The sequence below is a fragment of the Pseudothauera nasutitermitis genome (genome assembly GCF_004801295.1).
Classification (GTDB): domain Bacteria; phylum Pseudomonadota; class Gammaproteobacteria; order Burkholderiales; family Rhodocyclaceae; genus Pseudothauera; species Pseudothauera nasutitermitis.
On record NZ_SSOC01000004.1, the window covers coordinates 115344 to 171087 of the forward strand.

Below are 55744 nucleotides of genomic sequence, written 5' to 3' on the forward strand. Positions count from 1 at the left end.
ATGGCCCAGGGCGTCGTGGCGGAACCGGTATGCCTGTGCCCCACCCGGCCCGCTGCGGCGCAGTTCGGTCAGTTGCTGGCGGGCGTCCTGGATGAAGGCGGTTCGATGGCCTTCGGCGTTGTGCACGGCAGCCAGCAGGCCGGTGTGCGGGTCGTGGTCCAGTTCGTTGCGGCGCGCCCCCGGGGCGGTGACGGCGGTGATGAATCGGCCCCTTTCATCCCACTCGAAGCGGGTGATGTCGGAATCCTGCGGGGAGGCTTCGGGCCCGTTGGGCAGGGGGCCGTCGATTTCGGCGAGCAGGCTGCGGCCGTTGATCTGGGTGTAGGCGTAGGTGGTGGTGCGCTCGATGGGGGTGGCTGCCTGGGCGCTGGCGGCGGGTCGGCCGGTGGCGTCCAGGGGGCTGAAGCCGGTTTCGTGCATGCGGATGGGCTGGCCGGCGTCGTTGTAGTCGATGCGCACCTGGTGTTCCTGGCCGGGCACGACGCTGGGGCGGGCGATGAGCACGGGGGCGGTGTGTGAGTGCGGGGCGTAGGCGTAGCGCACCCAGTCCTGGAGCACGGGCCGGCCGTCGATGAAGCGGTGGCGCTCGATGCGCAGCGCCCGGCCGTGGTCGTCGAAGGTGGTGTGGGTGATCCGCAGGGGGCGGCCTTCGTCGTCCAGGGCCGTGGCGAGGACGGGGCGGGCGGCCTCGTCGTAGCGGTAGCGCACGTTGGTGGGCGGGCAGGTGGCGCAGCCGGGGCCACGGGCTTCGAGGATGCGCCGTTCGCTGCCGATCAGGCCGGTGAGGTAGGTGGTGGTCTGGCCGAGGCTGTTGGTGAGCACGGTGCGCCCGGGGGCGGAGAAGTCGAGGGCGAGGTCTTCGGGGCCGCGTTCGCCGTCCGGGGGCAGGGGGCCGCGCACCGAGCGGACGGCGCGGGCCTGGTCGTCGTAGGCCCAGGTGGCGATGCGCTGGTGGATGGGCTGGCCGTCCGAGCCGCTGCCGGAGACGGTGATGCCGGTGAGCAGGGTGGGGAAACGCTCGTCCTCGTAGTGGTATTCGCGGGCCAGGGTGCTGGTGGTGGTGCCGCGGTTGGCGAAGGCGTGGGGGCGCTCGCCGGGGTCGTAGTGGGTGGGCAGGGTGAGCTTGGCGAGGTTGCCGGCGTCGTCGTAGGTGTAGGAGAAGCGGCCCAGCGGGGAATCGATGTGGGCGATGGCGCGCAGGTCTTCGGTATGGGTGAACAGCAGGGCGCGGCCCTGGGGGTCGGTGACCGAGACCAGGCGGCCGGCGGGGTCGCGCTGGATGGAGACGAATTCGCCGGTGGGGGCGAGGATCTGGGTGAGCCGGCCACGGGCGTCGAAGAACAGTTGGCGGCCGTCCGGCCAGTGCCAGACGTACTGCTCGCCGCGAGCGCCTTGGGTGATGAGGACCTGCCCGCGTGCCGGGTCCAGGCTGGCGCAGCGGCCGGGGTCGTCGGGGTTGCGGGCGAAGATGACGCGCGAGCCGTCGGCCTGGACGATCTGGAGGTTGCCGGGGGTGGGATACAGGCGGGTGTCGTAGGACAGGCGCCAGCCGGGGCCGAGGTGGATGCCGGGGCGCTCGTCGCGGCTGCGCTGGCTGTTGTAGTGGCGCACGATTTCCAGGCCGAGCACGCCGGGCAGGGCGTGGAGGTCGGCCTCGCGCTGGTGCTTGTTGCCGGAGAGCACGCTGATGGGGTTGCCGGCGCCGACGGACTGGCCGGCCGGAGAGGACTGGGTGGCGGGGCCGTTGGGGGTTGCGCAGGGGTTGCCGATGTCGTTGTTGACGCACTGCGTCGGCGGATCGGGCGTGTCCGGGGCGGGGCAGCTCATGGTGACGCCGCAGCTGCCGCTGTTGCTGCCGCCGCCGAGCAGGTCGTCGAGGATGCCCTGGGCGGCGGCCGGGGGGCTCAGCGCAAGGACGAGAAGCAGGGCGGATGCGTGGCGGATGGCGTTCATGCGGTCTTCTCTTGGATGGTGGGGTGGGACATGGCGCGTTTGCGCCGTACGGCCGCCAGCAGCAGGACGGCGGCGCAGACGAGCAGGACGGGCGTGTCGCCGAGGCGGACGTAGGGCGTGAGCCCCTGCATCGGTCGTATCTCGCCCGTCAGGTCTGACTCCTGGCCGGGCTGCACCTGGCCGGCGATCCGGCCGCGGTGGTCGATATGGGCCGCGCCGCCGGCATTGGTGGTGCGCAGAACGGGACGGCCGGTTTCCAGCGCGCGCGCCCGGGCCATGGCCAGCCCCTGCGGGATGGCGGCGCTGCGTTCGAACCAGGCCAGGTTGCTCGGGTTGAGCAGTACCGATGCGTCCATCGCACGGCGGCGGGCCAGGCGGGGGGAGGCTTCTTCATGGCAGATCAGCGCGGCGAGCCGGCGCCGGTCCGCCACGAAGGGCGGCTGTCCGGGCGGGCCGGGGCTCAGATCCTTGAGCGGAAAGTGCAGGTGCCGCGAGAACCATGCGAATCCCGGGGGGCTGTATTCGCCGAAGGGCATCAGCTCCTCCTTGGCGAAGAAGCGCAGCGGCGTGCCGTCGCCGGGAATGTGCAGCAGGCTGTTGTGTGCCTGCTGGTTGCCGCCCATCAGAGCCACGCCGATGAAGAAATGGCTGCCGTGGGTGCGGGCGGCCTGGGCCAACCGGTCCACGAGGCCCGCTGGCAACTGGTGGAAGAACATGGGCAAGGCGGTTTCCGGAGCCAGAACGAGCTGCGCGGGGGATTGCGTCAGCCGTTCGGCAAGGCGGTCGATCTGCGCTGGGATGTGCTCGGGTGAGAACTTGTCCTGCTGGGCCGTGCCGGTGTGGATCAGGCGGAAGCCGAGCAAATCGCCGTGCGGGGTGATCCAGGGCTGCTTGGCGCCCCAGTGGGCGGTAGCCAGGAAGGCGGCAAACGCCAGGGCGCCGAGTACGGCGGGGCCGTATTGCCGGCGCACCAGGGATTCGGCGACGGGCAGCCAGCCCAGGCAGAGCACGTAGGCAAGAAAGCTCAGACCGTACAGGCCCGTTACCGGGAGCAGGCCCGCCAGCGGCGTGTCGAGCCAGGCGTAGCCCATGGAAAGCGAACTGAAGCCGCCGGGCAGGCTGCCGCGCGCCCACTCTCCGGCCGTCAGCAGCGCCGCCAGGCATGCCGCCGCCGTCAGCCCCGGCGATGTCGCGGGCGTGGCGGTGGCGAGCAGGCGGCAGCGGGCACACAGGTAAACCGGCAGCGCGATGAAGCCGGCCAAGTAGAGCGTGGCGGCCATCGCCGAGAGCAGGGCCAGTAATGGCGGCAGGCCGGTTTCGCGGAACAGGGCGGCAATCATCCAGGCCTGTCCGCAGGCATGCAGGCCGAGGCCGAACGCCAGGGCCAGCAGGGCCGCGGGGGCCGGGCGGCGCGGCCGGGCCAGCAGGCGGCACAGCCCGCCGAATACCGGGAGAAGGAGCCACGGGCTGGACCCCGGCGCCCAGGCCATGGCGCCGAGCACCCCCAGCGCCGCAGCGCCCGGGACAGCCAGGCCAAGCGTGACGGTATCCCTTATGGAAGCGTTAAAAATGCCTTTGGAGTTCATTGTTGATGTTGAATGCATCTGATTTGGGGATTATAGTAGGCCGATAGAGTATGCATATCGTTTACTCTTAATGAATAATTAGAGATGCTATTTAATTTTTCTATCGACTGATCGTGATGGAGATGCAGCTATGAACATGAAGCGCGCAAGCCGGCAGGCCGGCCAGGGGATGACCGAATACATCGTGATCGTGGCCCTGATCGCGGTGGCCGCCATCGCCGTGTACCAGTTCTTCGGACAGACCATCCGCAGCCAGACCGCCGGCATCGCACTGGAGGTCTCGGGGCAGTCCGCGAGCAGCGCGATTAGTGAGGCACAGAGCGCGGCCAGCAACGCGCAGGCTGAGGGCACGGCGACGAAGGGGCTGGACAACTACACCAACGACAACTCGCGCGGCGGCGGTGGGAACTGACCGGACGGCTTCTGCGCTACCCATGTCCAGGGCCGGAGTGCGGCCCGGCGCATTCCGTTGTCCGGTCCGCCGGCCTCCCGCATTCTCCGGGCGGGGCCGGCAGACCGGGCAGGCTGCGGTCTACGGCCTGTTCGTCATCGTCGGTTCGGTGGTCGCGCTGTTCTTCCTGTTCAACACCGGCCAGCTCTCGGGCGAGAAGACCAAGCTCGTCAACACCGGCGACGCGGTGGCGTACAGCGCAGGGGTGATGAACGCGCGCACGCTGAACTATCAGGCCTACGCCAACCGGGCGATGCTTGCCAATACGGTTGCCATCGCCCAACTGGTCAGCCTTTCTTCCTGGGTGGCCCATGTGGAAACGCTGGGCCAGGAGTACGGCGGAGGAAGATGGGTGAACTGGTCGAAATACCCCACCTACTATCCGTCCTACCTGGTTGCGCAGACGGCCGGGGAATACCTCGCCATGCTCAACGAAGACCGCTTTGGGGGCAGTCCGCTCGAGGCGCTGGCGTCCGCCTCCGACGGCATCATCCGCAGCAGGCTGATGACCGCCCAGCAGGTTGCGCATGCGGGGCTGATTCCGGCTCGCCGGCGCGTCATGGAAGAGGTTGCGCAGGCGAATTACCGCGACGACGGCAGCGTGACGGTCGAGCAGCTCATTCTCGGCGTCGACATGCCCGGCTTCGTCACCCGCTACGCCGGTGACGAACGCACGCGTTTCGCCGAGGCGGCCAAGGTTGCTGCGAAGCTGGACGATTTCGTGCCCAAGCGCAGCTGGACGATACCCGCGCTATACCCGCAGGGATGCCCTTACGCGTTCGACTGGCTCAGCCGGCGCGGCGGAACGGAACTGATCGGCTTCGACGAGTGGAAGGCGCTCGACACCCTGTCCGAATGGCGCTGGAAAATGAGCAAGTCGGGCAATTGCTACCTGTCCGAGAACGCCCTTGGATACGGGGCGAGAACTGCTGCGGATCAGCCCGATGCGGACACCGATTTCCGCCGTTACGACTACGCGCGGATCACCAATCCTTTCGCCAGCCTGCTTGCCCTGAGCACGGCATCTTCCGATGCGTGGGACTATTCCGGGCTGCCGAATTTCTACGATCTGTCGGAGAGCCGTCTGGAAGAGGACGATCCGGCCCTGCGCTTCTCCGTGCGCATCCGCCGCCCGGTGGGGCAGACCCGTACTTCCGAAGGACGCGCGGCCGTGCGTGGCAGTGGCGCGGACAACCGCATCGCGCAGTCGCTGAACAACTTCCAGGCCGCCCCGGCCGGTGGTGACGAACTGGTGGCGGTTTCGGCCTCGGAAGCATTCTTCGAGCGCACCGGTGACAACGTCTACGGGCAAAAGCTGGGCAAGCCGCGGGAACTGGCCAGCCTGTTCAATCCGTTCTGGCAGGTGCGGCTGGTTTCGGCCGATGACGAGGCGCGCTTTGCCCAGGGCCAGCAGGGAGCGGTGCTGCCGTGAGCGCCCTGTCCAGGTGCCTGCCCATGTTGCTGCTGTGCGCCTGCACGGCCGGCGCGGCCCAGGCCTGGACGCCCTACCACGCCCATTTCAGCGGCGGCCCCACGGCACCGGCCCATTACGTACATCTGCAACTGGACATGCCGTCGGAATTCCACGAGGCGCAGCGGCAGCAACTGCGCGACCACTACGAAATATGCAGTTCCGGCAAGGAGGCGGCGGCACTGATCGGCGAGCCGGTGGAGCCCTATCTGCCGCTTCCGGCAGGCGGGCTGCCGGAACGGCCGTGGGTGCAGGACATCGAAATCTATTACGGCGCCGGCCGTGGAGTCGTCGTACACACCTTCACGCACCATTACATCGACCTGAAAAAGAGCCGCAGGCGGCCGCAGCACAAGGGTGACTGCGGCCTGCTGAAAAGTACCACCAGAACCGTTCTGATCCGGGATGCGGCCCAGTCCTGCAAGATTCCGCTGCCGGCGGCGGGTTCTAGGCTGGAGGTGCGCTGCGGGGCCGGGACGGGGGAGGCCGAATACCTCTACCGGGCCGGATTACCCGATGAAGCGCTGGGGGTGGTGAAACCCACCGGGGAAACGGGTTCCGCCGCCGGCAGGCGCTGCCGCGTCTTCGGCACGCAGGAAGACCTGCAGTTCTGCGTGGACGAACTGAACGAACTTGGCGGTGCGCCCATGCCGCTGCTCTCGCCTTACAACAGAACGCACGCCGGACTGCTGCTGCGGCAGAACATCGGCAACCTCCGCTACGTCGCGCAGCGCGTGGTGCTCGATATCCAGGTTGGCGAGGGTTTGTTCCGGGTACCCGAAAACGGCGCTGCCGAAAGCGCTCTGCCGCCGCTGCCGGCGGACCATCGCTGAGCCGCAGCCATGGCAACGCTACGCACCACGATCGCCTTTCCCGCCTGCGGGCCACAGCGCGGGCAGGCGCTCACCGAGTTCCTCGTGGTTGCCCTGGCGCTGATACCGCTGTTCCTGCTGATTCCGATCATCGCCAAATATCAGGACGTCGCCCATGCGACGCAGATGGCCGCCCGCTATGCGGCGTTCGACGCGACGGTCAGAAACGATGCCGCCGCCGGAGGATGGAAATCCGAAAGCGAACTGGCCGACGAGATCCGGCGGCGTTTCTTCGGCGCCTCGGACGCGCCCATCAAGACCGGCGACGTGGCCGGGGAGTTCGATGCCCACCGCAACCTGTTCTGGCGTGGGCCCGACGGCAACCCGCTGCTGGACGACTTTTCCAGAGTCACGGTCAGCTTCGGTCCCGGGCACGGCAGTACGCACGGCGATGCTTTCGAGGCGGTGAACGACATGACCAGTTTTCAGCTGCTCGCGGGTGGGCTGGGCCTGGGTTCGCGCGGCATCTACACCGCCAACGTCAGTGTGGCGCTGGCCGATCTGCCCGCGGGGCTGGCGTTCTACCGGCCGTTCGACGAAATCGGCATCGTCATGACCCGCAGCGCCAGCCTGCTGCCCGATCCGTGGACGGCGAAAGACGCCGAGGAGGTCGAGGAGCGCATCTTGCGCAGCGCCACGGTCTTCCCCGCCGGAAACCTGAGGGGGGTGGCCGGCATCGTCAATGGCTTTGTTTCGGTCATCGAATGGCCTGCCGGATTGAGCGGGCCGAAGCTGGGAGAGCTCGAATTCTGGCGCGACGTGGTGCCGGAGGACCGGCTCGAAGCGGACTGAACACGATGAAGACGAGACGCCTTCCGGCAATGCTGCTGTGCCTGTCCTGCCTGCTGCCGGGCCACCTCCAGGCGCGCGAACCGCAGATCGAGCTGCCCCGCTCCGCGCGCGCCTTCTCGGTGGGGGACGGCATCGTACTCAACGGGCTGCCGGTCAGCATGCGCGGTTTCAGCTCGACGCAATCCATCGACGAACTGACTGCCTGGTTCAGACGAAGCCTGGGCGCACCGGTGGTGGAAAACAGGCTGGGCGGCATGATCGTGCTCGGCAGGGCGGTGGACGGCCATTACCTGACGGTGATGCTCCAGGAGGGCCGGCGCGGCGTCCGCGGCGTCACAGCGGTGGGCAGCCTGCGAGACGCCGAACAACTGCACGCCGGCTACCGGGCACGGGCCGAACGCCTGCTGTCCGTCCTGCCGCACGGTTCGCGGCTGATCAGCGACATGGTGTCCGAAGACCGCGGCCGGCATGCCTGGCACCTCGTCATCGACAACACGCACGGCGAACAACTCAACAGCGAGCGCGTCACGGCGCTGATGCAGCAGCACGGCCTGGCGCTGGAACACGAAGCGCGCACGGAAGACGACGCGCGCCTGCTCTACTTCCGGGGCGGCGGTGCGGAAGCGATGGCAGCCGTCGCGAGCGGAGCGGACCGGCGCGGCGTGATCGTCATCAACCTCATTTCTTCCTCCCTGGAACCGTTCCAATGAAGTACGACCGCCTTGCAGGCCGCCAGACCGGCCAGTCCATGGTCGAGTACGTCGTCGTATGCACCGCACTGGCGCTGGCGCTGGGTGTCGGCCTGGGCAGCGACGACAGCGCACTGTGGCAGTTGATCCAGAACTTCCGCCTCGGCTACCAGAAGTTCAGCTTCGCCCTGTCCCTGCCGACCTGAACGCCCCCTCTTCTCTTCATGAATGGATCGCCCATGCAGTTACCGTCCTTCCTTTCCAGAGTACGTTACAACAAGACCTGGCTGGTGCTGGGCGTGGCGCTCTGCGTCGGCCTGCTCGCCGCATTCGCCGCGCAGCGCTACCTGGCCAAGCGCATGGCGGAAATCGAAGCACGTTCCAGGGGACAGACGGTGGGCATCATCGTCGCCAAGCGCGAATTGCGCGCGGGGGAACGGATTTCCGAAGACACCGTGGCCGTGCGCGCGGTGCCGGTCGATTTCGCCCACTCCCTGGCCATCAAGCCGGAAAGCTTCACCCAGGTGTCCGGCCGGGCCATCACCTATTCGCTGAAGCCCGGCGAAATGGTGCTGTGGAGCCTGCTGGAGGGCCAGAAGCCACCGACCTTCTCGACGCGCGTCGCCGAAGGGCGGCGCGCGATCACCGTGCCGGTCGACGAGATCAACTCCATCTCCGGCCTGCTGGAACCGGGGGATCTGGTCGATCTGGTCCTCACCCTGGAGCGCGACGGCAGGAAGCACAGCTTCGTCATGCAGCAGAGGCTGCGGGTGCTGGCCACCGGGCAGCGTGCGGGCGACGACCCCAAGAGCGGGGAGCGCCGGCAGTATTCCACCGTCACCCTGGACACCACCCCCGAACAGGCGCGCACCATCATTCGCGCACGCGAGGCCGGCAAGCTCACCGCGCTGCTGCGCAACCCCCAGGACGCCGTGGAACTGGCCGGCGACCCCATGGCGGCGCGCTTCCTCCGCGACCTGAACGGCGAAGCGTTCCAGGTTCCTGTTTTGTACGGCGGCCGCAGCGGCAGCCTGTCCACCGACGGCCTGCACCTCAACCCCCGCTTCGATCAAGACAGGCAGCCCGCCGGACTGCCGTCCCTGGCCGTCATGCCCGCCAGCGCTCAATGAGCCGCCGTGCTTCCCCGCATCCATCCTCCCGATAAGCCCATGATCCGAGAAATACGCCTTGCCGCGCCGCGCCATGCAAAGCCGCTCGCCATCCTCGCGCTGACCATCCTCGCGCCCCACTCCGATGTCCAGGCGCAGCATGGCGGCCAGGAAGTCCGGCGCTTCGCCGAAAGCTGGTACTCCTCCGCGCCTGCCGGAGCACCAGGGCCGAACGCCCCCATCCCGATCGCCGACGATCAGGCCGCAATCCCGGAAATCGAGATGTTCGTCGGTGAAACACGCGTGTTCCCGGCTCCCATGCTGGCCCGCATCGCGGTGGGCAACGGCCAGATCATGAGCGCCGCCTCGCTCGACGACAAAGAGGTCATCGTCTTCGCCAACGCCGCCGGCACCTCCTCGCTGTTCATCTGGAACCAGGACGGCAGCTACCAGCGGGTCAAGATCAACATCGTCGCCGGTGACACCACGCGCGTGGCGCGGGAAATCGCCGCCTTTCTCTCGGCCATTCCGAATGCCACGGCATCGGTGATCGGCGACAAGGTGATCGTCGAGGGCGAGGAACTGAACGACCACGACCTCGCCAAGATCGACGAACTGGCCAAGCGCTACCCGCAGATCGTCAACTTCACCAATCGGGCCGGCTGGGACCAGATGGTGCTGATGGACGTGAAGGTGGTCGAGTTTCCCACCAACGAACTGCGCGAAATCGGCCTCAAATGGGGGCCGACCGGCGGGTTCGCCATCGGCGGGATGTGGTCGCCGATCTCCCGGCGCAGCGGCAATCGCGGCTACACCATCGACCTGATCACCGGAACGGACAACGCCGCGCCGATCGGATCCGTGGACGACAGCACCAGCGTTCCGCTGTCTAGCGGGCTGAACGTCCTGAGCGTGCTCAACATGGGGCTGAACGCCCAGTTGAACCTGCTCGCCCAGGACGGCAAGGCATCCATCCTGGCCGAACCGCAACTGTCGGCGCGCAACGGCTCGACGGCCACCTTCCTGGCCGGCGGCGAATATCCCTACACGGTTTCGACGATCAACGGCCCCACCGTGATGTTCAAGCCCTATGGCGTCAAGCTGGAGATCACCCCCCAGGTCTCGCGCCACGGCATCATCAGGGCCACCATAGACAGCGAAGTCAGCGCCATCGACACGTCGATGTCGACCACCGCCGGGCCGGGGCTCACCTCGCGCCGCACCAGCACCGAATTCAACGTGCGCGACGGCGAAACGCTGGTGCTCGCCGGCCTGCTCAATCGCAACAACAGCGAAAGCATCGACAAGCTGCCCTTCCTCGGCGACCTGCCGATCATCGGCGCGCTGTTCCGTTCCAAGCGCTTCCAGAACGACGAAACCGAACTCGTGGTGTTCGTCACGCCCCACGTCGTGGACAGCCGCAGCCCAGGCCTGGTCGATCGGGTGGAGCGAACCACCGAAAGACTGGAACGCAACATCGGCAAACCCGCCTACCTGAACTCCCCGCACGAAGCCCTGCCGCGTTCCACTCCGTCCCCGGAGGCGGCTGTGGCGGAAGAAACCCCGCCGCCCGCCGACGCGGCGCGGGTGGAAAACCAGCCACCTCCGGTCAACCAGCGGGTGGTGAGCGACAGCGTGGTCATTCACGAACTCCCCAACCGGGCCAGCGCCATCCTCGCCAGGCCACGGAAGGGCTCCGTGCTGGTGCCGGTTTCGAACGAGGTGGTGGGTGGCTGGCGGCAGATCCGCCTGGAGGGCGGCGCCATCGGCTGGGTCGCCGACCGCGGCTTGTCTCCCACCATCGACACGCCACGCACCGAAGATATGGACGACCTGCCGCCTGCCCGCCGCATGGCCGCCCGCCCGGTCAGCGTGCCCGTGGACGGCACTCCCCCGCCCGGAGCCTGGTACCGCGTCGGTACCCGGCAAAACGCGCTGAGGGTCAGCCCGGACATCAACGCCGAACCGGTTGCCTGGCTCGCCGCCGGCAGCGAAGTGGAAGCGCTGCTGCAGAACGCGGTGGACGGCTGGCTGCCGGTCCGTTCGGGTGAACACCGGGGGTGGATCTGGGGGCAGTCGCTCCAGCCCATCCATGCGGAGGTGCCCTGATGCTGCGTGTGGAAATCATCCAGCCGGACGGCACGGCCAAGACGGTGGAAGTGCCCGGCGACGCCGTGATCGGCAAGGGCGCGCAGAACGAAATCCGGCTCGACAGCTGGCGCGTCGGCAAGGAGCATGCGCACCTGTTCAAGACGCCGGCGGGCGTGCTGGTCGAAGATGTCGGCGCCTTCGGCGGAGTCAGCGTCAACGGCCAGCGCATCAACGGCCAGTCGTCCCCGCTCAGGCCGGACGATTTCATCGGCATCGGCCCGTACAGGCTCAAGGTGACGGACCTGGGAACGGCCGGTGGCGAAGGCCGCGACGCCGGCACCCCGGCCGCCGCTGCGCCTGCGGCCAGCGTGTCGGCAGACCCCAGCGACACCCCGGGACAAACGCAGCCCGGCGCCGCCGAGGCCGTGGCGCCATCGAGCGCGGAACAGGCCCGGCGCCAGCTCGAATTCGAATGGCGCAAGCTGCTGCACGGGCGTCTGCTGGAAGTCATGGACCTGCGCCGGCAGGACGTCCACCACATGTCCGACGACCGCCTGCGCGCCGAAACCGCTCGTCTGATCGCGGAAACCCTTGCCGAACTCGAAGACGAAATCCCCCCCGAGCTCGACCGTGAACTGCTCAGCAAACAGGTGCTCGACGAAGCCATCGGGCTGGGGCCGCTCGAAGAACTGCTCGCCGACGATTCGGTGACCGAGGTCATGGTCAACCGCTACGACGAAATCTACGTCGAGCGCGCCGGCCGGCTGACCCGCTACCCGCTGGCCTTCACCGGCCACCGGGCCGTGGTGGGGGTGATCGAACGTATCGTCACGCCGCTCGGGCGCCGCATCGACGAATCCTCGCCGATGGTGGATGCCCGCCTCAAGGACGGCTCGCGGGTCAACGCCATCATCCCGCCGCTGGCCCTCAAGGGACCTTGCGTCACCATCCGCAAATTCGCCAAGCGCAAGCTGGAGCCCGCCGACCTGATCCGCTTCGGCAGCCTGGATGCGGCCATGGCCGAATTCCTCCGGGTCTGCGTCGAAGCCCGCAAGAACATCATCGTCTCCGGCGGCACCGGCTCGGGCAAGACCACGCTGCTCAACATCCTGTCCAACTTCATCCCCGCCGGAGAGCGCATCATCACCGTCGAGGACGCTGCCGAACTCAAGCTGCACCATGAACACCTGATCAGTCTGGAAGCCCGGCCTTCCAACGTCGAGGGCAAGGGCGCGGTGTCGATCCGCGATCTGGTGCGCAACACCCTGCGGATGCGCCCGGACCGCATCGTCGTCGGCGAATGCCGCGGCGCCGAAGCGCTCGACATGCTGCAGGCCATGAACACCGGCCACGAAGGCTCGCTCACCACACTGCACGCCAACACCGTGCGCGACGCCCTGGCACGCCTGGAAACCATGGTGCTGATGGCCGGCATGGATCTGCCGCTGAGCGCGATCCGCGAACAGATCGCCTCCGCCGTCGATATCGTCATCCAGCAGAACCGCTTCGCCTGCGGCAGCCGCATCGTCACCAGCATCGCGGAAATCTCCGGCATCGAAAGCGGCATCATCCAGATGCAGGAAATCTTCCGCTTCCACAACCAGGGAACAGGGGAAAACGGCAAGGTGCACGGCCACTTCGCCGGTTGCGGCATCGTGCCGAGCTTCTACGACGAACTGCGCTCCACCGGCCGGCCCCTGGACATCGACATCTTCATGACCGATGGGGCCTCCCTCGGCGATCTCGGCGAGGAACTCGCCCTATGACGGAAGCCGACATCCTCCTCGCGGTCACCGCGGTCATTGCGGCCAGCGCCGCGGTGATGGCCTGGTTCGTCATCGACCTCAGCACCGTGACCATGGCGAAGTACCGCGCCAGCTTCACCGAGCGCGCCCACTTCCAGGCGCAGGAGTTCTTCCTCTTCATCGATCCGCGCAAACTGTTCGTCGCCAACGTCGCCGTGATGGCGCTGGGCGCCATCCTGGTCTGGAGTGTCACCGGCAGCGCCGTCATCGCCGTTCCCGCCTTCTTCGTCCTGGCCCTGCTGCCGCGCTGGCTTTACACCTGGTTGAGAACGCGCCGTCTCGACCGCTTCGAGCAGCAACTGCCGGATGCCCTGATGATGACCGCGGGCGCGCTGCGCGCCGGGCTGGGGCTGAATTCCGCGCTGGCCCAGTTGGTCGCCGAGACCTCGCCGCCGATCTCGCAGGAATTCGGCCTCATGCTGCGCGAACAGCGCCTGGGCGTGACGCTGGAACAAAGCCTGAGCAACCTGAACCGGCGCATCGCCACGCCCTCGACCACGCTGGTGGTCTCGGCCATGCGGATCGCCTCGGAAACCGGCGGCGGCCTGGCCGAAACCCTGGAGCGCACGGCCCATACGATCCGCAGCCGCCTGCAGCTCGAAGGCAAGATCAGGGCGCTGACCGCCCAGGGCAAGCTGCAGGCCTGGGTGGTCGGCGCCCTGCCGCTGATCCTCATGATGGTGCTCAACAAGATGGAACCCGAAGCCATGAGCCGGCTGTGGCACACCCGGGAAGGCTGGGCCACGCTGGCCGTGATCGGCCTGCTGGAAATACTCGGCATCTACGTCATCCGCCGCATCGTCTCGATAGACGTCTGACGCGCGGCATTCCCCGGAAAGACCTATCGCGGGCAGCACATGAACGAAGACACACTCATCCTCGCGGGGCTGGGACTGGCCGTCGGGCTCTCCATCGCCCTGGCGGCCTGGACGCTCGGCCGGGCGGTGGCCGAAGTACCCGAGGAAGACCGCGAATACAAGGATCCCCCGCCGCTGGGCTTCCGGCTGGTATGGTGGCCGATCCAGTGGATCAGCTACTACCTCGACCCCCTGCTGCCGGCCAGGCAGCAGACGGCGCTGATGGGCCGGCTGCGCAAGGCCGGCCTCGACTACTCGCTGCGGCCGGCCCAGTTCATCGCCGCCCGCCTGCTCGGCGCCCTGCTCATGGCCGGCCTGTTCTACTGGCTGCTGGAATCCTTCGACCGGAGCGGAGCGGACGGCAAAGGCTTCACGGACACCCTGTACTGGCAAGTCAGCCTGCTTGGCGCCCTGTTCGGCTGGATCTACCCGGCCATCTGGCTGCGCGACGCGATCCAGCACAGACGCCGCGAACTGCTCAAGGCGCTGCCCTTCTTCCTCGACATCATCACCCTGTGCGTCGAAGCCGGCCTGAACTTCCAGGGCGCGCTGCACCAGGCTGTTCTCAAAGGCCCCCGGGGTGTGCTGCGCGACGAATTCCAGCGCGTGCTGCGCGACGTGCGCGCCGGCAAGCCGCGTGCCGAAGCGCTGCGCACGCTGGCCCAGCGGGTCAACGAAGGGCCGATGACCAACTTCGTCGCCTCGGTCATCCAGGCCGAGCGCCTGGGCATGAACCTCGGCCCCGTGCTGCGGGCCCAGGCCGACCAGCAACGGGCCGAACGCTTCCTGCGCGCCGAAAAACTCGCCATGGAAGCGCCGGTGAAACTGCTCTTCCCGCTCATCGCCTTCATCTTCCCGTGCACCTTCATCGTGTTGTTCTTCCCCATCGTCGTCAAATTCCTCGAAGCGGGTATCTGACATGGACGAGCGCACCAAACACACCTCCACCGAATCGCCGCGCAGCATGGCGCTTGCGTACGGCCGTCACGGTCCGCGGCGTTTCCGCCTCGACTTGGCCGACCGTTTCTGGCTGCGCTTCGCCGGTCTGATGCTGCGTCGCCCCCCGCCGGATGAACAAGGGCTGCTGCTGATGGGGTGCGCCAGCATCCACACCCTGTTCATGCGCTACCGGCTCGACATCGCCTGGCTGGACGCCGCAGGCCGGGTACTGGCCTGCGTGGCGGACCTCGGCCCCTGGCGCGCCCGCCTGGGCCCGCGCGGCACGGCGCACGTGCTGGAACTCAGGGTAGGCAGCCTGGAAGCGCTGGGCATCGAAGTGGGCAGCCGCATCGAGCATCCGGCCCTGCAAGGGAGAAGCGCAGCATGAAACGGCTTGGGCGTAGCTGGCGCCAGCGCGGCGCGGCGATGATCGAATTCATCGTGGTGGGCCCGGTGCTCACACTGCTGGGCCTGGCCAGCATGCAGTACGGGCTGCTGTTCTTCCAGAAGAACCATTTGAACCACGCCACCTTCATGGCCGCGCGTGCGGGCAGCGTGGCCCACGCCGACCTGGGGCAGATCCGCATGGCGCTGGTGCGCGCCCTGGTGCCCATGCATGGCGGCGGGGGCAGCACGGCCGAACTGGCCGCCTCCCACGCCCGCGCGCAGACCGAGGTCTCCCAGTACAGCCGCCTCGAACTGCTCAACCCCACGCGCGAATCCTTCGACGACTGGAACTCGGCCGAACTGGAAGAGAAGTACGGCCGGCGGGCAATTCCCAACGCCAACCTGGCGGCCAGCGACCCCACGCAGGTCGGCGCCTCCTCCGGGCAGAGCCTGCACGACGCCAATCTGCTCAAGCTGCGCATCACCTACGGCTACCGGCCCGGCGTACCGCTGGTGGGGCCGATCTACCGGCGCTACCTGGCGTGGCTGGACACGGGCGAGGACGCCTTCAAGAGCGGGCTGATCGAAGCCGGGCGCATTCCGCTGGTGATGCACGTGACGGTGCGCATGCACAGCGACGCGCTGGAACCGGACGACCCGGTATCGATGCCGGGCGCGGGCAACGGCGGCACGCCCACCGACCCGGGATCGCCCCCGGTGGTCGATACCCCGCCGCCGGTGTGCGTGACCATCGGGTGCACTGTCGAGGGCGGCGGGGGCGGTAATGACGGAGGCGGCGAAGACGCAGACGAGACGCCGCCGTCCTGCAACCCCTACACCGACCCGTTCGGCTGCCGGCCCATCGGCTGCCGGTCGGGCGACCCCACCTGCGATCCCGCGTGCCAGAACACCTGCTGCACCTCCGCCAACCCACCGATCAGTTGGCTGCCATGATGAAACGACAGTCTTTCCCCCCGGCCTTCTGCCGTGCCGCCGCCCGGTTCATCCTGTGTGTCCTGCTGCTGCCCCTCCCGGCCCTGGCGCAGATGAGCACGGCCCCGCTGGACTGCGGTGCCGGCGACGGCGGGGCCACCGAATGCGCCAGCGAAGGTCCCGCCAGCCCCGGCAACACCAGCGGCACGGAGCTGGGCGCGGGCAACCCCATCAACGTCGTCTCCGGCAACAAGTACCAGCGCGAAACCGACCTGCCCGCGCTGCCCGGCCCGCTCGGGCTGGAGATCGTGCGCCACTACAACAGCAGCTTCCGCGGCCTCGGGCAGATGGGCTACGGCTGGCGGCTGTCCTACGAAACCGACCTGTACGTCATCGGCAACACCGTGCAGATCCTTACCGCCGACGGCCGGCGCCTGATCTTCGAGCGCGATCCGGCGGACCCCAGCCTGTGCGCCGGCGCCAACCCGGCCGACGGGCGCATCGCCATCCGCCGCAGCGCCGACGGGCGGGAACACTACCGCTGGATCTGGCCCGGCGGGCGCGAACTGGACTTCAACCCGGACGGGCGGCTGGTGTCCATCGCCGAACCCAACGGCCCCCTGCTGATCCTCACCCGCGGCCCGCGCGGCGAACTGCTGCAGGTCAGCGACCCGCAGGGGCGCACCCTGGTGATGCACTACGGCCACCCCCGTGGGGACGGCTTCCGGGGCATCGTCGCCATCGACAGCCCGGTGGGCCGTTTCGACTACACCCACGAATCCAGCGGGCCGGGCATCAGCAATCTGCTGCGGGTGCAGTACCCGGACGGGCGGGGCGGGCGGTACTACCACTACGAACCCGCACACCGGGCCGGCCACCCCCACGCGCTCACCGGCATCAGCCAGGACATGCCAGAGGGCGACGGCCTGCTGCGGCTGGCCACCTGGGCCTACGACGAACAGGGACGGGCCATCCTCTCGGTACGGGGCGAACCGAAGCGGCTCGATGAAGCCGGGCGGCCCGTGCCGGGCACGGGTATCGAACAGGTGGAACTGGCCTTCGTCAAACCGAGTCTGCCCGACGGCCGGCCGGGCGAAACCCTGCTCACCAACAGTCTGGGCCAGCAGACCCGTTACCGGCATGCGCAGATCGGTGGCCAATACCGGTTGCTCGAAGCGCGCGGGCCGGGTTGCGCCGGCTGCGGCGAAACGGACGTGCGCTACGGCTACGACCGGCGCGGCAGCCTGACGGAGAAGACCAAGCTCGACCGGACCGGCCAGCCCCTGTGGAGCCTGCTCTGGGAGTACGACCCGCTTGGCCGGGTGGTGCGCCACACCCGCCAGGACTGGCAAGCCGGCCAGGTCACGGCGACGCGCCTGCTGGAACGGCGCGAGTACGAAGCGCAGCGCCACGCCCCCGGCCTGATTGCCCGCCCCAGCGTGGTGCCCGGCAAAGAGCACCAACTGCGCATCGACTACAACGAGCGCGGCCAGCCGCTGCGCGTGCGGGAAACCGGCTACAGCCCGCTTACCGCCGACGGCGAGGTGGCCGCCACCCCTGAACAGGCCGCCCGCATCGAACGCACCACCATCTACACCTACCGGAGCATCCTGGGCCGCAGCCTGCTGGCCGAAATCGACGGGCCGTTGCCCAACGGCCCCGGCAACAGTCCCGAGGACTCGGACATCACCCGATACGAATGGGATGCCCGGGGCAACTTCATCACCGCCGTCACCCATCCCATGGGGCTGGTCGAGCGATTCGAATATCAGCTCGATGGAGCCAATCCCACTGGCCTGCTTGCCGCGCGCACCGATGTGACGAGGGTACGCGCCGAACTGAGCATGCGGTTCGATGGCCAGCCATCGCGCATTCTGCGTGGGCCGCGCGAGGTGCTCATCGACTACGACGCCGAGGGCCGTCCGATCCACTATCGTGCCAACGATGGCCGCAGTGCACACATCGAATACCGTGGTGACGGCACGGTGCGCTACACCCTGCCCGACGGACAACGCATCGAAGAACGTTTCGACACCGAATCACGCCTGAACGCGGTGTCCTGGCTGGACAACGGTCAAATCGCCTCCCCGGCTGCGCCTCGCACGCCGTCTGCCGCCGCTCCGCTGAAAACCCGCTTCGATCCGCAGGCACAACGGATCGAATTCGATCTGGCTGGCGCACGCTTCGGTGTGGGCTTCGAGCCGGACGGCCATGCGCTGACGTTGCCCACTGGCGCGAACCATCGCGAACGCTTCGACGACTTCGGCCGCGTCGTGCTCCAGGAAGGCCCCGAGCGCGGCCGGCGCATCGCCCTGTATGACGCCGCCGACCGCACCCTCGAAGTGCGCGATGCCGAACGCAGCATGCAGGCCCGTTACGATGCGGCCGGCCGGCTGGTCGAGCGCCGTCACCGTGTCCATGGGCAGGACCACGAACGCGTGGTGCGCCACGTCTGGGAAGGCGCGCACCGGGTACGCATCGAAGACGAGGAGCAGTTCAGCCACTTCGACTACGATGCGCAGGGCCGCCTACGGGCTGAATCGATCGAGTACCCGGCCCGCGATGGCCTGCCGGCGCAAAGCCATCTCACCCGCTACCATTACGACGCCCTCGACCGTCCGAACCGCACCGAGCTGCCCGAAGGGGCCGCACTCGTCTACCGCTACGACGGCATCGGCCGTGTAAGCCGCATCGACTACCAGCCCCCGGCACACGGCTGGTGGCAACGCCTGCTGCGCCGCATCTGGCCCGAGCGCGGGATGCAGTCCCTGTTGGCCGACGTCCAGACCGACAGCCGCAACGGGCTCGTCGCCTACACCCACGCCAACGGGCAAGCTACCAGGCTCGAACGCAACGCCGAAGGCCGTCTGCTCGCACGGCACGATGGCCCGGTGAGCACCCGCCTTGGCTACGACGCCTCCGGGCGCATCGCGACGCTCACGCGCGCCGGCCAGCGCCTCACACTCGAACACGACCCCCTTGGCCGGCTGCGTGCCGTGGGCGGCGCGTTCGAACAGGGCTTCGTGCTCGACGCCAACGGCAACCGCCTGAATCTGCGCCAAGGCGACACCGACACCGCCTACACCTACCGTCCGGCGAGCGACCAGTTGCTCGCCCGCGGCGCGCAGCGCTATACCTACAACGCGGTGGGGGAACCGCTGCGCATCGAGGATACCGGCACTGGCTCGGTGCGCACCCTCGAATACGACGCGCTCGGGCAGATCGCCAGAATCGAGCAGGACGGCCGCACACTCGCCCGCTACCGCTACAACCACGAGCGCCTGCGCATCGCCCGCGAGGTCGACGGCCACATCACCCGCTACCTGTGGCAGGGCGGGCAACTCGCGGCCGAAGCCGACGCGCACGGGCGCATTCGCGTGCGTACCTTCTACCAGGGCTCCCGCGCCTTCGCCCAGGTGCGCTACGACGAACGCGGCCAGGCCAGCCTCTACGCTATCCACACCGACCACCTAGGCGCCGCCCTGGCGGTCTCGGACACGCATGGACGCACTGTCTGGCAGGCCGACTACGATGTCTACGGGCGCGCCAGCGTCCACACCCACAGCCTGCACAGCGCCGCCGGCCCGCCCGCACGATCAGCCTCATGGATCGGCACCGCGCACGCGTCCGCTACCCCGGACTTCGACTTCACCCTGCGCCTGCCCGGCCAGTTCGAGGATCCCGAGACCGGCTGGCACTACAACGTCCACCGCTACTACGACCCGCACAGCGGACGCTATCTCACCCCTGACCCCCTGGGCCTGGACGGCGGGCCCAATCTCTATGCCTACGCGCTCAGCGCTCCTCTTTCCCATATCGACCCCCTCGGTCTTGAGCCCGATCCAGACGATCGCGTATCCCGACCGTGGCTCTTCGGTACGGCGGTCCACTCCCTCTTCTCTGCCTATGTATTGCAGCTAGAAATGTCAAGCGGATCTGCAGGTGGCATATTCGGGACAGGGCCGGGCGGAGGCCTGCTCAAAGCCGACGCCTACATTGAAAACGGGCGGTTCGGTTATATATGGGAATTGAAACCCAGTACGTATCAAACAGGGCATCTATATGCCGCCTCTTTGGCTCAACTCGACACCTACGTGATAAATGCAAACCTCAATTCCTTAATCAAGTGGGAACCTGGCGATTGCTCGGCCATCGCTCCCAACGACGCAAAATTGAAGATTGGAGCAATCCCATTCGATGGATATTTTTACGAGATTTCTATACACGGCGACCCATCCAATACTTCTTCAGGACTCATATTCTATGATTTCGTTAGACTGGGAAGAGCACCTGCCGACGCCACTAGGGAAGTGTACAGCCTGACGGAAGAGGAGAACTGGTCAATAACTGACATGCGCTATTGGGAAGAAATTACAGGCCTTACAGGCACAGCCTTGATTCTCTACCTCATTTTTTCGGAGGGTTCACGACTATTCCCCCCCAGAAATCTTGTGCCGGTTCCTTGAACAGCCTCTACATTGGAATTATGAACATATGAATACGAAAGGTTTTTCACATAACATCCAAATTCTCCCTCCCGCCCTCAGGCTTAAGGCGACCATTGCAAAGGAGCTTTACCCGCTCTCTAGAGGCTACTACGAGCGAGGGAAGCAGCTTTGCGAGGTGGGATTACAGAGTCACTTGGCGCTTCAAAACGATCTTGATCGGGTATTCAACGTTACGCCAATCGAAAAACAGGAGGAGATGGAGGAGAATCTGTTTCTGGTATCGACCGACATTTGCCACGGTGCCTATTGGAGCAAATACCTGAACGACGAACGTATGAAAGATATCCTTATGCGGATGGAAACTGCCAAGTGCACAGGAAATCAATGGGAGTCAGAGAGTACCCAGTTAGGTCGCCGTTTAACAAAAATGCGCGTCGATAATATTGCAGAATTCATTCGCTGCCGAGAGGAGGTGCTGGACGCAATCCAGCTTCGTCGCGATGCCGAACTTAAGGAGTTTACTAGCAAGCTCGATGCGAACGAAATTGATCGTATTGAGACCAAAAAAACAACACAGATCACCATTGATACGTTCCGATCCATGGGCTTTAACCGAGGAAAGTCTCGCCCCGGATTGCTGGTATTTACACTTGATTTTTGCGAAGACTGGAACTGGGTTTTTCTGGTAGATTCGTCCAAACTCCGCTTCTCAATAATCCGTGGTCCGCATAGAGCCATCTCGACAGGATCTCTTGACCTGTGGTTCGGTATTTGCCGAAATGCAAACGCCGGAAGCGCCGCAGCGAAAAAGAATGTGGACATTCTTTTCAATCTAACAAAATTTTTCCCGATTTCACGCCGTCCAATACAAGACGTTTATTCTTCGTTCATGAGTTTGATGGAACTTCGTTTTGTTATCGAGGCAAAAATCAAGATGTTCCGACTGATCGCCACGGACATGGAATGCGCTCTGAAAGCAGGCATCGAGGAGGTAGAGGCCAGAGGGAACGTTGAACGCGACTAAGTGTTTGATCCCAGGATTTGATGGCGCAACCTTGGACTATCCTAGACTGGCCCAGCGCGACCCGGGATTTGGTGCCGATCCGCACAGCATGTACAGCCCTGAATGGACGCTGGGCATCGGTTCCGATCTCTTTGAGAACGGCATGGAACTCGGTTACTTCCAGCTCGGTCTTGGCCCGTTCCGACGCGTCTATCTTTGGCATGATACCCAGCCGGGGACGACAGGCCTCGTCTTCTATACGTACGAGCAGGTCGAGAATCCTATGGGCGAACTACTCGAGGAAATTCTGCGGGCGCTCGCCGAAGGCCCCGGTTTCTGGGTGCTTCCGGGCCCAGGCCGCATCCCCGTACCGCGTCCTATTCCATGACGGCAAAAAGGAACAAACATGTTTGAAGAACTCGGCATCTCGAGTGCTTTCGCAGACATTTACTCTGAGATGAGGGCGCGCACCAAGACGGGCGGGCGCGAGATCGATGCGGCCTTCATCGAAAGAGGGTTCGCTACCGTTGCCTGCCAGATCGAATACTGGAATCGATGCTTCGGGGCAGGAAGTTATGACCTATACATTGACGTTAGAACCGACTCTGAGAAATTCATTAGCCAACGGGACCACGACCAAACCGTTTCCATGAGCTTTCATGAGGCTTACAAACGGGATGGCTTCATCCCCGAATCGTGCTGGCCTGAGCTACGGGATGATCCTTTGGTTTCTGCACACAACAAAGTCAATCTGTGCCAGCTCTATTTCAAGAGCATCTACGCCGCGCTCAAGGCTGATGAGGCAACACGGATAGAGGCTGCAGTGGCCGAGACGCAGCAGCGTATCTGCTCCCTTTACCCTCCACCCGCAACACTTCTGTACGACAAGGAAACCATTCCGTTGCGCAAGCAGATTTACAACGCCGTGGCGGCCGATGCCTACGGCGCACTTGGTTTCGTAAAATTCAAGCGCAAGAGCGGTACCGATGTCTTCCACAAACCACTCAGTGACGAGGTCAGCATCATCGTCGAACTCGATACCTATCTGTTCTCCAAGGTATCGGAACGTTGCTTTGGTGAATACGACGAGAACGGACGCATGAGGCTATCGGATCGACGAAACCCGATTCAGCTCAATGGCGAGTACATGCTGGGTCACTTTGATGGCAAGCGCTATCGCCGGTTGATGAGCTTTGTGCCACAACTCAATTGTCTGTCAGCCACGGCTGGCACCTCGTTCTACGACACCTCCTCCCTCGAAGTCAGCATCCGCGCTCGTGCGTTGTGGTACGAGCTGACCGTCGAACCCTCCGTCGAGGCCATGCGCCGCGTGCTCGCCGAAGGCGGCCAGGCGCACGCAGACTGATATGCACGCCTCGTTCTTTCCGCAACCTTCCACCTTCCCGGGGGCTTGAAAATGAGTGAATTCACCGCCGGCCTGCTCTACAGTGCCGAACACGCCGAAACCGTCGAAACCGCGCTTGGAGGGCTCGATTTCATTGAGATGGTCGATGGGTTGAACGAGAGCTGGGGCGTGGCCACGATGGCGCTGGAATTCTTCTTTGCGCTGGCAGTCAGCGCATCACCGCCGATGATGCCGCCGGAGATGGTCGACGAGGCTCGCGAGCAGGTGCTCGCCATTAGCCAACAAGCACCCTTGCTGATGTTCTTCAACGCCGAGGATCACGCCTGGGGCTATCGCATCCTCGACAAGGGCGAAGTGGTGGCAAGTTTCGAACTGGACTACGAGGCAGCCTCCAGCATGGCCGAAGCCGCGTTGCAGGCCGCCCATCCAGGCCGCCAGTATGACGCGACCGGCAGAAAGTACACCCGCGAGGAATACGAACAGGCCTACGCTCAGGTGTATGCCGACGGCACCTGGCGCGAAAACATGTTCAAGAGTATGCGCGGCGCCAACCCGCGGGCCTTCGCCCTGTTCGGCCTTGCCCCCGAGGCCATCGCCGAACTGGAAACCCTGCTCGAACCTGAAGCGCTCGTCGAAGCCGCCCGCTCGCACGCCCCCGCATTGTTCGACACCGTCAAACGCGTGATCGAACTGCTCGACATCTCGGACCTGCGCTACAGCATGCACTGAGGAATCGACGCGACTGCACTGCCCGTGTGCATAGCACCGGATTACGTCCCACCCCGCGTTGTGAGCCCGCTGCCTCGAACCGGCGCATCCGATCTTTTCATTTTCAATCTGGACAAAGGTCCGGCACGTCATCAAGGAGAAAGACTATGTTGATCTGGCAAGGCTGGGGCGTGCTCACTGTGGTGCTCACCCTGGCGGGAATCGTGCTCGCCGATGCAATCGCAGGCGCCGACAACTCGGCACCGTGGGCACAGGCCCTGGGTTTCTTTCTGGCTGCTGCCCTTGTTGGCCCGTTGGGTTATTACCTCAACAAACGTCCGGGGCGTGTGCTCGTCGACCCGGAAACCGGCGAGAAAGTCGAGTTGCGCATCCGTCATACACTCTTCTGGATTCCGATGCAGTACTGGGCGATCGTGCTGATCGCGGGAGGTCTGCTCCTGCTCTTGTCCTGACCCATATGACCTGCCCCAAGCATCTATTGGCTGCACAGCAGGCTTGCGCTACATGACATCAGTATTTTCAAAAGCAGGTACAACACGGCGTATCCAAGCTGAGCCGGAACAAAGCATACTATGTGCCGATTAATTCGTTGGCATTCATCTGATAGCATGTAGCCGTTCGTCATCATTCGCTCTCGACGCCTGCTGTACCGCTCCTGCGGCACAGCAGCGCAGATCGGCTCCGAGAGGCGAACCCGCAAGCGTTCGTCAACGCTTTCCGAACCCTCTATGCAAGGAACGCCATGATCTCCTTACTCACCAGAAAGAACACGATTCGCCAAAATGTCGTGCGGTGCGGACTGCTGCTTGGCCTGGCACTGGCAGCGGGCGGGGCACTGGCGGGAAGCGAGGTCGTTGAGCTTCAGCCCGATGAATTGGCCGACTTCATTGCCCGGCATGGGCGTGCCGTCGTGCAGTTCACCTCACCCGATCGCGGCTGCGGCTTCTGCATCGGCGCCGACACGAAATTCGACGCGGCTGCCGCTTTGAACAAGGACGACACGCTGGTGTTCGCCCGAGTGCAGTGGTCGCCGTGGCGAGCGTTTCCCATATCCCAACTCGGGTACAACTTGTATGCCATCCCTCAGCAGATCGTGTTTCGAGACGGGCAACCATTCGGACAAATCATTGGTACGCAAAATGGTCCGGAGGCCTTGCTGAAGCAATTCGCACAGATCGCCGAAACCGGATCCAAGGTCCACTTTGCGTCACCTTGAGCAGTAGCCCCCGGCCTCGCGCCCGCTCGCTCGGGCAGAGGAAAAATCGTTATGGATATATACGTTGAGGCACTAAGACTCTTCGGGAGTATTTTTGTTTTTCAACCTTGGAGATGTGCGCTGGTGGCCGGTATTTTTTCAATATTCATTGCCTCTCCATTTCATAGGGCATATGCAAGAATATCTGCGCTTTTCGCTGCCTTGGCTTGGTGGCTTGTTACATACACCGAGGCAACAACACCAATTTCAGCCAACATTCGAATTGATCTTGTCATGACACTGCCTGTGTTGTTGGTTTCAGGCGTGGTCGCAATCTTTGCGCTAATTGTAGGGAGAAAAGCCAGGCTCGGATCCGGCGACCCGCTTGGCGATCGGCTCCACCAATAGATGATTGTGGAAACTATTGCGTGCAGGTCCAGAGATCAGCCATTGCTGGTCGCCCCTGAAGAATCCACTGTTTCCTTTTCCGGCGTGGCCTGGGCCTCTCTGAAATCTTGCGGGGTTTTCCTGTTTCCAGTGCAATGGCCCGCATTGCTGCCCATCCATCGGCACGCCTACCTTCCCGGGGTGTCCTCGACCAGCGCCCGGCGTATGCACACCGCGGTGGCGCGCGGGCGTATCGTCACCCCGCGCGCCTCGACGTTGGCACGCGTGAATGCCGCGCCGAACAGCAGGATCAGCGAGGAATAGTTCACCCACAACAGCAGTAGCACCAGCGAACCCGCCGCGCCGTAGGCCGAAGCCGCGCCGGTGGTGGACAGGTACAGGGCGATCAGCGCCCGCCCGAAGACGAACAGCAGGGCGGTGATGAAGGCGCCCAGCCAGACGTCGCGCCAGGCCAGCTGGACGTCGGGCAGCACGCGGAAGATGGTGGCGAACAGCAGGGTGGCCACGCTCAGCGATACGGCGTGATCGAGTCCGAGCAGCAGTGACGCGGGCACCGGCAGCCAGTCCTGCGCGAAGGTGACCAGTGCGCGCACGGCGACGTTGAGCAGCAGCGAGACCAGCAGCACGAAACCGATGGACAGCACCACGGTGAGCGACAGCAGGCGGCCTTTCAGATAGATTAGGATGCTGCTGCGGGTGGGCTTGGGCGCCACACCCCAGATGTTGTTGAGCGAGTTCTGCATCTGCGCGAACACCGTGGTGGCGCCGAACAGCATCGCGCCGAAGCCGGCCAGCGTGGGCAGGATGCCGCTCTGGCTGGGGCGGCTGCCGGCCACGGCGGTCTGCACCGCGGCGGCGGCTTCGGGGCCGATGGCTGCTTCGAGCTGCTGGGCGATCTCGCCGTGCGCCGCGCTTTCGCCCAGCACCAAGCCGACGATGCCCACCGCGACGATCATCACCGGCGCCACCGAGAACACGGTGAAGAAGGCCAGTGCCGCGGCATGGATGAACACCTGCGCGTCCAGCCACACGCGCACCGCGTGCTTCAGCACGCCAATCCAGTAGTCTGCCCAGTTCTTCATTGCCGGCCCGATGTGTTTCCCCCGCTCCTTTTATCCCGCCATCGTGCGTTTGGGCAAGCGCGCAATGCGCGCGCGTGGCCGACCCTTTGCCCACGGCGCTCCGTATGCCTACACTCGGCATCACCTCGTTCAGGAAGTACCGCCATGCTGATCGGCACCGCCGGCCACATCGACCACGGCAAGACCACGCTGGTGCGTGCGCTCACCGGGGTGGACACCACCCACCTGCCGGAAGAGAAGAAGCGCGGCATCACCATCGAACTGGGCTATGCCTACGCCCCGCTGCCCGATGACGAGGCCGGCCGCATGCTGGCCTTCATCGACGTGCCGGGGCACGAGAAATTTGTGCCCACCATGCTCACCGGCGCGGCCGGCATCGATTTTGTCCTGCTCGTGGTGGCCGCCGACGACGGGGTGATGCCGCAGACCCGCGAGCATCTGGCGATCCTGCAGATTCTCGGCGTGGCGCGCGGGGCGGTGGCGATCACCAAATGCGACCGTGTCGACGCCGCGCGCATCGCCGAGGTGGAAGCCCAGGTGCATGCCCTGCTGGCGCCTACGCCGCTGGCCGAGGCGCCCGTGTTCGCGGTCGCCGCCAGCGGCCCGCGGTCTTTCCGGCTGGATGCGCTGCGCGAACACCTGCGTGCCGCCGCGCTCGCCGAAGCGCCGCGCGCTGCTGCGCCGGGCGTCGGGTTCCGTCTGGCGGTGGACCGCCACTTCGCCGTGGCGGGCGCCGGTACCGTGGTCACCGGCACCGCGCATGCCGGCAGCCTGCGGGTGGGCGAGCGGCTGCTGCTCGCGCGCGGCGACGGCTTCACCCGCGAGGTGCGCGTGCGCGGCCTGCACGTCAGCAACCGCGCGGCGCAGCAGGGGCAGGCCGGGCAGCGCTGCGCGGTGAATCTGGCGGGCGTGGAGCACCGCGAGGTGGAACGCGGCGACTGGCTGTGCGCGCCCACCCTCGCCCGTCCGACGGACCGCCTGGATCTGCGGCTGAGCCTGCTCGCCGACGCGCCGCGCACTCTCGGCCAGTGGAGCGCCGTCACCCTGCACCACGCCGCCGGCCAGGCCCAGGCCCGTCTGGCGCTGCTCGATGGTGCGCTGGAAGCCGGCGGGCTCGCGCCCGGGCGCAGCGCGCTGGTGCAGGCCGTGCTGGACCGTCCCGTCCTGGCGTGCTGGGGCGACCGCGTGGTGATCCGCGATGCCGCCGGGCGCATCACCCTGGGCGGTGGGCGCGTGCTCGACCCCTTTCCGCCGGCGCGCCACCGCCGCCGCCCGGAACGCCTGGCGCTGCTCGCCGCGCTCGATCAGTCCGACCCGGCGGCGCGCCTGGCCGCCCTGCTCGCCGCCGCGCCCTACGGCATCGACGCCGCCGAACTGGCCGCCGCGCACAATCTCGACGCTGCCGAATGGCAGGCCGCCCTGCCGGCCGGCGCGGCCTTGCGCATCGACAACGCACGCGGTGCGCAGCTGTTCGATCCGGCGGCCTGGGCGGCCCTGGGCGAGCGCGTGCTGGCGCGGCTGGCCGCGCACCACGAACAGTTCACCGACGAACCCGGCGTGGAGCGCGAGCGCCTGCGCCGCATGGCATTGCCGCAGCTGGCCTCGCCGGTGTTCCTCGCCCTGCTGGAAAGCCTGCTCGCCGAAGGCCGGCTGGCGCGCGCGGGTTCGGCCTGGCACCTGCCCGGGCATACTTTGGAGCTGTCCGCAGCGGAGCGTGCGCGTGCCGACCGTCTGCTCGCCCTGCTTGCCGAGGGCCGCTACGATCCGCCGTGGACGCGCGACCTCGCCGCTGCCACTGCGTTTCCGGAGGCCGATACGCGCCGCCTGCTGCGTCAGCTCGCCGCGCGCGGCGAAGTCTTCCAGGTGGTGCGCGACTTGTTCTATCCGGCGCCCTGCATCGCCGAACTGGCAGGTATCGTCGCCGATCTTGCGGCCAAGGATGAGCATGGGCGCGTTCATGCCGCAGCCTTCCGCGACCTCCTCGGCATCGGGCGCAAGCGCGCCATCCAGATCCTCGAATTCTTCGACCGCGTGGGCTACACCCGGCGGGTCGGCGAAGGCAGCCGGCGCGCGCACCTGATCCGGGGCGAGGCGCCGGTCGGTCTGTATTGAAGGTGCCACGCTGGCTGGTTCCGGCGTTCATGGGCATGGCCGTCAGCTCATGCGCTCCCGCCCTGCGGGTTCCCGCGCCGTGAGCCGCACGCTTGCCGGGCGGGTTTCCACGGCTTGCGCCGCCCGAGATCACCGCTACAATCGGCACCAGGCATACGGAAGAGAGGCGTTCCCCGGTGGGGCGACCGGTCTTCAAAACCGGGTGGGGCCGTCAGCCGGTCCCAGGTGGGTTCGACTCCCATTCTCTTCCGCCACTTTCCCTCTCCGCCCGTTTCCGCATCCCCAGAACCCATGAGCAGCCCGATGGAACCCGCACGCATCACCGGAGTGATCCTGGCCGGCGGACGGGGCCAGCGCATGGGCGGCGTGGACAAGGGGCTGGTGGATTTCCGCGGGCGTCCGCTGGCGGCCTGGGCGGTGGAGCGTTTCGGCCCGCAGGTCGATGAACTGCTGATCAACGCCAACCGCAACGCGCGGCGCTACGCCGCCTTCGGCCCGCCGGTGTTCGGTGACGATCTGGAGGATTTCCCCGGCCCGCTCGCCGGCCTGCATGCCGCGCTGGGCCACGCCGCGCATCCCCTGGTGGCCACCGTGCCGTGTGATTCGCCGCTGCTGCCGCTGGATCTCGTCGCCCGGCTGCTGGCCGGGTTGCGGGAGCACGACGCCGAGGTCGCCGTGGCGCGCGCGCTGGGGCGCGGCCAGCCGGTGTTCTGCCTGTGCCGGCGCGAACTGCGCGCCAGCCTGGGTGCTTACCTGGCCGGCGGCGGCCGCGCCATGGAGCGCTGGTTTGCCGCCCAGCGCGTGGCCTGGGTGGATTTCGACGACTGCGCGGAAGGTTTCCACAACCTCAATACCGCGGCCGAACTGGACGAGGCGGCGCGCGCCGGTTGAGGCCGTGCTCAGCGGCCGTACGCGTGCGCGGCGAATTCGGCGCGCCGCATCGCCGGGGCGAGTTCGATCAATCCGCAGGCCAGGCGTACCGCCTCGCGCCGCGCCTCCACCTTGACCGCCTGCCGCCAGTGTGCCGGCAGCGCGGATTCGCCGGCCAGCGCGCCCATCACCATGCCGGCGATGGCGCCGGTGGTGTCGGCGTCGCCGCCGCGATTGACCAGGTCGGTGAGCACGGCCTGGAAGCCGTCGTTGCCGTCGATGGCCTGGCAGACCGCGCGCATGGTGTCGACGATGTAGCCGGTGGGGTTGTCGCAGCGCTTGTCGCGGAAGGCGAAGGCGGCGTGCGCGGCGGCGAGTTCATGGGCGTGGCGCAGCACGCCGCCCAGGCCGCCGCCGCCCAGCGCGGTGTGCACCATGCGCACCAGGGCGACGGTGGCCGCGTCGGTGAGGCGGTTGTGGTGGGTGACGCGGGCCTGGATGAGCGCGGCGGCAGTGGCTTCGTCCTCCGGGGCGCCGAAGGTGGCCAGCGCGGCGGCCACGCAGCGCATCGCCCCGCCGTTGCCGGCGTCGTCGGACTCGGGTGCCTCGGTGCTGCCGTGCAGGCGCCAGCGCACGATGCCGCGCCGCACGGTGTTGCCGATGTCCACCGGGCGGGCGCGCATCCAGGCGTCGAAGGCCGCGGCGCACTGTTCGGCGCTCGGCGCGCGGCCGGCGGCCAGCCAGGCGCGCGCCAGGGCGAAGCTCATGGTGGTGTCGTCGGTGACCTCGCCGGGCGGCAGGCGCAGCCAGCCGCCGCCGCGGATGCGGTCGTGCACACCGTACTGCGCGGCGATCTCGCGCGGGGTCATGAACTCCACCGTGGCGCCCAGCGCGTCGCCGATCGCCAGGCCCAGCATGGCGCCGCAGGCGCGGTCGATCAGCCGGGCGGGGTTGGGGAGCAGGGCGTCGTCGGCGCCGCCCACGCGTTCATTCCTCCGGCGCGAAGCACAGCGTGAAGTCGTCGCAGGCCGCGCAGCTGGGTGCGGTGCACACGAAGATGTTCTCGCGCCGGCACAGCTCGCGGTAGAGGAATTTCTTCCACTTCATGTCGCCGCTGTTGGCAGCGGCCAGGGCGGGGAAGACGAGCGCGATGAGTTGCGACAGTTCGCGCCGCGAGGGCAGGCCGAGATCCTGCCAGAGGTGGTCGGCGCCCATGCAGCCGGTGGCGATGATGAGCGCCAGGTCGGCGGAGCCGGGCACTGCCGGGTCGGCCTCGGCGGCGAGCAGGCCGGCGAGGTCGCCGAACTCGGCCTGCAGCACCGGGCGCGGCGCGCGGTCCGCGCCTGGGCGCCAGACCAGGCTGGGGAAATGACACGTCATCAGCGCGGCGAAGCGTTCGGCACCGAGGCCGAGGTCGGCCGGCAGCACGCCGTCGCCGAGTGCCCAGCCGCCGATCAGGTGGGCGAGCGCTTCGTCGGCGGGCGTGCCGGCGGCGTGCGCCATCAGGTGGGCGTGCAGCGCCTGGCGCGCGGGGGAGGGGCGGTGGGTGAGCGGGGCAAGCATGGTCGGGTCTCCCATTCAATGCTTGCCGGGAACGCCTGTGGCGGTCCCGGCGGGTGTGCTCAGTATTCGACCAGCAGATCCTCGTCGCGCAGGATCAGCTGACAGGCCAGACGCCAGGGCGTGTGCACCACGTCGTCGACGCGCATGGCTTCGATCTGCTCGGCGGTGATCTTCTTGTGCTCCCTGAGCACGGTGACTTCCTTGTCGGTCAGCGGGCCGGCCATCGCGCCTTTCTTGGAAAGCACGCTGACCTTGACCATACAGGTGGCGCATTCGCCGTCCTCGCAGGAGAAGTCGATGGGGACGTGGTTGTCCTTGGCGATCTTGAGGATGGTCTGGGTGTGCGAGCCGGCCACCGCGTAGACGGTCTTGTCCTTATGGATCGGGCTGGAGAAGGTGATGTTCGGCATTGCTGCGCTCCGTGCTGGTTGGATGAAACCTTGCCGCCCCGTTCAGCCAGGGCGCACGACGATGTGCCCGCCGAGCACCTGGGCCTGACAGCCCAGGCGGTTGGCGGCGCCGGCGTAGTTGTCCTTGAGCACCTGGTCTTCCAGCACCGAGGGGCTGGCGAGGTGCTCGCCGCCGGAAACGATCTTCATCATGCAGGTGCCGCATTCGCCTTCTCGACAGCCGTAGGTGATGCCGGCGCCGACTTTTTCCGAGACCTCGATGAGGCGGGTGCCGGCCGGTACGGTGACGGTGACGCCAATGTCCTCGAAGGTGACTTGAGCCTTGGGCATGCTGGTTTTCCTTGTGTGGCCTCGATCAGGTGGTGAGCGCGCCGGGCGCGCTGAAGTCGATGTGCAGTGGCTGGGCGCGGCCGACCAGGTGTTCGGCCAGTTCGCGGCCGAGCGCGCGGCATTCGGCGAGTTCCTCGTCGGTGGGGATGAGCTTGACGCGCACGCCGGTGCGCGGCACGCGCAGCTTGAGGCCGCGCAGACGGTCCTCGATCAGGCGCACGGCTTCGCCGCTCCAGCCGAAGGAGCCGAAGGCGGCGCCGAACTTGCCCTTGACCTTGACCAGGGTGAGCGAGGACAGCAGGTCCCACACCGGCTTGACCGCGTCGCCGTTGATGGTGGGCGAGCCGAACATCAGGCCGTCGGCTTCCTCGATGAGATCGACGAAGGGCGCCGGGTCGCCGCCTGCCAGGTCGTACAGCGACACGCGCACGCCCTCCACGCCCTCGGCGCCATCGCGCACCGCGCGCGCCATGCGTTCGGTGTTGCCGTAGGCGCTGATGTAGAACACCAGCAGGGTCTTCTCGTGTTCCCCGGCCTCGAAGGTGAGCAGCGGGCTGGCGAGCTGGCGGTAGCGCTGCACGTAGTTGCGCGGCGCGTCGCGCAGCACCGGCCCGTGCGCCGGGGCGATCAGCCGGATGGGCAGCGCCTCGATCAGCGCCAGAGCTTCCAGCACGTGCTCGCGGAACGGCCGCATGATGTGCTGGTAGTAGTAGTCGAAGGAGAAGCGGAAGTCGCCGACGCGGTCGTTGAACAGACGTTCGTCGCAGAAATGGCAGCCGAACACGTCGCCGGAGAACAGCAGGCCGTCTTCCTCGACCCAGGTGCATTGGGTGTCGGGCCAGTGCAGGTAGGGCGTGTGCAGGAAGCGCAGGGTGCGTCCGCCCAGATCGACGCGGGTGTCCGCGTCCACCACGGTCAGCCGGCTTTCGTCGATGCCGTCCTTGACGATGCCCTTGAGCATGCGCAGCGCCGCGCTGGACAGGTAGACGCGCGCATCCGGTGCGGCGGCGAGCAGCGCCGGCAGCGCGCCGGTGTGGTCGGGCTCCAGGTGGTTGAGCACGATGGCGCGGATTTCTGCGGGCTTGCAGCAGGCCCACAGGCGGGCGAAGAAGTCGTCGGCGAATTCGGCCTTGACCGTGTCGATGACCGCCACGCCGTCGCGGCCGCGCACCGCGTAGGCGTTGTAGCTGGTGCCGTTGGCGGTGCGCAGAATGATGTCGAACTGGCGCAGGTCGGGGTCGAGCGCGCCCACCCAGTGCACGTCCGGGGCGATGGCGGCGGGCTGGCCGGGCAGCACGGTGGTGGACGTGTTCATCCGGCCCGCTCCCCGGGCGGCGGACAGTACGGCGCCGCCGCGTCCGCGCCGTGGCTGCAGCCCTGCGGCACGTCGGCGGTGGGCAGCACCACGCCGCGCAGCGCCAGCCAGGTCGGATCGATGCCCGCGCGCCGCAGGCCGTCGACTTCGAGCAGCGGGCGGCGGATCAGCAGGGGCTCCTCCACCATGCGCGCGAGCGCCTGTTCCGGGGTGAACGCGGCCGGATTCACGGAGCCCGACTTGACCGCCGGGGCGGCCGGGTTGAACCACTGGGTCACCGGCAGCGCGCCGAAGAAACCGATCAGGCGTTCGGGCGTCCAGGGTTCGGTGAGCAGGTCGCGCACCTCCAGCGTACAGTCGGCCTGTTCGAGCAAGCGGATCTGTTTGGTATTGGTGGCGCAGCCCGGCTTCCACCAGAAGATCACATGCGGCATTCGCCTTCCCGTGCCACGTCGATGAGGTGAAGGGGGATGCCGGTCAGCGAGCCCGGCGGATTCAGCGGCTCGCCGTATTCGTCGACGATGGCGCCCTCGACCGGACAGATCTCCGCGCACTGCGGCAGATCGTGGTCGCCCAGGCATTCGGTGCATTTGTCCGGGTTGATGAAGAACACCGCGCTGCCGCGCCGCACCGGCGGGCTGATGGCCTTGTTGGGGCACAGCGGTTCACAGGCGTGGCAGCCCACGCATAGTTCATTGATGCTCAGCGCCATGGTATGGGCCTCCTCAGGCCGCCGCGCGCGCGCCGGCGGGCGCCGCGGCCAGCTTGCCGGCCGCGGCCATCTCGTCGTACACCGCGCGCAGCGCATCGTCGATGGCTTCCATGGCGTGTTCGCCATTGGGCTGGATGCCGGCCTTTTCCAGCTCGCCCCAGGGTTCGAAGCCGATCTTGCTGGCGAGCAGCACTTCCACGCCTTCGAGCGAACGGAGGATGCCGGCGAGCACGCTTTCGCCGTCGCCGCAGGAGGTGTCGCCCATGCAGTAGGGCGTGCATTTGCGATGGCCAAGGAAACGCGCGCTGTCCGCGCCGACTTCGTACACCAGGAATTCGTGGGCGTGGCCGAAGTGCTCGTTGATCAGCCCGCTGCCCTTGGTGGCCACCGCCATGCGCACCTTGCGCAGTGCGGGGGGCGGCGTTTCACTGATCACCAGTCCGGGCTGGAAGCGCGGCGCGGCGCGCAGCTGGCGCTTCCGTTCCAGCTCGGCGTTGATGCGTTCATGCACCTTGGCGCGCTCGACCATCGCCGAGGCGTAGTCGACTTCCAGCGCGTCGATCTTGTCGAGGGTGAATTCCGCGCCGCGATCCTCGCCCAGCATGCCCACCGCGTCGGCGCGGCACTGGCGGCAGTGGCGCATCATCGCCATGTCGCCGGCACAGGCTTCCTGCAGGGTTTCGAGCTCGGCGGCGGTGGGCTCGCGCTGGCCGGTGAGGCCGAAGTAGGTGCCGTGTTCGGCCTCGGCGATCAGCGGCATGACGTTGTGCAGAAAGGCTCCCTTGGCCTTGACCACCTTGGAGACTTCCTTGAGGTGCTCGTCGTTGATGCCGGGGATCATCACCGAGTTGACCTTCACCAGGATGCCGCGCGCGGTGAGCATCTCCAGGCCTTTCTGCTGCTGTTCGACGAGGATGCGCGCGGCTTCCACGCCGCGCATGCGGCGGTGGTTCCAGAAGATCCACGGATAGATGCGCGCGCCGATCTCCGGATCGACGCAGTTGATCGTGATGGTGACGTGGTCGATGTTGTGTCTGGCCAGTTCGTCGACGCATTCCGGCAGCGCCAGGCCGTTGGTGGACACGCACAGCTTGATGTCCGGCGCCTGCTCGGAAAGCATGCGGAAGGTGGCGAAGGTGCGCTCCGGGTTGGCCAGCGGGTCGCCGGGGCCGGCGATGCCCAGCACGCTCATCTGCGGAATGGCGGCGGCCACCGCCAGGGTCTTGCGCACGGCCTGTTCCGGGGTCAGCAGTTCGGACACCACGCCTGGGCGTGACTCGTTGGAGCAGTCGTACTTGCGGTTGCAGTAGTGGCACTGGATGTTGCAGGCCGGCGCCACCGCGACGTGCATGCGGGCGAAGTGGTGGTGCGCCTCTTCCGAATAGCAGGGGTGGTCCTGCACCCTGGCGCGGATGTGCTCGGGCAGATGCGCCAGCGCGTCCGGCGCGCTGCCGCAGCCACCCGAACTACAGCCCCCGCCGCCGGCCGCGGCCGGCGCGGCATTGTGGATGACCGGCAGTTCCATCGTCGTTCCCCTTGCGAGCGCTGATGCCATGGCGTCGCAAGCCGCATGCCAGCCGCGGGAACGATTCAACTCATTGATTCATATGGATTCGTGTGAGGCGCGGGCGCACATTGTCGGACATTTCACCGTACGTCCGGTGGACCTTTGTGGCACACCCAACAAGCCGTGGGAGTCCGCGCCGTGCCGTCTCCGTGCGCTGCGGAAGGCGAAGCATTGTCCCGGCCGCAAAGAAAACGGCGGGACCTGCCCGCCGTTGTGCATCGATGTCGCCCGGCTCAGTCGTCCGCGCGTTCGGAGAGCAAGGCGCCGCTGTGCGGATCGACGCGCAGGTCGAACTTGCGGCCCTGGCGGTAGGCTTCGATCTCCCAGCGGCCGTCGTCGAAGTCCACTTCGACGATCGGACCATAGCCCTGGCGCTCCAGCGCGGCGACGATTTCCGACAGCGGACGGGCGTCGGCGGGCGGACGGTCGGCGGCGGCGAGGGGGGTCGAGAAAAAGGCGGCGCTGGCGACCATGAAGGCGGCGATCGTGTTCTTGTTGAGCATGTCGGAGTCTCCGTCGGGGTCGGGGTGCATGATTCATGTCGAGGCGGGATGCTGGAAAGAATTGTGCCCTCGCCGCATCGGGGATGGCAGGCCGCCTTACACCTCGACACAACCGGCGGCGCACGGCCGCCGGCCGTGCTGCGCCTTCTCCGGCTTATTCATTTGCGCTGCTTGCCGACCTGGTCGCCGATCACGCCGCCGATCGCCGCGCCGCCCACGGTGCCGAGCACACCGCCGTCGGTGATCACCGCGCCGGCCACGCCGCCGACGCCCGCGCCGATCACGGCGCTTTTTTCACGCGAGGACATGCCGTCCCAGGTCGCGCAGCCGCTCAGCGCAAGGATGACGGCCGCTGCGGGAATCAGTCGTCGGATGTTCATGGTGCGTACCTCCTCGTTCCTGGGCTGGGTACAGGCGCGCCGTGGCACGGCCGCTCCTGTGGATACAGACCGAAGATCGCAGAAAGGGTGCGCGAGGGTGGAGCGGCTTTGTATCGGCGGTTTACGTCCGCGGGCAGCGCCTGGCGGTGCCCGCGGATGTCCGTCTGCAAGGCTGCGCGGTGTGCAATGGCGCGGCTTGCAGGGGAAACGGCGCGGCGCGGAAGGCCTGTCCACCGGAATGAGGATGCATGGCGAGGCCGCGTAGGGTGAACATGTGGAAACAGGATGGCGGCGCAGGCACGCGCGCCGGAGCAAAGGCGTCGGCAGGTGCCTGCGGTGTGCTAGAAGCGCTTGCCGAGCAGGATCTGGTACAGGTCGAGGCCGTCGTTGGGCTTCTTGATGTCGGCATTGGAGTAGTGCGAGTACTGCAGGCCGAGGTCCCAGCCGCCGGTGAATTCCAGCCCCAGCCCCAGGTGCTGGGAGAACTGGAAGTGACTGGAGATGTCCCGGTGTCCCAGGCGGTCGCCGCTGAACAGCGCGGCGCCCAGGCCGACCTCCGCGTAGGGGCGGATGCCGCCCTCGCGTTTCTGCACGCGCAGCAGGCCGATGGCGCCGGCCTGGCTGAGCCGGTCGTTGCCGGGGTGCGAGCCGGTATAGCGGAGCTGGCTGAGTTCCACCTCCGGGCGCAGCGTGGCGTCCCAGCTTTCCCACTGGTGGGTCCACACAGGATTGAGACGCAGGCCCAGGCCGGTGCGTTCGTAGTCGTCGCCACCGTTGCGGCCATGTTTGAGAACCACTTCGAAGTCTTGGGCGGCTGCGGGCGGGATACAGGCGCCCAGGACGGCGGAGAGCAGGAGTGCGGGGAATGCGTGGTATTTGCGAATCAGGTTCATCGGGTTCACCAGTGGGGTTGCGCGTTGGAGAAACGGTGAAGCGCCGTTGAATACGGCGTCTGCGCGGAAATATTACCTGATTGCTACCCGATTTAAATCTGTCGCACCTTGATGTTGAGCGTCTGGATGCGGTAGGCGATCTGCCGAGGGGTCATGTTGAGCAGGCGCGCCGCCTTGGCCTGCACCCAGCCGGCTTGTTCGAGCGCGGCGATGACGCGCTCGCGCTCGTCCAGATCGGGATCGTCCAGGTTGATCGCGCCGCCGCCGTGCAGTGGGGTGACGCGCTCCTCGATGCCGGAGATGAGGATCAGGTCGCGGTCGATGGCGCCGTCCTCGCTCATCACCGCGGCGCGCTCGATGCAGTTTTCCAGTTCGCGCACGTTGCCCGGCCAGGTGTGGTGCAGCAGCACGCGCAGCGCGCTGTCGGTGATGGTGAGCGGGCGGCCCTGCAGGGCGGCGATCTTGTCCACCAGGTGGCGGGCGATCTCCGGGATGTCCTCCACGCGTTCGCGCAGCGGCGGCAGCGGGATGGGCATGACGTTGAGGCGGTAGTACAAGTCCTCGCGGAACCTGCCCTGCTCGACCTCGGCTTCCAGGTCGCGGTTGGTGGCGGCGATCACGCGCACGTCCACCTTCAGCGTGCGTGCGCCGCCCACGCGCTCCAGTTCGCCTTCCTGCAGCACGCGCAGCAGCTTGGCCTGGAAGGAGGCGGAGATCTCGCCGATCTCGTCGAGGAACAGGGTGCCGCCGTCGGCCATCTCGAAGCGGCCCTTGCGCTGGGTGAGCGCGCCGGTGAATGCGCCTTTTTCGTGGCCGAACAGTTCGGATTCGAGCAGGTTCTCCGGCAGCGCCGCGCAGTTGAGCTTGACGAAGGGGCCGGCGGCGCGCGGCGAATTGTAGTGGATGGCCTGGGCGATGAGTTCCTTGCCGGTGCCGGTTTCGCCGCGTACCAGCACGGTGGTGTTCCACTTGGCGACCTGGCGTACCTGCTCGAAGACCTGCTTCATCTTCGGCGTGTGGCCGACCACGTTGTCGAAGCCGTAGCGGTTGCGCACGGTGCGCCGCAGGGTGTCGCGCTCCTCGGCGAGGTCGCGGCGCTCCTGGCGCACCTGCAGGGCCAGGCGCACGGTCTGGCCGATCAGGTTGGCGACCATCTCGGCGAGATGGGCATCGTCCTCCAGGCGGTCGCGCGCGGCGGCGGGCGGCTGCAGGGCGAGCACGCCGAGGGTTTCGTGGCCGACGCGGATCGGCACGGCGATGAACGACGCCTCGCCATCGAACAACCCGCGCTGGGCGAGATAGCGCGCATCGTCGGCAAGGCGTTCGAGCACCTGCGCGCGCCCGCGCTGCAATACCAGGCCGATCACGCCTTCTCCGGCACGCCAGCGGAGATCGGGCGTACAGGAGGCATCCACCCCGTGCAGCGCGGAGATGGCCATGGCTTCGCCATCCGGTTCGGTGAGGGTGACCAGGGCGCGGTTGAAGCCGCATTCCTCGTCGAGCACGCGCAGCACTTCGACCAGCGTTTCGCGCAGTTCGAGCGTGCGCGACAGCACGCGGCTGACGCGATACAGCGACTCGAGCGCGGATTCCAGCCAAGTCACGCGCTGCTCGCCGGCGTCGGCGGGGATGGGCGAATTCATCCGTGGCCCTCCGGCGCGGCCGCGCCGCCGCGCGAGGCCGGGAAGCTGACCAGCAGGCGACAGCCGCCGGTGTGGCGGGGGTCGATTTCCAGCACGCCGCGATGGCGGCTGACGATCTCCTGGGCGAGCGCCAGACCGACGCCGCGCGCGCCGCCGCGCGAGGGCTTGGTGGAGAAGAAGGGTTCGAAGATCTTCAGGCGCAGTGCCTCGGGGATGCCCGGGCCGGTGTCGACGATCTCGGCTTCCACCTGGCCGCCGTGCGCGGCGGTGCGCAGAAACAGTGCGCGTTCGCGCCAGCCGCGCACGTTCATGGCCTCGATGGCGTTGCCGATGAGCTGGCGGAACAGATTGCGCAGCGCCGCCGGGTCGCCCTGCACCGAGGGCAGCACGTGGGCCGGGTGCCAGTCGACAGTCACGCCGGCCGACAGCAGGGCGTCGGTTTCCAGCATCAGCACGTCGCGCAGGACCTCGTTAAGGTTGACCGGGCCGGCGGGTTCGTGGGGTTCCGGCGGCATGGCCGCCTGCAGGGTGGCGATGGCCTGCTCGCCGGCGGCCTGCGCATCGGCCAGCACCCTGGCGAGCGGGTCGCACACGGCGCCGGGGCCGCAGCGGCGCTTCTGCAGCGCGGCGGCGGCGGCGATCAGGTTGACCGGGCGCTGCAGCTGGAAGACGGCGCCGGCCAGGGTCTCGCGCAGACTCTGGTTGAATTCTCCCTCGGAGAGCATGGCGCGCATCGCCGCCAGGCGCAGCGCCTCTTCCTGGCGCTTGGATGCACTGATGTCGTGCATGACCAGCAACTGGTAGTCGCTGCGGTCGTCGCCGTAGAAGGCATCGGGCAGCGTGGAGCGCTCCTCGAACCAGGCCAGCGAACAGGCGTACCAGCGCGCCTCGCCGCCGGGGCGCTCGAAGCGCAGTTCGTGGCCGGACAGCGCGCGGCGGTGGGTGACGGCGTGATGGAAGGCTTCGCCCAGGCTGTGCTGCAGCGCGCCCATCACCGCGTGGGCGGGTTCGCCCCCGCCCAGTTCGCTGGCGATGCGCCGGTAGGCGGGGTTGTCGAGCACCACCCGGCCGTCGCTGTTGAGCAGCGCGACCGCCACCGGGGCCACCGAGATCACCGATTCGATCAGTTGCTTGTGGTTGGTGAGCTGCTGCGACAGGCGGTGCTCATCGGTGGCGTCCCAGTGCATGCCCAGGTAGTGCGGTTCGCCCTCGCCCTGCGCGCTCAGCGGGGTGACGGTGAGCTCGGCCACGTAGGGGCTGCCGTCCTTGCGGCGGTTGAGCAGGCGGCCGGTCCACGAGCGGCCGTCGGTGAGCGCCTGCCACAGTTCCTGATACACCGTCTTGGGGGTGGATTTGTAGGACAGCAGCGACTGGTTGCGCCCGACCACCTCCTCGGCGGCGTAGCCGGTGATCGCGCAGAACGCCCGATTGACATAGAGCACGGTGGCCCGCGCGTCGGTGATCGAGATGGCGATGGCCGACTGGTCCACCGCGTGATGGAACAAGGCGTCGGTGATGTGTTCCGGAATGGCGCGGGACACGGGGGCGGCGCTGGGGGCGGGTGTGGCCATGGCGGAACTCTCGCGATGATGGCGCTTTTTTCAAGCAAGCCATGTGCCACGGCAGCCCGGCGGGAAGCGCCCCGGCGGGCCGGGGAATCGTCCGCCGGGGGCTTGTCGCAATCGCGACAATACGCCACGGCGATGGCGCAAGAAGTACAGCAAACGTGCGCCGGGCGATCCGCTCAGTGCCGATAAATCATCCACTTACGCATCGTTTCCGGGATGGCACGCGTTCTGCTCGCATCAGGCCGTGTGCTAGGAGAACGAGGCGATGAACGAGTGGTTGATGGTCCTGCTGGGTACTGCGCTGGTCAACAACGTGGTGCTGGTGAAGTTCCTCGGCCTGTGCCCCTTCATGGGCGTGTCGCGCAAGATCGACAGCGCGCTGGGCATGAGCCTGGCCACCACCTTCGTGCTGGTGCTGACCAGCGCGCTGACCTGGGTGCTGGAACACGAGCTGCTGGCGCCGCTGGGGCTGGGCTATCTGCGCATCCTCGGTTTCATCCTGGTGATCGCCGCCACGGTGCAGTTCGTCGAGCTGGTGATGAAGAAGAACACCCCGGAACTGCACCAGGTGCTCGGCCTGTACCTGCCGTTGATCACCACCAACTGCGCGGTGCTCGGCATCGCCCTGCTCAACGCGCAGGAGGGCGCGGGCTTCGTCCCCAGCGTGCTGTACGCGTTCGGTTCCGGCGTGGGTTTCACCATCGCGCTGATCCTGTTCGCCGGCCTGCGCGAACGCCTGGCCCTGGCACGCGTGCCGGCGGCCTTTTCCGGCGCGCCGATCGGCTTCATCACCGCCGGGCTGCTGGCGCTGGCCTTCATGGGCTTTGCCGGCCTCACCAATCACTGACACGGAGGTACGTACGATGTTGGGCGCCATCCTCAGTCTCTCGCTGCTCGGCGTGTCCCTCGGCCTGGTCCTGGGGCTGGCGGCGCGCAAGTTCCGTGTCGAGTCCGGCGGCATCGAAGCCGAACTGCAGGCCCTGATGCCGGGCAGCAACTGCGGGCAGTGCGGCTATCCCGGCTGTGCCGGCGCAGCCGCCGCACTGGCCAGGGGCGAGGCTGCGGTCACCTGCTGTCCGCCGGGCGGCAAGGCGCTGGCCGAAACCCTGGCCGCCCGCCTGGGGGTGTCGCTCGACGCCTCGGCGGTGGCCGAGGAACTGCCGCGCATCGCCGGCGTGCAGGAGGAAATCTGCATCGGCTGTACCAAGTGCTTCAAGGTCTGCCCGACCGACGCGGTGCTCGGCGCCGCCAAGCAGATCCATGTGGTGATCCGCGAAGCCTGCACCGGCTGCGCGAAATGCGAGAACACCTGCCCGACCGGCGCGATCATGCTGACCCCGGTGCCGGTGACCCTGCAGACCTGGGTATGGCCCAGGCCGGCCGCCACCCCGTCGCCGGAAAGCGTGCTGGCCGGCGCCGGCGCGGGGGCGTGAGGAGAGCACCATGGGCGCACCCGACACGCCGCTGTTCGTCCGCCTCTCCCGCCTGCTGAAGCGCTGGGGGGCACATCCGGAAGGGCACAAGTACCCGGCCGCGGGCACCGAGATCACCGCCATCCCGCTGCCCGCCCTACTCACCCTGCCACTGTCCCAGCACGTCGGCGCGCCGGCGCGCCCGGTGGTCGCGGTCGGCCAGCGTGTGCTGCGCGGGCAGTTGCTGGCCGAGGCCGCCGCGACCATCTCGGCGCCGATCCACGCGCCGACCTCGGGCACCGTCACCGGCATCGCCGAAGTCCCGGTGCCGCATCCTTCCGGGCTTAGCGGCATGGCGATCCTGCTGGCGCCGGACGGCCTGGACGAGGCGGTCGAGTTCCACGGCGCCGATCCCTTCACCCTGGAGCCGGCCGAGATCGCCCGCCGCGTGGCCGCCGCCGGGGTGGTCGGCCTGGGCGGCGCGGCGTTCCCGGCCGCGGTCAAGCTCAGCCAGGGCCAGCGCACGCCGATCTCCACGCTGATCATCAACGGTGGCGAATGTGAGCCCTACCTGTCGTGCGACGATCGTCTGATGCGCGAGCGCGCCCCGGCGGTGGTCGATGGCGCGCGCATCATCCGGCATACGGTGGGCGCCGGGCGCGTGCTGATCGGCGTCGAAACCAACAAGCCGGAGGCCATCGCCGCGCTGCGCGAGGCCGCCGCCGGGCTTGAGGGCATCCGCGTGGTGCCGGTGCCCAGCCGCTACCCGATGGGCTCGGCGCAGCAGCTCATCTCCTGGCTCACCGGGCTGGAGGTGCCGGCGGAAGGGCGTTCCGCCGACATCGGCATGCTGGTGCACAACGTCGGCACCGCGGTGGCCATCCACCGCGCGATCCGCTTCGGCGAGCCGTTCACCAAGCGTGTGGTGACGGTGACCGGCGGCGCGCTGCGCACGCCGCGCAACCTGGAGGTCTGCCTGGGCACGCCAGCCGCCGCGCTGGTGGAATTCTGCGGCGGCCTGGTCGATACCCCGGCCCGCCTGGTGATCGGTGGGCCGATGATGGGCATCGCGGTGAACACGCTGGATCTGCCGATCATCAAGGGCACCGGCGGCGTGCTGGCGCTGAGCGCGGCGGAAACCGGCGCGCGTCGGGAAGAAGGCCCGTGCATCCGCTGCACTTCCTGCGTGGGCGCCTGCCCGATCGGGCTGCTGCCGCTGGAGATGGCCGCGCGCATCCGCGGCGGCGACCTCGGCGCCTCGGTGGATCTCGGTCTGAAGGACTGCATCGGCTGCGGCACCTGTGCCTTCGTCTGTCCGTCGAAGATCCCGCTGGTGCAGTACTTCAACCACGCCAAGGGCGAACTGGCCGCACGCGAGCGCAGCAAGCTCAAGCAGGACGCCATCCGCGAACTGGCCGAGGCGCGCAGCGCGCGCATGGAACGCGAAGCGCGCGAAAAGGCCGAGGCCGCTGCGCGCCGCAAGGCCGAGCGCGAGCGTGCCAAGGCGGAAGCCGCCGCCAAGGCCGCCGCCGCAGCGGCGGCGGCCGAGAAATCTGCCAGCGAGGAAAACACGGCATGAATCTTTTCGTTTCCTCCCCGCACGCCCACGGCGCCCGCCCGGTGGGCCAGGTGATGCTGCTGGTGATGCTGGCGCTGCTGCCCGCCACGCTGGCCGGCTTCTGGCACTTCGGCTGGCCGGCCATCTATCTGTGGCTGGTCACCGTGATCTCCTGTGCGTTCACCGAGACGCTGTGCGTGCGCCTGACCGGCCGCAAGGCCGGACCGGCGCTGGCCGACGGCTCGGCGGTGCTCACCGGCTGGCTGCTGGCGCTGTCCCTGCCGCCGTGGGCGCCGTGGTGGGCCGGCGTGATCGGCGGCGCCTTTGCCATGGTGGTGTGCAAGCACGCCTTTGGCGGGCTGGGGCAGAACCTGTTCAATCCGGCGATGGCCGCGCGGGTGATGCTGCTGATTTCCTTCCCGGTGGAGATGACCCAGTGGCTCGCGCCGGTGCCGCTGGGCAGCGCCGAGGCGCCCAGCGCCCTGGGCGCGCTGGCAATCACCTTCGGCGCGATTCCCGACGGCATGACCAGCGCCTCGCTGCTCGACCACGTGCGCAACGAGGCCACCCAGGGCATCACGCTATCGACCAGCCTGACCGGCGTGTATGACCCGCTGGAACTGAGCGTCGGCGTGCGCGCCGGCAGCATGGGCGAAACCACGGCTTTGCTGCTGGCCGGCGGCGGCATCTTCCTGCTCTTCATGCGCGTCATCGGCGTGCGCATCCCGGCCGCCTTCCTGCTCGGCATCGCGCTGCCGGCGGCGCTGGCGCACTTTCTCGCGCCGGAGCGCTACCTGCCGCCGATGGCCCATCTGCTGGCCGGCGGGGTGATGCTGGGCGCCTTCTTCATCGCCACCGACTACGTCACCTCGCCATCCACGCCGCTGGGCCAGTGGGTGTTCGGCCTGGGCTGCGGCCTGCTGACCTGGATCATCCGTACCTGGGGGGCCTATCCGGAGGGGGTGGCCTTCGCCGTGCTGCTGATGAACGCGGCCACGCCGCTGATCGACCACTACACCCGCCCGCGCATCTTCGGCCGCACGCGCAGCGGGCGCAGCCTGCCGCCGGCGGCGCCGAAAGGAAACTGAGCGATGAGCGACGGCGCATCCACGAAGCATCTCGACAGCCTGTGGTTCCAGGGTGTTTCGCTCGGCGCGGTGGCGCTGGTGGCCACCACGGCGCTGGCGTTCGCCTACCGCACCGCCGGTCCGGCGATCGCGCTGGCCGAGGCGCGCGACGTGGCCGCCTCGCTCGCCCAGGTACTGCCGGAGAACTTCCACGACAATGACCTGCTCGCCGACACCACCCGCGTCGACGGCGTGGATGGCCGCCCGCTCACCGTGCATCGGGCGCGCCGGCAGGGCGAGGTGAAGGCGGTGATCTTCCAGATGGTCGGCAAAGGCTACGCCGGGCCGATCCGCCTGGTGATGGGCGTCGATCTGGAAGGCCGGCTGACCGGCGTGCGCATCACCGGACATACCGAAACCCCCGGCCTGGGCGACAAGATCGAGGTGGCCCGCCACCCCTGGGTGCATTCCTTCGCCGGCAAGTCGCTGGAAGACCCCGTCCCTGCGCGCTGGGCGGTGAAGAAGGATGGCGGCGAGTTCGACCAATTCGCCGGCGCCACCATCACCCCGCGCGCCGTGGTGCAGGCCGTCAAGGCCGGCCTCGACGTGTACGCCGCGCAGCGCGCCGCCATGCTGGCCGATGCGCCGGCCGCCAATGGGAGCCCGTCCGAATGAGCACCGCCACCGCCGAACCGCAGGCCGCCGCCGGCGTGCCGCAAGCCCCCCGACCGGCCTTCGACTACCGCCGCATCGTCGCCAACGGGCTGTGGACCGAGAACATGGTGTTCACCCAGATGCTGGCGCTGTGCCCGCTGCTGGCGGTCACCTCGTCGGCCACCAACGGGCTGGGCATGGGCATCGCCACCACGCTGGTGCTGGTGATGTCCAACATCGTCGTCGCCTTGCTGCGCAACTGGATCAGCCCGAGCGTGCGCATCCCGGTGTTCGTGGTGATCCTGGCCGGTCTGGTGACCCTGCTGGACATGAGCCTCAACGCCTGGCTGCACGACCTGTACAAGGTGCTCGGCCTGTTCATCGCGCTGATCGCGGTCAATTGCGGGGTATACGGCCGCGCCGAGGCCTTCGCCTCGAAGCATCCGCTGCTGCCTTCCATCGTGGACGGCATCGCGGTGGGGCTGGGTTTCACCCTGGCGCTGGTGGTGCTCGGCACGGTGCGCGAGATCCTCGGCACGGGCACGCTGTTCTCCGGCGCCAGCATGCTGCTGGGCGAGCCCTTCCGCTTCATGGAAATGACCCTGTTCGACGACTACCAGGGCTTCCTGCTGATGATCCTGCCGCCCGGCGGCTTTCTCGCGCTGGGCTTCCTGATCGCTGCCAAGCGGGTCTGGGAGACGCGTCGCGGACAACGCCGGACGGCGGCATTGCCGGATGGCGCCGGCGCATGAACGCGGGGAGGACGATGCGATGAGAGTGGGCGTGGCCTATGCCGACGGCAGCCGCCAGGTGTGGCTGCGGATCGACGTGCCGGAGGGCGCCAGCGCGCTGGACGCCATCCAGCGTTCCGGCCTGCTGGAGATGTACCCGGCGATCGATCTGGAAACGCAGAAGGTGGGCGTGTTCGGCAAGCTGGTGAAACTGGATGCCACCCTGCAACAGGGTGATCGCGTGGAGGTCTATCGGGAGATCGTCTGCGACCCTTCCCAGGTGCCGCGCCGTGACGGCGGGGATGACGAGGACTGAGCCCGTCCGCGACCTTCCCGTAGGAAAGTGGCGCTTCAGGACGCGCCCCTCAGACCAGCCCGTTCTGCGATATGCCGCCGCCCAGCAGCAGGGTCAGCAGCAGCGCCGAGGCGATCGTCGCCAGCATCACCCAGGTCGCCGCGTAGTTGTCGTCCACATGGCGCAGGCCGTTACGCAGCATGCGCCGCAGGCGGCAGTGGGGGCACAGCCCGTCCGCGTCGCCCGCCCGCAACAGGCCGCAATCGGCACAACGCTTCCCGGCCGGCAAGGCCATGTTTCTTGCATTCATCCGCGCACCTCCGATGTCGATGGGCGGGATCAGAATGGCAAAAGACCATTACAGAAAAATGGATATTGCGTGATGCGCTCAGGCGGTGCGGAAGTGGCCGACCTCCTGCTTGAGATTGCCGGCCAGTTCTTCGAGTCTGCGCACCGCGGCGGCGACTTCGTCGACCGCCGCGCGGTTGTCCTCGGTGGCGGCGACAATGCCCTGTACCTGTTCGCTCACCGTCGCGCTGGCCTGGCTCTGGGATTGCGCGGCGGCGGCGATGGCGTTGATCCGGCCGAGCATCGCGGCGCTGTCCGCGTTGATGCCGGCCAGCGCGCCGGCCAGTTCACCGGCGATTTCGGCGCCCTTGCTCACCCGGGCGAAGCCACCCTCCATGTCGCCGACCGCCGCCGCCACATCGGCCTGGATCGCGACGATCATGCCTTTGATCTGGTCGGTCGCCCCGCCGGTGCGCTCGGCCAGCTTGCGCACCTCGTCGGCCACCACCGCGAAGCCGCGACCCTGCTCGCCGGCGCGCGCCGCCTCGATCGCCGCGTTGAGGGCGAGCAGGTTGGTCTGCCCGGCGATCTCGTTGATCACCTGCACGATGCCGCCGATCTCGTCGGAGCGCCGGCGCAGTTCCGCCACCCGCGCCACCGCGTTCTGCATGTCGGCCGCGATGCGTGCCATCTCGGCGGCGCTGTCGCGCGAGGTCAGCTCGCCGCGGGTCGATACCCGCGCGGACTGCTCCGACAGGTCGGAAGTCTCGCGGGTATTGGTCGCCACCTCGGTGATGCTGAGGCTGATCTCCTGCATCGAGTCCGCCGCCGAGCGCGCCGCCTCGGACTGGTGCGCGGAACTGTCGGCAATGCGCCCGGTGGCCTGCGTCACCAGGGCCGCGGTGTCGGCGACCTGCCCGGCGTCGGAGAGGATGCGCTGCAAGGTGGCCTGCAGGCTGTCCATCAGCGCATTGAAGCAGGCCGCGGTCTGGCCGAGTTCGTCCCGCCCCGACTGGGTGCTGCGGCGCGAAAGGTCGCGGCTGTCGTGGATGCCGGTGATCACCGCCCGCAGTTCGCCGAATGCGCCGACCACGCCGCGGATCAGCAAGGTGCCGAAGCCGAGTCCGAAACCAATGCCCGCCACCGCCGCGACGAACATAGTGTTGCGCGCCAGCAGGTAGCCGTTGCGCGCGCGCTCGTATTCGGCGCGCGCGCCTTCCACCTGCATCGTCTCCAGCCGCTCGATGCCGGCCTGGAGTGGCGGAAAGAGCGTTTCGTTGGCAAATTGCAGGGCCGTCTCCAGGGAATCGAAGTCGCGGATCTCCAGCGCCCGCACCGCCGGCAGCAGCCCCTGGTCGAGGAAACGCGCGCGGTCGGCGGCGAAGCTGTCCGCCGCCGCCTGCTCCTCCCCGCCCAGCGGCCGGGAGGCATACTCGCCCCACAGCGCGTCGATCTGCGCGAGGTTGTGTTCCATCGCGGCCAGGTGGGCGTTGACCTTCTCCGGCATCGGGAACAGTGCCGCATCGGTGAGCCACAACTGGTTGAGGATCAGCAGCTTGCTGATCGAGGCGATGCGCTGGAGGGCCACCGTGCGGTCGCTGTATACGCGTTCCAGGCTGCGGTCCGCGGTATGCATACCCTTCCAGCCGAGGGCGAAGATGAGCAGCGAGATTGTCGATACGACGCCCAGCAGCAAGGCCAGCCGCGTGGCGATGCGGATATTGCGGAACATGTGCTTGTCTCCTCTGTGCGCCGGGGTACATTGCCCCATTGCCATATTCGTCCGGCTTTCAATCCACCCGCGCTACCGCCGGGCCGGAATTAATTCGAACGTTCGTTTGATTCTAGTTGGAAAACCGGCCGGACTGTCAACATGGATGTGTTTTGCCGGTGGCGGGCGGAAATCTCCGGAGCCGGCCCGCGCGGCCTCCGCGCAGCCATGACCGGGGGCCGGCCGGTTTGTGCAAAAACCTTCAGGATGCGGGCCTCCCTGCGGTAGGCTCTTGAACTGTCATGGAACAGGCGCCCCGACCGTCATGCCCGGTGAATTCGATCTGATCCGCCGCCACTTCACCCGGCCGGCCGGCCATACCGCGCTGGCGGTGGGCGACGACGCCGCACTGCTGGCGCCGCGGCCCGGCATGCAGTTGGCCGTGTCCACCGACATGCTGGTGGCCGGCACCCATTTCCTGCCCGACACCGACCCCACCGACCTGGGCTGGAAGACCCTGGCGGTCAATCTCTCCGACCTCGCGGCCATGGGGGCGGAGCCGCGCTGGGCGTTTCTGGCGCTGGCGCTGCCGGTGGCCGACGATGCCTGGCTGGCGGCCTTTGCCGACGGGCTGTTCGCCTGTGCCGAGGCCTTCGGCGTGGATCTGGCCGGCGGTGATACCACCCGCGGCCCGCTCAACCTCACGGTGACCGTGATCGGCGAAGTGCCGGCCGGACAGGCCATCACCCGCGGCGGCGCGCGGCCCGGCGACCGGCTGTGGGTCTCCGGCCAGCCGGGGCGCGCCGCGCTGGGCTTGGCCGCGCTGCGTGGCGGCCTGGCGCTGCCGCCGGACGGGCGGGCGCGCTGCTTGGCGGCGCTGCACCGCCCGCAGCCCCGGGTCGCGCTGGGGCTGGCGTTGCGCGGGCTGGCCAGCGCGATGCTGGACGTCTCCGACGGCCTGCTTGGCGACCTGAACCACATCCTGACCGCGTCACGCTGCGGCGCCATCGTCGATATCCCCGTGCTGCCCCTGGAGCCGCTGCTGGCCTGCGGCGCCCCTCACGACGAGGCGCTGCCCGCCCTGCTGTCCGGCGGCGACGACTATGAGCTGCTGTTCGCCGCGCCGCCCGCCGCCTCCGCCGCCATCGCCGACGTGGCGGTGCGGCTGGATCTGCCGTTACACTGCATCGGCCAACTTACCGCCCAACCGGGCGGCCTGCTGCTGCGCGATGCCGACGGCAGCCTGCGCCCGCCCACGACGACCGGCTATGACCACTTCGCCCGCTGAAATGCCCGCCACGCCCACCGTCCGCTTCATGATGAGCCATCCGGCGCATTTCATCTCGCTCGGCTTCGGCGCGGGCCTGTCGCCCAAGGCGCCGGGCACGGTGGGCACGCTGGTGGGCTGGCTGCTCTACCCGCTGCTGCGCACGCCGGTGTCCGAAATGGTGTTCCTGGCCTTTCTGGTCAGCCTGTTCGTCGCCGGGGTGCTCGCCGCCGAGCGCACCGGCCGCGCGCTCGGCGTGCCGGACCACGGCGCCATCGTCTGGGACGAGATGGTGGCGATCTGGCTGGTGCTGCTGTTCACCCCAGCCACGCTGCTCTGGCAGGCCGGCGCGGTGGCCCTGTTCCGCTTCTTCGACATCGTCAAGCCGCCGCCCATCCGCCAAGCCGACCGCCGGCTGAAAGGCGGCTTCGGGGTGATGTTCGACGACCTCATCGCCGCCGGCTACACCCTGCTGGTGCTCGCCGTGCTGATCCGCGTGGTGGGCTGATGGACGCGGAACTGATGGAACTCTCCCGCCGGCTCGGCGAGGCGTTGCGCGCGCGCGGCTGGAAGCTGGTCACCGCCGAATCGTGCACCGGCGGCTGGATCGCCGAGGTGGTCACCGCCACGGCGGGCAGCTCGGCCTGGTTCGACCGGGGCTACGTCACCTATTCCAACGAATCCAAGTGCGAGATGCTGGAAGTCGCGCCGATCACCCTGGAAGTGCACGGCGCGGTCAGCGAGGCTACCGTGCGCGAGATGGTGGCCGGCGCGCTGGCGCACAGCCGTGCCGACGTGGCGGTGGCGGTGTCCGGCATCGCCGGCCCGGACGGCGGCACGCCGGCCAAGCCGGTGGGCACCGTGTGCCTGGGCTGGGGCGTGTACGGCGAGCCGCCGCGCGTGGAAACCCAGCAGTTCTCCGGCGACCGCGAGGCGGTGCGGCGCCGGACGGTGATCCACGCCCTGCGCGAAATCATCGCGCTCGCGGGCGGATCGGCCATTCTACAAAAGTTGCTGTAAATAAATTCAGGCAATAGACTGCGGGCAGGCGCGCCTGCGGTCCTCCGGCGGGCGCATTCCTGCAAACTCTGTGCCATAATCCGCCAATCACTCAGGAATACTTCATATGGACGACAACAAGGCCAAGGCCCTGGCTGCCGCGCTCTCGCAGATCGAAAAGCAGTTCGGCAAGGGTTCGATCATGCGCATGGGCGACGGCAATGTCGAAAAGGACATCCAGACCGTATCCACCGGCTCGCTCGGGCTGGACATCGCGCTCGGCCTCGGCGGCCTGCCGCGCGGCCGGGTCGTGGAGATCTACGGTCCGGAATCCTCCGGCAAGACCACGCTGACCCTGCAAGTGGTCGCCGAGATGCAGAAGCTCGGCGGCACCGCCGCCTTCATCGACGCCGAGCACGCCCTGGACGTGGGCTACGCCGAGAAACTCGGCGTGAACATTGGCGACCTGCTGATCTCCCAGCCCGACACCGGCGAGCAGGCGCTGGAAATCGCCGACATGCTGGTGCGCTCCGGCGGCGTGGACATCGTGGTCATCGACTCGGTCGCCGCGCTCACCCCCAAGGCCGAAATCGAAGGCGAGATGGGCGACCAGCTGCCCGGCCTGCAGGCCCGCCTGATGAGCCAGGCGCTGCGCAAGCTCACCGCCAACATCAAGCGCACCAACACCCTGGTGATCTTCATCAACCAGATCCGCATGAAGATCGGCGTGATGTTCGGCAACCCGGAGACCACCACCGGCGGCAACGCGCTCAAGTTCTATTCCAGCGTGCGCATGGACATCCGCCGCACCGGCACGATCAAGCGCGGCGAAGAGGTGGTCGGCTCCGAAACCAAGGTCAAGGTGGTCAAGAACAAGGTCGCCCCGCCGTTCCGCGAAGCGCGCTTCGACATCCTGTATGGCGAGGGCGTGTCGCGTGAGGGCGAGATCATCGACTTGGGCGTCGACCACAAGATCGTCGAGAAGTCCGGCGCCTGGTACGCCTACAACGGCGACAAGATCGGCCAGGGCAAGGACAACGTGCGCGAGTTCCTGCGCGCCAATCCGGTGCTCGCCCGCGAAATCGAAAACAAGGTGCGCGTGGCGCTGGGCCTGAAGGAACTGCCTGCGCCCGGCGCCCAACCGGCCGCCGAGGCCTGAAGCAACGGCCATGGCCGGGGCGGACCTGCGTGAACGCGCGCTGCGCCACCTGGCGCAGCGCGAACATTCGCGCGCGGAACTGACGAGGAAACTCGCCGGGCACGGCAGCGCGGAGGAAATCGACGCCGTGCTCGACCGCCTTGCCGAAGTGGAGCTGCAGTCCGACGCGCGTTTCGCCGGGGCCTGGGTGCGCAACCGCGCGGCGCGTTTCGGCACCGCCCGCCTGCGCCACGATCTGGCCAGCCGCGGCGTGGATGCCGGGCTGATCGATGCCGCGCTCGGCGACGAGATGGCCGACGACGAGCTGGAGCGTGCGCGCCGTGTGTGGGCCGCCAAGTTCGGCCAGGCGCCCGGGGATGCCCGCGAATGGGCCCGTCAGGCGCGTTTTCTGCAAGGGCGCGGCTTTGCCGTCGCGGTGATCCGCAAGTTGCTGAAAGAGACCCCGGATGAGTCTGCTGAAGGTTGAAGGGCTGCAGAAGCGCTACAAGTCGCGCACTGTGGTGCATGACGTGGGCTTTGCCGTCGGCAGCGGCGAGGTGGTCGGCCTGCTCGGCCCCAACGGCGCCGGCAAGACCACCTGCTTCTACATGATCGTCGGCCTGGTGCGCGCCGACGGCGGCGAGATCGTGCTCGACGACGCCCGCCTGACCCATCTGCCCATCCATGCGCGCGCGCGCATGGGGCTGTCCTACCTGCCGCAGGAAATGAGCGTGTTCCGCAAGCTCAGCGTGGAAGAAAACATCCGCGCGGTGCTGGAACTGCAAGGCCTCGACGAGGAGGCCAGCGACCAGCGCCTGGAGAATCTGCTGGAAGAACTCGGCATTGCCCACCTGCGCGACAGTATGGCGGTGTCGCTGTCCGGCGGCGAGCGCCGGCGCTGCGAGATCGCCCGCGCGCTGGCCACCGATCCGCGCCTGATCCTGCTCGACGAACCGTTCGCCGGGGTCGACCCGATCGCCGTGCTCGACATCCAGAAGATCATCCGCTACCTGAAGGAACGCGGCATCGGTGTGCTGATCACCGACCACAACGTGCGCGAGACGCTGGGCATCTGCGACCGCGCCTACATCATCAGCGAGGGCCGGGTACTGGCCAGTGGGCGGCCCGACGAGATCGTCAGCGACGAGCGCGTGCGCCAGGTCTATCTCGGCGAGCACTTCCGCCTCTGACCCGGGCGAGCGACGGCATGAAACCCACCCTCCAGCTCAAACTCTCGCAGCACCTCACGCTGACGCCGCAACTGCAGCAGTCGATCCGCCTGCTGCAACTGTCCACCATCGAGCTGAACCAGGAAATCGAGCGCTTCCTGCTGGAAAACCCCATGCTCGAGCGCGAGGACGGCGACGGCAGCGATTTCGGCGCGGCCGCCGCGCCGCCGTCGGCGTCTTCCAGCACTGAAACGCAGTCCTCCGGCGAAAATGCCGAAAGCCCGCGCGAGGAGGCTGCCGAAGCCGATCCGTCGAGCTACGACGAAGCCGGCGAATGGCTCAGCGCGGCCAGCGGGAGCGGCAGCAAGCGCGACGATGACGACGACGTCGACTTCCAGGAATTCCAGGCCGCGGAAACCTCCCTGCGCGACCACCTCGACCAGCAGGTCGCGCTTTCCCCGCTGTCCGACCGCGACCGCGCGCTGGTGCGCTTCGTCATCGAAGCACTCGACGACGACGGCTATCTGCACCAGTCGCTGGAAGAGTTGCTGCCGCTGCTGTCCGAGGAACTCGAACTCGACATCGACGACCTCATCATCGCGCTGCACCACGTGCAGAACCTGGAGCCCGCCGGCATCGGCGCGCGCACGCCGGTGGAATGCCTGAGCCTGCAGCTGCGTGCCATGAAGGCGGAGCCCGTGCGCGATCTGGCGCTGAAGATCGTCGATCATCATCTCGAACTGCTCGCCGAGCGCAACTTCGTCAAGCTCAAGCGCCTGCTCGGCTGCGACGACGACGCGCTGCGCGCCGCGCACGCGCTGATCTGCCGGCTCGATCCGCATCCGGGCTCGCGCTATGCCGCGCAGGAAACCCGCTACGTGATCCCCGACGTGGTGGTGCGCAAGCTGCGCGGCCAGTGGGTGGTCAACCTCAACCCGGAGGCGATGCCCAAGCTGCGCATCAATGCGCTGTACGCGCAGATCCTCCAGCAGAACCGCGGCACCGGCGGCGGACTCACCGGCCAGCTGCAGGAAGCGCGCTGGCTGATCAAGAACGTGCAGCAGCGCTTCGACACCATCCTGCGCGTCTCCCAGGCCATCGTTGACCAGCAGCGGCAGTTCTTCGATCATGGGGAGGTGGCAATGCGTCCGCTCACGCTGCGCGAGATCGCGGACCAGCTGGAACTGCACGAGTCCACCGTGTCGCGGGTCACCACCCAGAAGTTCATGGCCACTCCCCGGGGGGTGTTCGAACTGAAGTATTTTTTCGGCAGCCACGTCGCCACCGATACCGGTGGGGCGGCATCTTCCACTGCGATTCGCGCGCTGATTCGCCAGCTGGTGGATGCCGAGGACAGGAAGAAGCCTCTGTCAGACGCCCGGATCGCCGAGTTGTTGGGCCAGCAGGGTATCGTCGTCGCGCGGCGCACCATCGCCAAATACCGCGAATCGCTCAATATCCCGCCGGTCAGTATGCGCAAAACGATCTGAACTGAAGAAGAGGAGTCATCATGAATCTCACCATCACCGGGCATCACGTCGAAGTCACGCCGGCCATCCGCGAATACGTGACCTCGAAGCTGGACCGTGTCATCCGTCATTTCGACAACGTCACCAGCGTCGGCGTGATCCTTTCGGTGGAAAAGCTGGACCAGAAGGCCGAAGTGACCCTGCATACGCGCGGCAAGGACATCTTCGTCGAAGCGCACGACGCCGACATGTACGCGGCCATCGACGCCATGGTCGACAAGCTGGACCGCCAGGTGCAGAAGCACAAGCAGAAGGTGCAGGACCATCATCACGACGCGCTCAAGCACCAAAGCACCGAGCTGTGATCGTTTCGCTGGTTCTATCGGCCTAGGGTGTGGTTTAATGCGCGCGTTTTTCAGAACGCGCCGTCAGCCGGCACCCGGCCGCCAAGTTCTCCGCCTGTGCGGCGCACGGTGGTCCGGCGCCGCGCGGAGCCTGACCGAATGAGTCTGATCGCCCAACTTCTCCCCCTTTCCAACGTGGTCGTCGATCTCGACGCGAGCAGCAAGAAGCGCGTGTTCGAGCAGGCCGGCCTGCTGTTCGAGAACAATCAGGGCATCGCGCGCAGCGTGGTGTTCGACAGCCTGTTCTCGCGCGAGCGTCTCGGCTCCACCGGGCTGGGCCAGGGTATCGCCATTCCGCACGGCCGCATCAAGGGGCTGCAGGAGGCCGCCGGGGCGTTCTTCCGCCTGGCTACGCCGGTGCAGTTCGATGCCCCGGACGGCAAGCCGGTGAGCCTGCTGTTCGTGCTGCTGGTGCCCGAGCAGGCCAACGAAAGCCATCTGCAGCTGCTTTCCGAACTGGCGCAGATGTTCAGCGACCGGGCCTTCCGCGAAGCCCTGCAGAACGCACCCGATCCGGCCGCCATCCACGCGCTGTTCGCCGATTGGGGCCCGCATGCGTCAGACGAGCGTCTCGAGGCTGTATGAGCGTCTGGGTCAGCCCCTTGAGCTGACCCATGTGTGCGGCGGTCTGGAGACCGCCATCGCGGTTTCCGAAGAACGCATCTGGCCGGCCGATCTGGTCGGCCATCTCAATCTGATCCATCCGCAGCGCCTGCAGATCCTCGGTGCCGCGGAACTGGCCTGGGCGCGCCGCCAGTCGCGCGACAAGATCGCCCACCACCTCAACGAAATCCTTGCCGCCCGCCCGCCCGCCATCGTGGTCGCCGACGGCAGCGAAATCCCCGGCTTGCTCCACGGCCTGTGCGAGAACTTCGGCGTGGCGTTGTTCACCACGCCGCAGGCCTCCGCCGGGGTGGTCGACCAGCTGCGCCAGTATCTGGCCCGCGAACTGGCGGAAACGGTGTCGCTGCACGGCGTGTTCATGGACGTGCTCGGACTGGGCGTGTTCATCACCGGCAGTTCGGGCGCAGGCAAGTCCGAACTTGCGCTGGAACTGATCTCGCGCGGGCACGGCCTGGTGGCCGACGACGTGGTGGAATTTGCCCGCATCGCGCCCACCGTGCTCGAGGGGCGCTGCCCGGAACTGCTGCAGGATTTCATCGAAGTGCGCGGCCTGGGCCTGCTCAACATCCGCACCATCTTCGGCGAGACCGCCTGCCGGCGGAAGATGCGCCTGCGCCTGGTGTGCCACCTGGAGCGCCGCCAGCCGGGCCAGGACGATCCCACCCGCCTGCCGCTGCAGCAGGAGGCGCAGGGCGTGCTGGGCGTGCAGATTCCGCGCGTGGTGCTGCCGGTGGCCGCCGGGCGCAACCTGGCGGTGCTGCTGGAAGCGGCCGTGCGCTCCACCATCCTGAAACTGCGCGGCGTCGATCCGACCCAGGATTTCATCGACCGCCAGAGCCGCGCAATCACTGGGGAGCTGCCCGATTGAAGCGGTCCGCGGCGGGTATTGCTGCGCCGCATGGTTGTGCACCGCACGTCGATGCCAC

At 67.5% G+C, this 55744-nt stretch carries 58 protein-coding genes and 1 tRNA gene (1 of these 59 running past the window's edge); 41 read left to right on the top strand and 18 right to left on the bottom strand.

From position 1 onward, the window contains the following. Both E6C76_RS10885 and lnt read right to left on the bottom strand, forming a co-directional pair. A protein-coding gene (locus E6C76_RS10885; protein WP_136348280.1) for an RHS repeat-associated core domain-containing protein crosses the window boundary here: on the bottom strand, nt 1–1953 show its 5' end (the start). It extends 3387 nt beyond the left edge of the window; only the first 1953 of its 5340 coding nucleotides appear in the window; it begins with the start codon at nt 1951–1953; its stop codon lies beyond the left edge, outside the window. Further along, nucleotides 1950–3455 carry an apolipoprotein N-acyltransferase gene (gene lnt / locus E6C76_RS10890; RefSeq protein ID WP_168734312.1) on the bottom strand — a complete coding sequence of 502 codons (1506 nt, stop codon included), beginning with the start codon at nt 3453–3455 and terminating at the stop codon, nt 1950–1952. The genes E6C76_RS10885 and lnt overlap by 4 nt, the downstream gene beginning before the upstream one ends. A 214-nt stretch (nt 3456–3669) precedes the next feature. Here lnt and E6C76_RS10895 point away from each other — a divergent pair, with 214 nt between their 5' ends. From E6C76_RS10895 to E6C76_RS10995, 21 genes are all read left to right on the top strand, one after another. Beyond that, nucleotides 3670–3951, top strand: coding sequence for a pilus assembly protein (locus tag E6C76_RS10895; RefSeq protein ID WP_136348282.1), 282 nt, complete (start codon nt 3670–3672; stop codon nt 3949–3951). Between the two features lie 22 nt (nt 3952–3973). Then, nucleotides 3974–5422 (top strand): hypothetical protein, encoded by a 1449-nt coding sequence (locus E6C76_RS10900; RefSeq protein WP_136348283.1) that lies wholly within the window; start codon nt 3974–3976, stop codon nt 5420–5422. 26 nt (nt 5423–5448) lie between these two features. Continuing rightward, nucleotides 5449–6294 (top strand): hypothetical protein, encoded by an 846-nt coding sequence (locus E6C76_RS10905; protein WP_136348284.1) that lies wholly within the window; start codon nt 5449–5451, stop codon nt 6292–6294. A 9-nt stretch (nt 6295–6303) separates the two neighbouring features. After that, a complete protein-coding gene (locus tag E6C76_RS10910; RefSeq protein WP_136348285.1) occupies nt 6304–7125 on the top strand; it encodes a hypothetical protein in 822 nt (273 codons plus the stop codon). Nucleotides 7126–7130: 5 nt separating this feature from the next. Then, complete coding sequence (locus E6C76_RS10915) at nt 7131–7835, top strand: hypothetical protein (RefSeq protein ID WP_136348286.1); 705 nt, start codon at nt 7131–7133, stop codon at nt 7833–7835. Then, entirely contained in the window at nt 7832–8020 is a 189-nt protein-coding gene (locus tag E6C76_RS10920) for a hypothetical protein (protein ID WP_136348287.1), read from the top strand. Before E6C76_RS10915 ends, E6C76_RS10920 begins: the two co-directional genes overlap by 4 nt. 33 nt (nt 8021–8053) lie before the next feature. Then, nucleotides 8054–8944, top strand: coding sequence for a Flp pilus assembly protein CpaB (cpaB, locus tag E6C76_RS10925; protein ID WP_211090193.1), 891 nt, complete (start codon nt 8054–8056; stop codon nt 8942–8944). 39 nt (nt 8945–8983) lie between these two features. Beyond that, entirely contained in the window at nt 8984–11032 is a 2049-nt protein-coding gene (locus E6C76_RS10930) for a pilus assembly protein N-terminal domain-containing protein (RefSeq protein ID WP_136348288.1), read from the top strand. Next, a complete protein-coding gene (locus E6C76_RS10935; RefSeq protein WP_136348289.1) occupies nt 11032–12780 on the top strand; it encodes an ATPase, T2SS/T4P/T4SS family in 1749 nt (582 codons plus the stop codon). Before E6C76_RS10930 ends, E6C76_RS10935 begins: the two co-directional genes overlap by 1 nt. After that, on the top strand, nt 12777–13637 hold the full coding sequence (locus E6C76_RS10940; RefSeq protein WP_136348290.1) for a type II secretion system F family protein: 861 nt from the start codon (nt 12777–12779) through the stop codon (nt 13635–13637). Before E6C76_RS10935 ends, E6C76_RS10940 begins: the two co-directional genes overlap by 4 nt. A 39-nt stretch (nt 13638–13676) precedes the next feature. Further along, complete coding sequence (locus E6C76_RS10945; RefSeq protein WP_136348291.1) at nt 13677–14594, top strand: type II secretion system F family protein; 918 nt, start codon at nt 13677–13679, stop codon at nt 14592–14594. A 1-nt stretch (nt 14595) separates the two neighbouring features. Continuing rightward, on the top strand, nt 14596–15003 hold the full coding sequence (locus E6C76_RS10950; RefSeq protein ID WP_136348292.1) for a DUF192 domain-containing protein: 408 nt from the start codon (nt 14596–14598) through the stop codon (nt 15001–15003). After that, the gene (locus tag E6C76_RS10955) at nt 15000–15956 is read left to right on the top strand and encodes a TadE/TadG family type IV pilus assembly protein (protein ID WP_136348293.1); all 957 of its coding nucleotides are present in this window, start codon (nt 15000–15002) and stop codon (nt 15954–15956) included. The genes E6C76_RS10950 and E6C76_RS10955 overlap by 4 nt, the downstream gene beginning before the upstream one ends. Nucleotides 15957–16048: 92 nt before the next feature. Beyond that, the gene (locus tag E6C76_RS10960; RefSeq protein WP_168734313.1) at nt 16049–20401 is read left to right on the top strand and encodes a DUF6531 domain-containing protein; all 4353 of its coding nucleotides are present in this window, start codon (nt 16049–16051) and stop codon (nt 20399–20401) included. Nucleotides 20402–20429: 28 nt separating this feature from the next. Beyond that, on the top strand, nt 20430–21407 hold the full coding sequence (locus E6C76_RS10965) for a hypothetical protein (protein ID WP_136348295.1): 978 nt from the start codon (nt 20430–20432) through the stop codon (nt 21405–21407). Further along, nucleotides 21394–21774, top strand: a complete 381-nt coding sequence (locus E6C76_RS10970) for a hypothetical protein (RefSeq protein WP_168734314.1) — start codon at nt 21394–21396, stop codon at nt 21772–21774. The genes E6C76_RS10965 and E6C76_RS10970 overlap by 14 nt, the downstream gene beginning before the upstream one ends. Before the next feature lie 18 nt (nt 21775–21792). After that, nucleotides 21793–22752 (top strand): hypothetical protein, encoded by a 960-nt coding sequence (locus E6C76_RS10975; RefSeq protein ID WP_136348297.1) that lies wholly within the window; start codon nt 21793–21795, stop codon nt 22750–22752. 51 nt (nt 22753–22803) lie between these two features. After that, a complete protein-coding gene (locus E6C76_RS10980) occupies nt 22804–23481 on the top strand; it encodes a hypothetical protein (RefSeq protein ID WP_136348298.1) in 678 nt (225 codons plus the stop codon). Nucleotides 23482–23627: 146 nt separating this feature from the next. Beyond that, nucleotides 23628–23933 carry a hypothetical protein gene (locus E6C76_RS10985; protein WP_136348299.1) on the top strand — a complete coding sequence of 102 codons (306 nt, stop codon included), beginning with the start codon at nt 23628–23630 and terminating at the stop codon, nt 23931–23933. A 290-nt stretch (nt 23934–24223) separates the two neighbouring features. Continuing rightward, nucleotides 24224–24697 (top strand): thioredoxin family protein, encoded by a 474-nt coding sequence (locus E6C76_RS10990; protein ID WP_136348300.1) that lies wholly within the window; start codon nt 24224–24226, stop codon nt 24695–24697. A 51-nt stretch (nt 24698–24748) separates the two neighbouring features. Continuing rightward, a complete protein-coding gene (locus E6C76_RS10995; RefSeq protein ID WP_136348301.1) occupies nt 24749–25084 on the top strand; it encodes a hypothetical protein in 336 nt (111 codons plus the stop codon). 167 nt (nt 25085–25251) lie between these two features. Here the strand turns inward: E6C76_RS10995 and E6C76_RS11000 are convergent, their stop codons facing one another. After that, complete coding sequence (locus tag E6C76_RS11000) at nt 25252–26166, bottom strand: YihY/virulence factor BrkB family protein (RefSeq protein ID WP_136348302.1); 915 nt, start codon at nt 26164–26166, stop codon at nt 25252–25254. Nucleotides 26167–26310: 144 nt separating this feature from the next. On the opposite strand from E6C76_RS11000, the gene selB reads away from it, so the two are divergent. From selB to mobA, 3 genes are all read left to right on the top strand, one after another. Continuing rightward, complete coding sequence (selB, locus tag E6C76_RS11005) at nt 26311–28278, top strand: selenocysteine-specific translation elongation factor (RefSeq protein ID WP_136348303.1); 1968 nt, start codon at nt 26311–26313, stop codon at nt 28276–28278. 157 nt (nt 28279–28435) lie between these two features. After that, a tRNA-Sec gene (locus E6C76_RS22055) sits at nt 28436–28532 on the top strand. 37 nt (nt 28533–28569) lie between these two features. Then, nucleotides 28570–29169 carry a molybdenum cofactor guanylyltransferase MobA gene (gene mobA / locus E6C76_RS11010; protein ID WP_136348304.1) on the top strand — a complete coding sequence of 200 codons (600 nt, stop codon included), beginning with the start codon at nt 28570–28572 and terminating at the stop codon, nt 29167–29169. 8 nt (nt 29170–29177) lie between these two features. Here the strand turns inward: mobA and E6C76_RS11015 are convergent, their stop codons facing one another. The 13 genes from E6C76_RS11015 to nifL form a co-directional block, all read right to left on the bottom strand. Beyond that, complete coding sequence (locus E6C76_RS11015; protein ID WP_230976244.1) at nt 29178–30131, bottom strand: ADP-ribosylglycohydrolase family protein; 954 nt, start codon at nt 30129–30131, stop codon at nt 29178–29180. Nucleotides 30132–30135: 4 nt separating this feature from the next. Continuing rightward, nucleotides 30136–30711 carry a nitrogen fixation protein NifQ gene (locus E6C76_RS11020; RefSeq protein WP_168734315.1) on the bottom strand — a complete coding sequence of 192 codons (576 nt, stop codon included), beginning with the start codon at nt 30709–30711 and terminating at the stop codon, nt 30136–30138. Between the two features lie 59 nt (nt 30712–30770). After that, the gene (locus E6C76_RS11025) at nt 30771–31121 is read right to left on the bottom strand and encodes a 2Fe-2S iron-sulfur cluster-binding protein (protein ID WP_136348306.1); all 351 of its coding nucleotides are present in this window, start codon (nt 31119–31121) and stop codon (nt 30771–30773) included. A gap of 42 nt (nt 31122–31163) precedes the next feature. After that, a complete protein-coding gene (locus tag E6C76_RS11030; protein WP_136348307.1) occupies nt 31164–31451 on the bottom strand; it encodes a 2Fe-2S iron-sulfur cluster-binding protein in 288 nt (95 codons plus the stop codon). Nucleotides 31452–31476: 25 nt separating this feature from the next. After that, nucleotides 31477–32766: an FprA family A-type flavoprotein gene (locus tag E6C76_RS11035; protein ID WP_136348308.1), complete on the bottom strand. Its 1290-nt coding sequence runs from the start codon at nt 32764–32766 to the stop codon at nt 31477–31479. Further along, nucleotides 32763–33200: a thioredoxin domain-containing protein gene (locus tag E6C76_RS11040; RefSeq protein WP_136348309.1), complete on the bottom strand. Its 438-nt coding sequence runs from the start codon at nt 33198–33200 to the stop codon at nt 32763–32765. Before E6C76_RS11040 ends, E6C76_RS11035 begins: the two co-directional genes overlap by 4 nt. Continuing rightward, complete coding sequence (locus E6C76_RS22405) at nt 33188–33478, bottom strand: 4Fe-4S binding protein (protein ID WP_136348310.1); 291 nt, start codon at nt 33476–33478, stop codon at nt 33188–33190. Before E6C76_RS22405 ends, E6C76_RS11040 begins: the two co-directional genes overlap by 13 nt. 13 nt (nt 33479–33491) lie before the next feature. Further along, on the bottom strand, nt 33492–35003 hold the full coding sequence (gene nifB / locus E6C76_RS11050; RefSeq protein ID WP_136348311.1) for a nitrogenase cofactor biosynthesis protein NifB: 1512 nt from the start codon (nt 35001–35003) through the stop codon (nt 33492–33494). A gap of 275 nt (nt 35004–35278) precedes the next feature. Beyond that, the gene (locus tag E6C76_RS11055) at nt 35279–35548 is read right to left on the bottom strand and encodes a PepSY domain-containing protein (protein ID WP_211090194.1); all 270 of its coding nucleotides are present in this window, start codon (nt 35546–35548) and stop codon (nt 35279–35281) included. A 158-nt stretch (nt 35549–35706) separates the two neighbouring features. Beyond that, a complete protein-coding gene (locus E6C76_RS11060; protein ID WP_136348312.1) occupies nt 35707–35928 on the bottom strand; it encodes a glycine zipper 2TM domain-containing protein in 222 nt (73 codons plus the stop codon). Between the two features lie 341 nt (nt 35929–36269). Beyond that, nucleotides 36270–36821 (bottom strand): acyloxyacyl hydrolase, encoded by a 552-nt coding sequence (locus E6C76_RS11065; protein WP_136348313.1) that lies wholly within the window; start codon nt 36819–36821, stop codon nt 36270–36272. A 92-nt stretch (nt 36822–36913) separates the two neighbouring features. Next, the gene (gene nifA, locus E6C76_RS11070) at nt 36914–38464 is read right to left on the bottom strand and encodes a nif-specific transcriptional activator NifA (RefSeq protein WP_136348314.1); all 1551 of its coding nucleotides are present in this window, start codon (nt 38462–38464) and stop codon (nt 36914–36916) included. Then, nucleotides 38461–40035 carry a nitrogen fixation negative regulator NifL gene (gene nifL, locus E6C76_RS11075; protein WP_136348315.1) on the bottom strand — a complete coding sequence of 525 codons (1575 nt, stop codon included), beginning with the start codon at nt 40033–40035 and terminating at the stop codon, nt 38461–38463. Before nifL ends, nifA begins: the two co-directional genes overlap by 4 nt. Before the next feature lie 262 nt (nt 40036–40297). On the opposite strand from nifL, the gene rsxA reads away from it, so the two are divergent. Genes rsxA through E6C76_RS11110 form a run of 7 tightly spaced genes read left to right on the top strand, consistent with a single transcriptional unit; the run spans nt 40298 to nt 45770 of the window. Further along, nucleotides 40298–40879: an electron transport complex subunit RsxA gene (gene rsxA / locus E6C76_RS11080; protein WP_136348316.1), complete on the top strand. Its 582-nt coding sequence runs from the start codon at nt 40298–40300 to the stop codon at nt 40877–40879. A gap of 16 nt (nt 40880–40895) precedes the next feature. After that, complete coding sequence (locus E6C76_RS11085; RefSeq protein ID WP_136348317.1) at nt 40896–41465, top strand: RnfABCDGE type electron transport complex subunit B; 570 nt, start codon at nt 40896–40898, stop codon at nt 41463–41465. A 10-nt stretch (nt 41466–41475) separates the two neighbouring features. Then, nucleotides 41476–43023, top strand: coding sequence for an electron transport complex subunit RsxC (rsxC, locus tag E6C76_RS11090; RefSeq protein WP_136348318.1), 1548 nt, complete (start codon nt 41476–41478; stop codon nt 43021–43023). Next, entirely contained in the window at nt 43020–44090 is a 1071-nt protein-coding gene (locus E6C76_RS11095) for an RnfABCDGE type electron transport complex subunit D (RefSeq protein WP_136348319.1), read from the top strand. The genes rsxC and E6C76_RS11095 overlap by 4 nt, the downstream gene beginning before the upstream one ends. Nucleotides 44091–44093: 3 nt before the next feature. Continuing rightward, nucleotides 44094–44744 carry an electron transport complex subunit RsxG gene (gene rsxG, locus E6C76_RS11100; protein WP_136348320.1) on the top strand — a complete coding sequence of 217 codons (651 nt, stop codon included), beginning with the start codon at nt 44094–44096 and terminating at the stop codon, nt 44742–44744. Next, the gene (locus tag E6C76_RS11105; protein WP_136348321.1) at nt 44741–45475 is read left to right on the top strand and encodes an electron transport complex subunit E; all 735 of its coding nucleotides are present in this window, start codon (nt 44741–44743) and stop codon (nt 45473–45475) included. Before rsxG ends, E6C76_RS11105 begins: the two co-directional genes overlap by 4 nt. 19 nt (nt 45476–45494) lie before the next feature. Beyond that, the gene (locus tag E6C76_RS11110; RefSeq protein ID WP_136348322.1) at nt 45495–45770 is read left to right on the top strand and encodes an RnfH family protein; all 276 of its coding nucleotides are present in this window, start codon (nt 45495–45497) and stop codon (nt 45768–45770) included. 49 nt (nt 45771–45819) lie between these two features. Here E6C76_RS11110 and E6C76_RS11115 read toward each other — a convergent pair whose 3' ends face one another. Both E6C76_RS11115 and E6C76_RS11120 read right to left on the bottom strand, forming a co-directional pair. Further along, nucleotides 45820–46059 (bottom strand): hypothetical protein, encoded by a 240-nt coding sequence (locus tag E6C76_RS11115; RefSeq protein ID WP_136348323.1) that lies wholly within the window; start codon nt 46057–46059, stop codon nt 45820–45822. Between the two features lie 78 nt (nt 46060–46137). Continuing rightward, a complete protein-coding gene (locus E6C76_RS11120) occupies nt 46138–47769 on the bottom strand; it encodes a methyl-accepting chemotaxis protein (RefSeq protein WP_168734316.1) in 1632 nt (543 codons plus the stop codon). Nucleotides 47770–48073: 304 nt separating this feature from the next. Here E6C76_RS11120 and thiL point away from each other — a divergent pair, with 304 nt between their 5' ends. The 10 genes from thiL (at nt 48074) to hprK (ending at nt 55686) form a co-directional block, all read left to right on the top strand. Further along, the gene (gene thiL, locus E6C76_RS11125; RefSeq protein WP_136348325.1) at nt 48074–49036 is read left to right on the top strand and encodes a thiamine-phosphate kinase; all 963 of its coding nucleotides are present in this window, start codon (nt 48074–48076) and stop codon (nt 49034–49036) included. Then, on the top strand, nt 49017–49523 hold the full coding sequence (locus tag E6C76_RS11130; RefSeq protein ID WP_230976245.1) for a phosphatidylglycerophosphatase A family protein: 507 nt from the start codon (nt 49017–49019) through the stop codon (nt 49521–49523). Before thiL ends, E6C76_RS11130 begins: the two co-directional genes overlap by 20 nt. After that, complete coding sequence (locus tag E6C76_RS11135) at nt 49520–50035, top strand: CinA family protein (protein ID WP_136348326.1); 516 nt, start codon at nt 49520–49522, stop codon at nt 50033–50035. Before E6C76_RS11130 ends, E6C76_RS11135 begins: the two co-directional genes overlap by 4 nt. Before the next feature lie 106 nt (nt 50036–50141). Then, nucleotides 50142–51173 (top strand): recombinase RecA, encoded by a 1032-nt coding sequence (recA, locus tag E6C76_RS11140; protein WP_136348327.1) that lies wholly within the window; start codon nt 50142–50144, stop codon nt 51171–51173. A 10-nt stretch (nt 51174–51183) separates the two neighbouring features. Next, nucleotides 51184–51639, top strand: coding sequence for a recombination regulator RecX (gene recX, locus E6C76_RS11145; protein ID WP_136348328.1), 456 nt, complete (start codon nt 51184–51186; stop codon nt 51637–51639). Continuing rightward, nucleotides 51620–52342 carry an LPS export ABC transporter ATP-binding protein gene (gene lptB, locus E6C76_RS11150; protein ID WP_136348329.1) on the top strand — a complete coding sequence of 241 codons (723 nt, stop codon included), beginning with the start codon at nt 51620–51622 and terminating at the stop codon, nt 52340–52342. Before recX ends, lptB begins: the two co-directional genes overlap by 20 nt. Before the next feature lie 17 nt (nt 52343–52359). Continuing rightward, nucleotides 52360–53811, top strand: coding sequence for an RNA polymerase factor sigma-54 (locus tag E6C76_RS11155; protein WP_136348330.1), 1452 nt, complete (start codon nt 52360–52362; stop codon nt 53809–53811). Between the two features lie 20 nt (nt 53812–53831). Further along, the gene (gene hpf, locus E6C76_RS11160; RefSeq protein WP_136348331.1) at nt 53832–54155 is read left to right on the top strand and encodes a ribosome hibernation-promoting factor, HPF/YfiA family; all 324 of its coding nucleotides are present in this window, start codon (nt 53832–53834) and stop codon (nt 54153–54155) included. Nucleotides 54156–54293: 138 nt separating this feature from the next. After that, complete coding sequence (gene ptsN / locus E6C76_RS11165; protein WP_136348332.1) at nt 54294–54779, top strand: PTS IIA-like nitrogen regulatory protein PtsN; 486 nt, start codon at nt 54294–54296, stop codon at nt 54777–54779. After that, nucleotides 54748–55686 carry an HPr(Ser) kinase/phosphatase gene (hprK, locus tag E6C76_RS11170; protein WP_136348333.1) on the top strand — a complete coding sequence of 313 codons (939 nt, stop codon included), beginning with the start codon at nt 54748–54750 and terminating at the stop codon, nt 55684–55686. The genes ptsN and hprK overlap by 32 nt, the downstream gene beginning before the upstream one ends. Nucleotides 55687–55744 lie beyond the last annotated feature (58 nt).

Coding starts and splice junctions, on each gene's coding strand:
- E6C76_RS11095 (WP_136348319.1), top strand. CDS start 43,020: ATGAATCTTTTCGTTTCCTCCCCGCACGCCCACGGCGCCCGCCCGGTG.
- E6C76_RS11020 (WP_168734315.1), bottom strand. CDS start 30,711: ATGCTTGCCCCGCTCACCCACCGCCCCTCCCCCGCGCGCCAGGCGCTG.
- E6C76_RS10980 (WP_136348298.1), top strand. CDS start 22,804: ATGAGTGAATTCACCGCCGGCCTGCTCTACAGTGCCGAACACGCCGAA.
- E6C76_RS10895 (WP_136348282.1), top strand. CDS start 3,670: ATGAACATGAAGCGCGCAAGCCGGCAGGCCGGCCAGGGGATGACCGAA.
- E6C76_RS10900 (WP_136348283.1), top strand. CDS start 3,974: ATGTCCAGGGCCGGAGTGCGGCCCGGCGCATTCCGTTGTCCGGTCCGC.
- E6C76_RS11030 (WP_136348307.1), bottom strand. CDS start 31,451: ATGCCCAAGGCTCAAGTCACCTTCGAGGACATTGGCGTCACCGTCACC.
- E6C76_RS11060 (WP_136348312.1), bottom strand. CDS start 35,928: ATGAACATCCGACGACTGATTCCCGCAGCGGCCGTCATCCTTGCGCTG.
- mobA (WP_136348304.1), top strand. CDS start 28,570: ATGAGCAGCCCGATGGAACCCGCACGCATCACCGGAGTGATCCTGGCC.
- recX (WP_136348328.1), top strand. CDS start 51,184: ATGGCCGGGGCGGACCTGCGTGAACGCGCGCTGCGCCACCTGGCGCAG.
- E6C76_RS10975 (WP_136348297.1), top strand. CDS start 21,793: ATGTTTGAAGAACTCGGCATCTCGAGTGCTTTCGCAGACATTTACTCT.
- cpaB (WP_211090193.1), top strand. CDS start 8,054: ATGCAGTTACCGTCCTTCCTTTCCAGAGTACGTTACAACAAGACCTGG.
- E6C76_RS11155 (WP_136348330.1), top strand. CDS start 52,360: ATGAAACCCACCCTCCAGCTCAAACTCTCGCAGCACCTCACGCTGACG.
- E6C76_RS10955 (WP_136348293.1), top strand. CDS start 15,000: ATGAAACGGCTTGGGCGTAGCTGGCGCCAGCGCGGCGCGGCGATGATC.
- E6C76_RS10960 (WP_168734313.1), top strand. CDS start 16,049: ATGAGCACGGCCCCGCTGGACTGCGGTGCCGGCGACGGCGGGGCCACC.
- nifL (WP_136348315.1), bottom strand. CDS start 40,035: ATGGCCACACCCGCCCCCAGCGCCGCCCCCGTGTCCCGCGCCATTCCG.
- E6C76_RS11025 (WP_136348306.1), bottom strand. CDS start 31,121: ATGCCGAACATCACCTTCTCCAGCCCGATCCATAAGGACAAGACCGTC.
- E6C76_RS10910 (WP_136348285.1), top strand. CDS start 6,304: ATGGCAACGCTACGCACCACGATCGCCTTTCCCGCCTGCGGGCCACAG.
- E6C76_RS11120 (WP_168734316.1), bottom strand. CDS start 47,769: ATGTTCCGCAATATCCGCATCGCCACGCGGCTGGCCTTGCTGCTGGGC.
- ptsN (WP_136348332.1), top strand. CDS start 54,294: ATGAGTCTGATCGCCCAACTTCTCCCCCTTTCCAACGTGGTCGTCGAT.
- E6C76_RS10920 (WP_136348287.1), top strand. CDS start 7,832: ATGAAGTACGACCGCCTTGCAGGCCGCCAGACCGGCCAGTCCATGGTC.
- recA (WP_136348327.1), top strand. CDS start 50,142: ATGGACGACAACAAGGCCAAGGCCCTGGCTGCCGCGCTCTCGCAGATC.
- nifB (WP_136348311.1), bottom strand. CDS start 35,003: ATGGAACTGCCGGTCATCCACAATGCCGCGCCGGCCGCGGCCGGCGGC.
- E6C76_RS11105 (WP_136348321.1), top strand. CDS start 44,741: ATGAGCACCGCCACCGCCGAACCGCAGGCCGCCGCCGGCGTGCCGCAA.
- lptB (WP_136348329.1), top strand. CDS start 51,620: ATGAGTCTGCTGAAGGTTGAAGGGCTGCAGAAGCGCTACAAGTCGCGC.
- E6C76_RS10995 (WP_136348301.1), top strand. CDS start 24,749: ATGGATATATACGTTGAGGCACTAAGACTCTTCGGGAGTATTTTTGTT.
- E6C76_RS11040 (WP_136348309.1), bottom strand. CDS start 33,200: ATGCCGCATGTGATCTTCTGGTGGAAGCCGGGCTGCGCCACCAATACC.
- E6C76_RS11055 (WP_211090194.1), bottom strand. CDS start 35,548: ATGCTCAACAAGAACACGATCGCCGCCTTCATGGTCGCCAGCGCCGCC.
- E6C76_RS11035 (WP_136348308.1), bottom strand. CDS start 32,766: ATGAACACGTCCACCACCGTGCTGCCCGGCCAGCCCGCCGCCATCGCC.
- E6C76_RS10935 (WP_136348289.1), top strand. CDS start 11,032: ATGCTGCGTGTGGAAATCATCCAGCCGGACGGCACGGCCAAGACGGTG.
- E6C76_RS11110 (WP_136348322.1), top strand. CDS start 45,495: ATGAGAGTGGGCGTGGCCTATGCCGACGGCAGCCGCCAGGTGTGGCTG.
- selB (WP_136348303.1), top strand. CDS start 26,311: ATGCTGATCGGCACCGCCGGCCACATCGACCACGGCAAGACCACGCTG.
- thiL (WP_136348325.1), top strand. CDS start 48,074: ATGCCCGGTGAATTCGATCTGATCCGCCGCCACTTCACCCGGCCGGCC.
- hpf (WP_136348331.1), top strand. CDS start 53,832: ATGAATCTCACCATCACCGGGCATCACGTCGAAGTCACGCCGGCCATC.
- E6C76_RS10930 (WP_136348288.1), top strand. CDS start 8,984: ATGATCCGAGAAATACGCCTTGCCGCGCCGCGCCATGCAAAGCCGCTC.
- rsxA (WP_136348316.1), top strand. CDS start 40,298: ATGAACGAGTGGTTGATGGTCCTGCTGGGTACTGCGCTGGTCAACAAC.
- E6C76_RS22405 (WP_136348310.1), bottom strand. CDS start 33,478: ATGGCGCTGAGCATCAATGAACTATGCGTGGGCTGCCACGCCTGTGAA.
- E6C76_RS10990 (WP_136348300.1), top strand. CDS start 24,224: ATGATCTCCTTACTCACCAGAAAGAACACGATTCGCCAAAATGTCGTG.
- E6C76_RS10965 (WP_136348295.1), top strand. CDS start 20,430: ATGAATACGAAAGGTTTTTCACATAACATCCAAATTCTCCCTCCCGCC.
- E6C76_RS10940 (WP_136348290.1), top strand. CDS start 12,777: ATGACGGAAGCCGACATCCTCCTCGCGGTCACCGCGGTCATTGCGGCC.
- hprK (WP_136348333.1), top strand. CDS start 54,748: ATGCGTCAGACGAGCGTCTCGAGGCTGTATGAGCGTCTGGGTCAGCCC.
- E6C76_RS11000 (WP_136348302.1), bottom strand. CDS start 26,166: ATGAAGAACTGGGCAGACTACTGGATTGGCGTGCTGAAGCACGCGGTG.
- E6C76_RS11115 (WP_136348323.1), bottom strand. CDS start 46,059: ATGAATGCAAGAAACATGGCCTTGCCGGCCGGGAAGCGTTGTGCCGAT.
- nifA (WP_136348314.1), bottom strand. CDS start 38,464: ATGAATTCGCCCATCCCCGCCGACGCCGGCGAGCAGCGCGTGACTTGG.
- E6C76_RS11065 (WP_136348313.1), bottom strand. CDS start 36,821: ATGAACCTGATTCGCAAATACCACGCATTCCCCGCACTCCTGCTCTCC.
- E6C76_RS10950 (WP_136348292.1), top strand. CDS start 14,596: ATGGACGAGCGCACCAAACACACCTCCACCGAATCGCCGCGCAGCATG.
- rsxG (WP_136348320.1), top strand. CDS start 44,094: ATGAGCGACGGCGCATCCACGAAGCATCTCGACAGCCTGTGGTTCCAG.
- E6C76_RS10945 (WP_136348291.1), top strand. CDS start 13,677: ATGAACGAAGACACACTCATCCTCGCGGGGCTGGGACTGGCCGTCGGG.
- E6C76_RS10985 (WP_136348299.1), top strand. CDS start 23,628: ATGTTGATCTGGCAAGGCTGGGGCGTGCTCACTGTGGTGCTCACCCTG.
- E6C76_RS10915 (WP_136348286.1), top strand. CDS start 7,131: ATGAAGACGAGACGCCTTCCGGCAATGCTGCTGTGCCTGTCCTGCCTG.
- E6C76_RS11130 (WP_230976245.1), top strand. CDS start 49,017: ATGACCACTTCGCCCGCTGAAATGCCCGCCACGCCCACCGTCCGCTTC.
- E6C76_RS11085 (WP_136348317.1), top strand. CDS start 40,896: ATGTTGGGCGCCATCCTCAGTCTCTCGCTGCTCGGCGTGTCCCTCGGC.
- rsxC (WP_136348318.1), top strand. CDS start 41,476: ATGGGCGCACCCGACACGCCGCTGTTCGTCCGCCTCTCCCGCCTGCTG.